Consider the following 57,671-nt stretch of genomic DNA (forward strand, 5'->3'; position numbering starts at 1 on the left):
CCCGTTCTGGGCGCGCCTCAATCGTAGCCCGAGACGGGCCCGGGCTGACAATTTCGACTGTAATGGACGTTCTTAAACGACTAGTCAAACAACAAGAACGTCCCCAACAACTACTTATAAACGGCAGACTATCCACTCTCATTCTGCGAGCACTCATTTAAGTCTGTCCCCAATGAGTGCCCTGGAGCAGGACAACTCCGCAGGTAGAGGACGGACAGCGAGCGCCGTCCAGAGCGTACAAGTTGGCATGAAAAAGGCAGGGCATTGACCTTCTGGTCATGCCTTGCCTTTTGAATGACAAATTGTCGCTCTGGGCGGCGCGCAGCGTCGAGCCGTTACGCGGGTTGGTAAACCCGCGTAACTAAACACGCTCCGCGATCTCGTGGATCAGATAGTCGGTCTTTTCCCAGCCCAGGCACGGGTCGGTGATCGACTTGCCAAAGACGCCGCCGTCGACCGGCTGGTTGCCATCCTCCAGGTAGGACTCGATCATAAAGCCCTTGACCAGTTTGGAGATGGATTCGTTGCGGCGACAGCTGTCGAGCACTTCCTTGCAGATGCGATACTGCTCCAGCGGGCGCTTGCCCGAGTTGTCATGGTTGCAGTCGATAACCGCCGCCGGGTTGGCGTAGCCGGCGTGCTCGGTATAGCGCTCGGCAAGGCGCTCCAGGTGCTCGTAGTGGTAATTGGGGTAAGTGCGACCGTCGAGACCGATGTAGCCGCGCATGACGGCGTGCGCGAGCGGGTTGCCGTCGCACTCGACCTCCCAGTTGCGGAAGATAAAGCTCTGGTGCGCCTGGGCGGCGTAGATGGAGTTGAGCATGACGGTAGTGGAACCGGCTGTAGGATTTTTCATGCCCACCGGCACCGAAATGCCGCTCGACACCAGACGGTGCTCCTGGTTCTCGACCGAACGCGCACCCACGGCGACGTAGCTCAACAGGTCGACGAGGTACTGGTAGTTGGACGGGTAGAGCATCTCGTCGGCAGTGAAGAAGCCAGTCTCCTCGATGACGCGCAAGTGCATGTGGCGAATGGCCTTAACGCCTTCGAGCAGATCGTCGGGCGCCTCGGGATCGGGGTTGTGCAGCAGGCCCTTGTAACCGGTGCCCTTGGTGCGCGGCTTGTTGGTGTAGACGCGCGGGATGATGATGAGCTTGTCCTTGACCTCCTCGGCGGTTTTGGCCAGGCGGTTCATGTACTCGAGGACCGAGTCCTCGCGGTCGGCAGAGCACGGTCCGATGATGAGCACCTTGCGCGCGTCCTCGCCGGTAAAGACCTTGGCGACCTCGGCGTCGAATGCCTGCTTCTTAGCAGTAAGCTCAGCGGACAGCGGCATTTCCTCGCGGATCTCCATGGGGATCGGCAGCCTGCGTTTAAATTCCATGGCCATGCGGGGCCTCCTCAATCAAAGAAGTCTAAGCTTGAATCGTCGAATGCTCGGCATTATCCGCTGTCGCACGCTAAAGTGCAAGCACGACCAACCAAAAAGGGAATGGATAACGCGCGGGTCGCTTACCACGAGAGTGGATAATCTCCCGTTTTTGGCCTAGGATCGCGCTGAAAGTGGGAGATTATCCACTCTCGTCGAGCAAGCGTCCGAAAATCCTCGCTCGTGGCCCCTTTTCCTCCGTCCCCGAGGGAACGGGACTCGTCTGCCGAATGATTGATGCGGCGACGGCGCGCCCATGTCACACTCAGAGGTGGCCTGACCCACCTTGGAAGGAGCCTCCATGAGCCTTGACAACGTAACCCTGCGCGCCGCCACGCTCGACGACCTGGCTGGCATCGCCGCCATCTACAACCAGCTGTGGTGCAACACGCTGCGCAACCGCGGTGACGTCGAAGCTGCCGATTTCTGCGCGCGCTTTAACATCACCATGCAGCTACAGCGCTCACCTATCGCGCTTGTCGCCGAGGCCGAGGGCCGCATTATCGCCGCCTGCTGCATCGGCATCTTCGAGGACGGCAAGCCGCGTACCAATCCCACGTGGGTGCCCTGCTACGACGAGATGTTCGCCCAGGCAACCGAGATGGCAAAGACCGCCGACGCCAAGCTCGAGGGCTCGCTCTTTGGCGACAGCCGCGAGAAGGCCACGGCCGACCGCTTTGCCGCCACGGGCAATGAGTATGCCCAGGGCTCATCATCATCGTGCCCGAGTGGCAGGGCAAAGGGCTCGGCCGCGCGCTCATCGACCTTGCCCGCGCCGAGCTCGCCCGGGCAGGCTGCACCAAGTTCTTCCTGATGAGCGACTGCAACTCTGACTGGCAGTTCTACGAGCACCTCAACATGAAGCGCATCCTAGAAGATCACAGCCAAGACACCGGCGACGGCTTTATCGTCTACATGTACGGAGGCGACACGCAGGATTAGCCTGTGTGCCGCCTCATGGGCTTTCTCCAAGACAGCCCAAACCGGTCAGCCATACCAAATAGAGACCTGCCAAAAAGGGACAGGTTTATTTTGGCAGGTTTTATCTGGGAAAACACCAAGGCCGCCGCGAGGGAACTACTTTCCCTCGCGGCGGCCTTCTAACAGCAAAAACCAAGTGAGTAGATTTTTTGCAGGAATCCGAGCACACGCCAAATCGCCACAGCGCTGACCTGCAGTTTTACCGAGCATTTGTCGCGATGTGCTCGGTAAATCCAAAAAAGTCTACTCACTTGCATCTGAGGCGCACCGGATCGGCAAAAAACCGCCGCGAAAGGGATCCGGACCCTTCGCGGCAGTTGTTAATACGCCGAACTTGTTATCGCAAAAGCCAATCACGCGCCGAGACCACGCTACAGTCTTTCGACTCATACGTTGAATCCACGCGGGCCACAACATAGCGCGCATCTTTTGCAATGTCGATCTCATCGCATACAGCCTGTAAATGGCGGGCGTACTTATCGTGATACGTTCTGGATGATTTTATTTCGATAGCCTTGGGACTCCCTGAGTTTGTGCAGTCGAGCAAATCGATTTCTCGCTTGCCGTCGTCCCTATAGAAATACAACTCGGGATTCTCGCCCACGTTGAGATGGCTCTTCGCCGTTTCGGAAACGATGAGGTTTTCGAAAACTGCCCCCAGATAAGGGCTCTCCAAAAGTTGCTCCAGTGATCCAATTTTGAGCAAGTAGCAGAGCAGCCCCGTGTCGTAAAAATAAAGCTTGGGCGTTTTAGTCAAACGTTTCCTGGCATTTGCATAATAAGGCTGCAGTGAAAACGTCAGGTAGCTCTGCTCCAGGATAGACAACCAGCTTTTAATGGTCGATACGTTCACACCCGTATCTCGAGAAAGCGAAGATATATTAATGAGAGCACCGGCGCTCTGGGCAATTATGGACAGTAACTTATGAAACTCCGCTTTATTGCGCACGTCAAGCAAGCCCACAACATCGCGCTCAACATAGGTATCAATATAGCTGGGGAAATAAACCGAGGACGGCATTCCGGCGGAACGCAGGCGAGGGTATCCCCCTTCGAGCGCAAACAAATCCACTTCCAACTGCCCCTGCTGGCCCCTCTCCGCTTCTCGAAACGAAAATGGCAGCAATTTTAAGATCCCGACTCGCCCGGCAAGAGACTGGCCGATGCTTTTCATCATCAAAAAGTTTTGCGATCCCGTAAGGATGTATTGACCGGCATCTCCCCGCTCATCCGAAACAACCTGGATCATCGAGAACAAATCCGGGGCGTATTGCGCCTCATCGATGATGAGTCCGCCCTTTCGGTTGCGGATAAAACTCACCGGATCCTCCAAGGCCGCGCGCCTCGTTTGGGGGTCCTCAAGCGTGACATAGGAATAGTCGGGAAAGGCATGCCTAACCAGCGTAGACTTTCCGCTCTGCCTAGGCCCCGTCAACGACACAACAGGAAACCAACCCGCCATGCGAATGAGCAACTCATGCAAATCCCTGTTAATGTACTCGGCCATATCAACGCCCCTTATAACGCTGTTACCATAATCGTATAGTATCATTTGCCATAATCTCGCAGTAGCGTTTTCCATAATCTTGTAGTAGTGTTTTCCACAATCTTATAGTAGCCCAGTTCAAAAACGTTATTTATAGAGCCGAAATCTCAGACCCTAAATAACAATAGCCACCACAATGGGAACTGTCCCCATTGCGGTGGCTTGCAGGCGAGTTGACTTATTCGACTATCGCGGGCCGGCCGTGTCCGAGTCTAGAGCGTGGCAAGTCGCTTGGATTCGCGGACGGCGAGGGCGATGGAGATAAGACCAGTGATGGCGTCAGCCGCCACCAAGGCAAACCAGACACCCTGAACGCCCATCATGTTGCCAAGCAGGTACATAAGCGGCACGGAGCAGATCACGTAGCGGAGCAGACCGGTGAACGTGGCGATACCCACCTTCTCAACCGCCTGGAAGTACATCGACATGGTCATGGCAAGATAGCCCAGGGCCACGGCCAGGATAACGATGCGCGTGGCGTTGGCGGCAACCTCGACGAGCGCCGGGTCGCTACCAGCAAAAAAGGCGCAGACCGGCGTTGCGGCCACCCATAGCACAGCAGACACCGCAGCAAGCGTCACGACCTGGTACTTAAGCGTGCAGGAGAGCGTTTCCTTGAGGCGCGCCCACGCCTTGGCGCCGGCGTTGAAGGCGGCAATGGGCTGCAGGCCGTACGAGAAGCACTGGGCGACCATCATGGTAATGTAGAGGATGTAGCCGTTGATCACACCAAAGGCCGCGATGTAGAGCGAACCCATGTCGCCGCCGAGCTGGCCAAGCAACGAGTTGGCAACGGTGTTGAAGATGAACGTGGCAGCTTGCACCAAAAAGAACGGGAAACCAATCTTAATGATCTGGCCGCAGATGGCCATGTCGAGTTTGAGGTCGGCGGCGTTGATCTGGAGCTGCGACTTCTTACCGCCGATGAACCAGAAGATACCGATGGCCCAGATACCGATGGAAAGACCGTAGTACACGCCAGCTCCCATAACGCCAAGCTTGAGCACAAACGTGGAAAGCGCAAGCCAGCAGATAGCGACGATGGCAGACACGGTCATGAGGTTGGCCTGGATCTGAACCTTCTCGTCCACACGCATGACGGCGGTGACCATCTGACCAATGACCGTGAGCGGCAGCAGCACGGAGAAGGTGCGCACGCCGGCAACGGTATCGGTCATGATGTCGGGCGTGGCGCCGAAGAATGCGCAGATGGGCTCGGTAAACACAGCCATCACCACAGCAAGCAGCACACTCACAATCGTGGTAAGCCAAAAACCCTGGCTAAACGCCTTGCTGGCGCCCTTAATGTCGCCGGCACCCAAAAGGTTGCCCACCACGGCGGGCACGCCGGTGCCAAACAGGTTGCCAAAGGCCAGGTTAATGTACTCGACCGACATGATGATCGAAACACAGGCCAGGCCGTGTGCACCCAGGCCCCAACCCATCACGAGGCCCTCAAGGACCACCATGATAATCTGGGCGAGCATACCCTGGCCGGTGATGATGGTGTACTTGCGCACCAGGCCGGGAATCGGCTGCGAGGCAAGCTCACGCTCCTCCTCAACAGCGGCGGTTGTCTCTTCTGCCATTGTTCTCCCCTTTCCATGAGAGATTGATGAATGGATGGATGAATGGATGGGCGGCACGCACAGGCTGTGGCACCGCCCAGCGATGCAGCAGCCCCGCTAGGCCTCGTAGACCACCTTGCCGGCAATCATCGTGAGAGACGCCGTGGCCTCGAGGACCTCAGCCGGTTCGCAGTCAAAGAGGTTGCGGTCGAGCACACAGATATCAGCCTGTTTGCCGCATGCGAGCGTACCGATGCGATCCTCGGCATGCATGGCGTAGGCGCTGCCGTAGGTGTAGGCGCGCAGGGCCTCGGCCATGGTAATGCGCTCCTGGGGGAACCAGCCCTCGGGGTTGGAGCCGTCCTCGAGCATGCGGAAGACCGCGCCGTACACCTCCTCCATGGGCTCCAAGCCCACAACGGGGAAGTCGCTGCCCAAGTGCACCACGGCACCGCTGGCAAGCAGGCTGTGCAGGGGCCACGAAAGCGCTGCACGCTCGGGGCCCACGGCATCGTCCTTGGCAAGGTCAGCCATATCGAGCAGCATGTGCCACGGTTGCATGCCGGGGCATATACCAAGCTCCGCGTAGCGCGGCAGATCCTCGGGCTGAACCGTCTCGTTGTGCTCCATGGAGTGGCGGCAACCCCGCTTACCATGCAAGCGCTCGCCCTCCTCAAAGCAATCAAGCACAAAACGCACCGAGCGATCGCCGATCGTATGGACGCGCGTGTCAACGCCCCATTCCTGCGCCCTGACAATGGCGGCACGGATGCGCTCTGGATCCTCCGCGGGCTCACCGCAGGTATCGGGCGCATTGCTATAGGGTTCAAGCATCCAAGCGGTGTGGTCGGAGCACACGCCATCAAGAAACTGCTTAAAGCCGTGCCACTCGACCTGCGTACCCGAGAAGGCGTATTTCTCCTTGATCTGCTCGAGCGTTAAGGACTCGTTTTCGAACAGATCGGTGTACAGGAACACGCGCAGTGGCAAGTCGCCCTTGGCATTAAGACCTGCCAACACCGCATACGGGTTTTCCATGCTCACAAACGTAGGATTGACCATGCCGACCGTAGTGATTCCCAGGGCATTGGCGCGCCGGGCGGTTTTTGCAAACGACGCGTCAACAACCTCGGGCGCTGGGTCGTAGACCTCGTCCATAAAGAAGACGCCGGCGTTGTTGGAAAACACGCCCGTCAGATTGCCCTCGGCATCCTTAAGGATCTTGCCGCCTGCGGGATCGGGCGTCTGCGAAGTTACTCCCACCTTGTTGATGGCGCAGGTATTGGCACTAAAGGTATGCAGGTCAACCTGCTGCAGAAAGACCGGGCGGTCCGAGATGTACTCATCGATCATCGCGGCTGTGGGCATCTCGGGGACATCCCACTGGAACTGGATAATCTGGCAGCCCAGAATCCACTCGTTATCGGGATGGTCGGCCGCAAACGCCACGACACGTTCCATCGCCATCTCAAAACTGGTGCAGTCGATGAGGTTGACGGCAAAATCGGGGTCGGTCATAAACGCGCCCTGGGCAAAATGCGTGTGTGAGTCGATCAGGCCGGGCATGACGAGCTGGTCGCCAAAGTCGCGCACCTCGGTATCGGGACCGATAAACGGTGCCAGGTGAGCATCGTCACCGCAGGCAACAATCTTATCACCGCGCACGGCAACGCCGCCCTTAAACGGCTCGAGCCCATCGCCGGTAAAGACGGCGTTGCTCTTGATAACTACATCAGCCTTGTCCATGTGAGCCTCCTCAGGCATCTTTGGTTGCAACGCGGACGCACCGCCCGCGTGGGCACTCGGTTGGGAGCGTAGCGCTCCCGCATCGGCGCGTGCCTACAAGCCGTGCTCGGACGTCTGTCCCACGTCCGCGGCTTCGCGCTACACCCATTGATACACAGGGGCAAATCCGTGCCAAGGCCAGGGATCGCAAACGGTCAGTTTAAGCAGGTTTACACGCTTTACCTGCAGGTTTATTGTCTGAGATTATTACCGCGTCATTACGCCCAACGGCGTGCCCGCCCACACGGCAAGACCCGCATGCAAGGAAGAATAGGACTAGGAACGCCAAAAGGCATCTATGAGGTCATCTCGGTTGGAGACACCGCTTTTAACGTAGATGCGATGCAAGTGCGCCTTGACAGTGCCAGGGCTGATGACCAACTCGCTGGCGATGTTTTGGGCGTCGTTGCCCTTCAGCACCAGCGTGAGCACCTCCTGCTCGCGCCGCGACAGCTTACGGGCATCGGCATAGATCACAACGCGTGATGCTAGATCGTCCCCAGAGCGTGCGCTCTCGGCCGCCACGTCCTCATCGGCACGCGGATGACGGGCATACACGCGCAGGATATGGCTAAACTGGCAAAAGAGTTGGACCGCGCATGCCACGAGCAGCACGTTTTCGGAGATATTGCGCTCGGACAGATACCACAAAAAGAGGCTGATGACGGGGTTTTGAGAGTCGGGGCGGCAGAGCAAAATCATGTAGGTGTCCTCGGCGATTACGCAAAACGCAAGAACGAGTGCCACCTTCCAAAAGAGCTTTGAGCGGTCGAGGTCGAGTTTCTCAACACGCGTGGCCCTGTGCCGGTAATGCCAGGCGGCATAGGCAAGACATCCTACATTGCCCAGGTCACGCGTGAGCCAAAAGAGATACTGCTGCATCTCTCCGGCAGCACCGCTGCGAGGCACCAGCACCAATTGCAAGATTGAAAACGGCACGATAACAAGTCCGAGCATGCGCGACGTCGGCCTTTTGCGCAAGCGCGCAAACATCCACAGCACAATGCAAGCATAGATGGCAATACCGAGCACGCAGCGCAGCAAGGGGTGCTGCAGCGGCTCGCTAAAGGTAACGGCGTAGTCATATTTGAGCCGAGTGTACTCGTCAAAAAAGATGACCGACATATCGAGCATGTAGAGCAAAAAGCCCGCCGCGGCCACTAGGCTGTCGCGACGGTGCGTCATGAGCCAAACCACCAATGCCACGGCACTGGTCACCAGAGCCACACCCATGATAATCGTGGTGTAGATATAGAACGCGAAACTCATGCCCGCCTCCCCTGTCTAGATGCTGTGAGGATGTTGACAGATTCTTTGCCGCAAGATTAGACTCACCGATTAAACGTACTGTATCGTTTAGATAAACAAGCTGTGTCTCACCGATGAAAGGAGATGCCATGGCACCGATCGCTCCGCTCAAGATGCTCGTCGCGCCCGCCGCCAAGGCCATCACCCGACTCGGTTCTTCCATGACCTACGACGATGTCCCCTGCGCCGTTGAGGCGCGTTCGGACAGCTGCCCCTACCTGGGCCACGTCCCCTACTTTGCACCCAAGCTCGCATCTGATCCCGAGCAGCGTGAGCAGTAATCCAAGATGCATCTAGCACCGCACAACTCGCGGCGCTACTGTTTTGGCGCAAAGCGACCTGTCCCCCTTGCGCCAACGCCGGGATTGTCGATGCTGCGGCCGCGGCGCGATATGAGGCGCGAAACCTCGCCCAGCAACACGCCGATCACCACACCCATGAGGATCGGCAACTTTGACATCTCGGCGGGCGAGCTGTTAAGCGGCACGATTGTCGCAACAATCGAAAGCACGAGCTCTACCACCGGCACCGCAAGCGCTACCGCAAGCACCTTGCCCTCGAAGGGCGCGCGGAACACACGTGGGCGGTCGTCGTATTTACGCAGGCGCCAAAACGCCGGGAACATCGGGATATAGCTCATGAGCAGAAAGACGACGTTCATCGAGAAGAAGACCCAAAAGACGTCGGAACCTTCGCCCAGCGGAATCTGAAGTAGCAGCACCAAGCTGGCAAAACAACCGTTAATGAGTGCTGAGCCGTTGGGCATGCCGGTCTTCTTGGACACCAGCGCAAAGGGGCGCGGCATGTTGCCGTGGCGCGCGGCATAGCTCGCCACGTTGTTGACGCCAAAACTCCAGCAGATCATGTTGGCGAACAGCGTCACCAAAAAGGCCACGCCCACGACCATCGTCAGCGGGTGAGCGCGCCCCACCATGGCGGCAACCGCGTCCACAATGCCCGAATCGAGTGAAAGCTGCTCGGTGGGAACCGCGGCTCCAATACCGATGCCACAGATAATGTAGATCGCCGCGATGGCAACGCCACCGGCGATAACCGCCTTGGGGATATCGCGCGATGGGTTCTTCATCGTGCTGGCAAAGGTCGCGACCACCTCAAAGCCCATAAAGTTGAATAGGATGATTGAAAGATACGTCAGTGAGTTAGTGTCTCCCAGATCGGGGACAAAGGTCTTAAACGACATATCGTTGGCAAAGCCGTTATTGCAGGCAAACCAGATGCCGACGATTCCCACCACGGCGGTAATGAGCACCTTGATGACGGCGCCGCCATCCATGACCCAATCGGCCTCGGCCACCGGCTGCATTGCCATGACCGTGACGCCCCACACAAAGGCAAGCTCGATGGCAATTCGGACCCCAAGCGAAAATTCGATGCCCCATACCGCATTGATGACACTGGGGAACATGCAGGCGATACTTGCCACCCACAGTGGAAAGTTGACCCAATAGCACCAGGAGCAGCGGGCGCCCCAACGGTCGCCCAAGCCCAGGCGAACCCAATCGTACAGACCGCCCTCGGAATCGAACGCCGTACCGAGCTCGGCCACCACCAGGCCATAGGGAAGCAAAAACGTAATGATGAGGAAGATCCACCAGAAGAACTGCACGTTACCCATGGCAGATGCCGGAGCGGCCGCCTCGATGGTAAAGACAACGCAGATAACCGAGAGGATGACCTCGAACAGGGAGAACTTTTTACCTGCCACGACACGCTCCCCCTACAGCAAAAAGGATGGCATCTGTACCGAAGGCGCAGCCCAAGGTAGGGTTGCAGGCCGCGTCACCGGTGCAGGTGCCATCCCAAAGAGAAGAGAGGATGCAATTGTTGGACCAACGCTCGCGGAACAGGCGCGTGTAGATAACGATACGCTGGTACATAGATACTCCGATCAAAACGGCCGCGATTGCGACCGGAATCTTTTGGCAATTGAAGACGCGTCTGACCTGGGATATTCAAGCGAACAATTGGCCTAACCCGCAATAAATCCCAGATCAGACGCGTACTCAATCAAAGAGGCGGGCACTCCGAAGTGGAGGCAACGGAGTGCCCAAAGAAAAACCCAGCCGACCAAGACATCGAATAAACCGACCATCAATGCCCCGAGATGGTCACGGTGCGATTCATCGACTGTCCGATTGATCGGCTGGGTTTCCGAGGTGCGGCAGATTGCCCTGAAAGAGGAGGGCATAGACCTTAAGGGTCATGCCCGACGATTGAAGGGCAAGGTGCCGTGCCTCGGGAAGCCAGACAATTACGCGGACGGCTCCTGCTGCGTAATGCAGTGGATGTTGCCGCCGCCGAAGACGACCTGCTCGGACTGGACGCCGACGCACTTGTAGACGCCCTCGCCCCAGACCTCGTCATAGATCTTCTGGAGCGTGTCGACGGCCAGCTGGTCGTTCTCGTCGCCGTACTGCGGGACGATGACGCCGTGGTTGGTGACCAGGTAGTTCATGTAGGACGCGATCAGCGGCTCGTCGGGGACGCGCGGCTCGGCGTTCTCGTCGGCGTCGATGGTGTCGCAGGAGGCCTGGTCCATGAACAGCGGGTTCACGGGCATGCAGAGCTTGTAGACCTTCATCTTGCGGCCCTTGGCGTCAACGGCGTTGGAGAGGGTCTCGTAGGCAGCGTGGCACTGCTCGTAGAACGGATACTCGGGATCGTCGGTCCAGATGCAGGCCATGACGCCCGGAGCGATGAACGTGGCAACGTCGTCGATATGACCGTTGGTCTCCTCGGGGTCGATGCCCTCCTTGACCCAGATGACCTTCTCGACACCCAGGTAATCCTTGAGGTGCTCGTCCATGTAGGCGCGAAGCTCCTCGCTCCAAGGCTCAAACTTCTTGTGGAACTTGGGCCAGATGGACTCGGGATCCTCTTCCTCCTCCAGAACCGCAGAGCAGGTGCGGCCCGGGGAAAGCAGGCACTGGTCGGTCACGACAAGGGTGCCCTCGCCGTCGACGGTGATGGAGCCGCCCTCGAGGATCATGTCGTCGGGACGATAGCGACGGCAGCCGGAGAGCTCAGCCATCTTGAGGGCGATCTGCTCGTCCTTGTCCCACGGAAAGTACAGGCCGTCGACGAGGCCGCCGTAGGCGTTGAAGTGCCAGTGGTTGGCGCGCTTCTCGCCCTTGCCGTTGATGACGTAGGTGGCGGCGGTGTCGCGGAACCAGGCGTCGTCGGTGGTCATCTCGATAACGGTGACGTTCTCGTCGTTCTCGAAGACGGCCTTGCAGTTGGCATAGTCGACCTGGTTGGCGCACATATAGACCGGGGTGAACTCGGAGATGGCGCGGGCGATGGCGGCATACTGCTTCTGAGCCGGCTTGGCGCCGTGGGCCCAGGTGTCGGTGCGGTGGGGCCAGCCCATCCACACGCGATCCTGCGGGGCGAACTCGGCGGGCATAAAGAAGCCGTCGGCCTTGGGGGTGGACTCGGACTCGGTGATCGTACGCATAAGATTTCCTCCAAATCGAACGATCGTTTGCCGCGGGCGGATTACCCGCAGCCTAAAACCAAGAGATAGTGGGCGCCCGTCCCCCGGCAAAGGTCGGGGCGCCCGGTGCCGGTTTTCACGGAGCCGCACCGACGAGCGGCAACGTAACCAAGTGCGTGGAGACAAACGCACGAAGGATACGAGAGAGAGGTTGGGGCGGGCGGTGGTTACCGGAGCTATCGCTCGCACCCGCCCCAGGAAATAGTGAGCAAATTTGTCGCTTTGGGCACGCCCTCGAAGAGGCTAGAGTGCCTGGAGTCGGGAGCGACAAGCCCGACGAAGCGCACGTTGGTACGCGAGGAGGGTTGGAGCCCCAGAACCGGGTGCTCTAGTTCTCCTCGGCCTCGGCGGCCTCCTCAGCGAGACGCTGAGCTGCCAGCTCGGGAGTGAGGCCCTTGTACTCGGTCTCGCGGCCCTTAGCGCTGACGACGCGGACAACCTCGCCGATGAGCAGAAGCACGATGAAGATAACGATCATCGGGAGCTTGTCGCCAATTTCAGCGGCAGAGAACGGCACCAGCGTTGCAACGATGGCCAGGATCAGCTCGATGCAAGGGATGGCCAGCATGACCTTCATCATGGCACCCTTAAACGGGAACGTGAAGATGCGCTCGCGGTCGGGGTCGTTCTTGCGAAGGTTGAGGAACGCCGGGAACATCGGGATGTAGGTCAGCAGCAGGAAGACGACGGAGGTGCCGAAGAGCATCCAGAAGACGCCGTTGGAGATGGCATCGATGGGAACGAGCTGCAGGCACAGCACCAGGGAGGCAACGACGGCGTTGACCAGGTTGGCACCGTTGGGCATGTCGTCATCAGAGATCATCGAGGCGAAGACCTTGGGCATGTTGCCGTGCTCGGCAGCGTAGCGAGCAACGGAGTTAACGCCGAAGGACCAAGCAGCCATGTTGGCGAACAGGGTGATCAGGAAGGCAATGCAGATGACCTTAAAGATCATGGAGTCGCCCACCATGGTCTGGACTGCATAAATCATGCCGTAGTCGGGGTCGATGGAATCGGCCGGCACAGCAGCGCCGATGCCAAAGCCAGCGAACAGGTAGATCACGGCGATGGACAGGCCACCGACGATGATAGCCTTGGGAATATCGCGAGCGGGATCGGCCATGTCATCGGTCATGGTGCAGATGACCTCGAAGCCCATGAAGTTAAAGATGATGATCGACAGGTAACCGAGAGCGTTGGTGTTGGTGAGCTCGGGCAGGAAGGTGGCAGCGGACATGTCGTTCGCAAAACCGTTCTCCATGGCATACCAAATGCCCAAAGCGCCAACGATAACGGCGACGGCGACCTTGATGATGGCGCCACCGTTAAGGACCCACTCGGAGTCGGCCGCCTTGGAGCGGCCCATGAGGTAGACGATCCACACAAAGGCAAGATCGATACCCATCTTGGCGATCAAGTTGAACTCAACGCCAAAGACCATGCCCAAAATGTCGGGGAACATGGTAGCCAGCGAGGCAATCCACAGCGGGTAGTTGACCCAGTAGTAATACGAGATGCGGGCGCCCCATTTGTCGCCCAGGCCATCGCGTACCCAGTCGTAAATGCCGCCCTCGCCGTCATAGGTGGTGCCGAGCTCGGCAACAACCATGCCATAAGGAAGCAGGAAGGTCAGGATCAGGAAGATCCACCAGAAGAACTGCTGGTTGCCAATGGCAGCAGCAGGAGCGGCGGCCTCGCAAACGAAGACGACGCAGATGATGGTCGAAATGACCGTCAAAAAGGAAAGCTTTTTCTTTCCGTCGCTCATGATGAGCTCCTTCGCTCAGTCTTGGACAGATCCGAGGCCCAAGGTACTAAGGCAATTGCCTGAGCCTCGGTGAGCGGGCGACAGGAGACGAGCATCCGCCGCCCGCAAACGTGCGTTTAGCAGGCTTAAGGCTTAGAGCTGCTCGAGAGCCTCGAGAGCGGCGTGAAGCTCGGCCTTGGCGGAGTACTCGACACCCTCGTCGTTGAGCGGGGTGCGCTTGCCCAGGGCAGCGAGGAGAGCACGGATGGAGTGCTTGCGGTTCTCGGCCTCGACCCAGCACAGGGAGCGCTCGGGATCGTCCATAACCTCGTCGACGACTTCCTCGTTGCGAGTGGCCGGCAGGCAGTGCATGAACTTGGAGTTGGGGCCGGCGAAGTTCATCATGTCCATGGTGACCTGATACTTGGGGTAGAACACGTCCATGTAGTTCTCGCCCGAGACCTCCTCGTCGTACAGGCCATACCACACGTCGGTGTAGATGAAGTCGGCGCCCTTGATGCACTCGATGTCGTCGGAGATGACGACGGAGCCGCCGGAGACCTTGCAGTTCTCCTCGGCGATGGCCATCATCTGCTTGCCGAACTCGGCGCGCTCCTCAACGGTGCCAACGTGCAGGCCGCCGTCGGGGATCTGGTGGCCCTTGGGTCCAAACTGGACAAACTTCATGCCGACCTTGGAGGCGATGAACATGAGGGAGACGCAGACCTGGGTGGCGTCGCCGATGAAGGCCAGGGTGCAGTCCTCGATCTTCTTGCCCTCGGGGAGGTTCTCGAGCATGGTCATGAGGTCGCCCATCTCCTGCGTGGGATGGTTGAACTCGGACATGCCATTGATGACGGGCACAGCGGAGCCCTCGGCGAGGCCGACGACGTCCTTGTGACGGTCAACGCGAGCCATCATGATGTCGAGCAGCGAGCCCATAACGCGAGCGGTGTCGCCCAGGGACTCGTGACCGCCGAGCTGGATGGTGCCAGGGCCATAGAACTGAGCATGGCCGCCGAGGTCGGTCATAGCGGTCTCGAAGGAAAGACGGGTGCGGGTGGAAACCTGCTGGAAGATCATGCCAAGGCTCTGGTTGCGGAGCAGGTGCGGATAATAACCGTCAACCTTGATGGCCTTCTTCATTGCCAGGCCAAGATCCTCGATAGCCAGGATCTGCTCTTTGGTGAAGTCGTTGGTGTCGATGAAATCCTTAGGCAGCGCCATGTCGATTCCTTTCCGCCGGTCGTGCCGACTATTGCTATGAGGCGCTCGAACATCACGCCTCGTGTTGACAAGACCATCATTCACCCGTATGCAATTTTTACCTAGTTTATTCGGGATTAAAGACCGTTCACGGAGTTACACCCCCTCTAAACCAATATAAACCCGCAGGTAGCCAGCTTGCAGGGGGTTTACTATCTAGAACCGCGAACGGTATACGGCTATGCTGTATCTCGGCGCCTAATCCGCAATGGAACGAAGGGTTGAGACGTCTATATCCCACAAGGTATACAGGGCTCGGCCATAGATGAAATGAGATGGGACGGTGGCAGATGAACACCCTGATGTTCTTCTATACCCTAGCGATACTCGTGATCTGTATTGTGACGGCAGTGCTTTCGCTTGCCGCCTATGCCTCGTCTCGTCGACGCTTCTTTATCTATGGCAGCGGCGTTTTTATTTGCTATGCCATCGAGATGACCGAGATCTTCTTTTTTGAATACACGTTGCAAAACCAGAGTTTTCCAGCCAGCGACTATTACTCAATTACCATGCCTGTGTTGCGGACCCTTGTGGCGACCGCTTCACAAGCTTTTATCTGGCTCATTGCCATGGACTTGCTCGACAAACATTCAAAAAAGCAGTTTGTTATTCCCGTCGCAACGTTCTTCCTGAGCGAGCTGCTGGTCATTGTCGCTGTCCCCTACGGCCCCATGCATCAATGGCTCTACTACACGATGCGTCAGGTATTCCTTGTATTTGTGGGACTGTATATCTTTTGGACGGCGCATAAAAGCACGCAGGTCGAGCTTAAGGCGCGCGTCAACAATCAACGAAAGCACCTCATTATCGGCGCCATTCTGGTCGGGTGCATCGTTGCCGAGGATTTCTACAACATCCTTGTTGTTCCCATGAGCCTGGCACCCTCTTGGCTGCAGCTGTACCTGTCCGAGCGCAACTTTAGCGAGAACATCTTTGCGTGCTACTTTGCGATTCTGCTGATCATCTATGCCTATCACGTGCTTTCGATTCGCATGCAGGAGGCGCCCGAGGAAAAGAACGTCAGCGATCTTGATCGACACATCGAAGAGCAGATGCCCTTCTATCGCAACGCCTACAAGCTCTCCAACCGCGAAACCGAAGTCATGCGTCTGGTTGTGTTGGGCAAATCGAACCAAGAGATCGCTGACGAGCTCTTCCTTGCCGTGGGCACCGTCAAGACCCATATCCACAACATCCTGGTCAAAACTGAGCAGCAAAACCGCACGACGCTCATCCTCCACTTTTGGAAACGATAACCTACCAAAAAGGGACAGGTTTATTTTGGCAGGTTTTATCTGGGCAAATGCCAAAACCGCCGCGAGGGAGCTACTTTCCCTCGCGGCGGTTTTCTAGCAGTAAAACCAAGTGAGTAGGCTTTTGGCGGGATGCCGAGCACGCCCCAAAACACCACCGCCCTGACCTGCGGTTTTATTGAGCGTTTGGCGCGGTGTGCTCGACAAGTCCAAAAAAGTCTACTCACTTGCATCTGAGAGGCATCCGATAGACAAAAAACCGCCGCGAAAAGGGTCCGGACCCCGTTCGCGGCGGCTGTTCGCGTTGGTTTTGCGACGGTTTTGCCCGCTTGTTACTCGCTGTAGCGGGTGGCGATGGCAGCTTGTACCATGCCGGCGCTCATGAGGTACGTCACCAGGAAGTAGCCACCATAGGCTGCCAGGAAGATCGCACAGGTGAGGCCCACGGTGCCGCCGATGCTCATATTTCCGAATATGCTCACCAGCTCGATGATCACCTTAAGTGCCACAAAGGAGTGCGCTAGGCCCACTGCCAGCGGGAACAGGAAGAATACCGCTTGCTGCGCCATCACCGAATGGCGAATCTGGCGGTCGTCGCAGCCGATCTGTGCCAGCACACGATAGCTGCGGCTGCCATCGGCCACGTTGGAGAGTTGCTGGATCGACAGAATCGCCGCGCATGCAACGACCAATACAAAGCCGATGTAGATGGCTAGGTAGCTAATAAGACCGTTCATTTGCGCTGCTTGCGTGTACATCTCGGAGCGTGTGATGAAGGTTCCCCACGACCCCGGCTTCTTGCCGTCAACGAGCAGATCGTCGAGCAGAGTGTATTTAATGCTCTCGTCTGCCTCGGTCGTATCCATCCCCTGTTTGTAGTTAACGAGCAGGCTACTGGAATACGGCTGCAGATTAAGTTGGGACAACAGCTCGTCGGCAACGACGACGGTACCCGGATTACTGCCCATCGCCGAGTTGGCGATGGCCGCCGTATCTTCGTCCGACTTATCGGTTGCGGGCTTGAGCGTATGCCCGCCCAAGGTAAGGGCATGGCCACCAGCCATATACTTGGTGTACAGGTCGACCAGCTCGCCGCCCATATCACACGTGAGCAGATACTGGTCGTGACCGATGTGCACCGGCTCCTCACCCATCATCTGACGCAGTTTGTTGTACTGGCTCGCCGGCGTCACAAACAGACCCATCGTATCGGCATTGCTACCCCCGAACGCCTTGGGAAGCTTTTCGCCCATGATCTTGCACATCTCACTTGGGGTCACCGAAGGATTCGAGCTGCCAAACGGGTAACTCAGATACGAATCGATCTGCACATGCTCACCGGCAACATCGGCGATATCGACCTTCTTGCCGGTCTCGTCGTTGTTGTCCGCCGAACTGTCCCTGCCGTGCCATGCGGGGTACAAATCGACCGTTGTATCGGCCGGCACCATGCGATCGGCTTCATCAGACGGATTGACGTACTCTTTGTAGTAGTCGAGCGTATCGGGCGTGTAATAGACATACGTCTGTGACACGTCAACAGGGTTATAGCGCTCCAGGTTTTCGTTCATCACATTGGCAATCGACATACCGCACGTCACCGAGGTGATGGCCAAAAACAGGAGCATCGCGATGACGCCCATCGAAAAGCACACCGTGTTGACCTTGGCCGCAAGCTGGCGCACGGTAAACATGTTGAGGCCGCGCCAATACACGCCGCGCAGGCTCTGCAGCAGCTTGATGAGCATGCCCGAGAGTCCCCAGAACAGGGCAAAGGTGCCCACGGTAACCATAGCGGTCGTAATGCCAAACTGGTTCATGGCCTCTTGCAGCTTGCTGTCCGTCGCGGTTAGCGGGAACCCATCACGTAGCAGACGGTAATAGGCCACACCCACAAGCACCACGCCCACGGCAAAGATGGCAATCGCAATCCAGGGGTTGCGCGTCTTGATGCTCTCGTTGCGACGCTCGGCACCCATAAGCTCGATGAGTTTGGTACGACGCACGGCGCGAAGGTTCAGCAGTAGCGTAAGCACAAACATTACGAGCATGCAGGCAAGGGTCAGATTGAACGCATGCACCGAGAAAAAGAAGTGGAAATTGGCGATCTGTGTCTTAAAAAGCGAGGCCGTAAAGAACGTCATGAGCTGGGAGAGTCCCACACCCAGCACAATGCCGGCGACAAAGGCCACGACCGAGACAATCACCGTCTCGAGCGCCATGATCGTGGCGACGCGTCCGCGCCCCATGCCGAGCACCTGATACAGGCCAAACTCCTTCTTGCGGCGTTTCATGATGAAGTTATTGGCATACACCATCAAAAAGGCCATGACACCGGCCAAAAAGTACGTCAGGTCGCCGAGCATGCTGCCCATAACCTGCGCCAAGCCCTCTTCATCGATTCCGGCAATGTCGACCTGCATCGAGACGGTATTGAAGGCATAGAAGACCGTGACACCCAGGGTGAGCGTCAAAAGGTAGACGAGGTAGTCGCGGCCGGCGCGGCGGACGTTACCCCAAGCGAGTTTACAGAGCATCGGAGCCCTCACCGCCCATCATGGCAACGACCTCCATAATGCGGTCGAAGAACTCTCGGCGATCGGTGTCGCCGCGGCGCAGCTCGGTGAAGATCTTGCCGTCGCGAATAAACAGCACACGGCTCGTGTAGCTGGCGGCAAAGCTGTCGTGCGTGACCATGAGCACGGTGGCGCGTAGACGGCGGTTAAGAGCCTCCAGGCTCTCGAGCAGCAGGCGGGCGCTCTTGGAATCGAGGGCGCCGGTGGGCTCGTCGGCCATGATCATGGTTGGGTCGGTGACGAGCGCGCGAGCCGCGGCAACGCGCTGCTGCTGACCGCCGGACATCTGGTAGGGATACTTGTCGAGCACCTGACTGATGGACAGGCGCGCTGCCACATCCTGCACGCGGGTCGAGATCTCTGCCGAGTTTGTGCGGGCGATGGTGAGCGGCAGGGCGATGTTCTCGCGTGCCGTGAGCGTGTCGAGCAGGTTGGAGTCCTGGAAGATAAAGCCGAGCTCCTCGCGGCGGAACTGCGAAAGCTTAGCCTGCTTCATGCGTGTTACGTCCTGTCCATTGATGCGAATCGTGCCGCTCGTGGCGCTATCGATGGTCGAAACGCAGTTAAGCAACGTCGACTTGCCCGAGCCCGAAGCGCCCATGATGCCAACAAATTCGCCGCGGTTGACGGTAAAGCTGACGTCGTTGAGCGCACGGGTCACGTTGCCCAGCGCTCCATATACCTTTTCGAGATGCGCGACCTCCAGTACCGGGGTCGCCATGTGCGTGGTTTGCATACCGAGTCCTTTCTTGCGATTAGTCTACGGCATCTATAGTCGCAAGAAGCCGAGTCGGCTACCATCGATATGGCTTACGCTTGCCTTACCGTTGTGTAAGGTACGAGTAGCTAGCCTGCCACGTGTTGATGTTGAGAGAGGACTCCTGTTGAAGACTGTTCATGTTGCCGCTGGGATCATTCGCAAGGAAGGATCTGACGAGCTGCTTGCCGTGCAGCGCGGCTATGGCGACATGCAGGGACTTTGGGAGTTTCCCGGTGGCAAGCTCATGCGCGGCGAGACGCCCGAGGACGCCGTACGCCGCGAGCTCATGGAAGAGCTGCGGGTCAAAGTCACCAACCTGCGCGATTTCTACACCGTTGAGTATGACTACCCCGATTTTCATCTCTCGATGGAGTGTTACTACTGCTCGCTCGCCGATGAATCCGCTGAGCCTCAGAAGCACGACCGCCAGCTCGATATCCGCTGGATTCCACGCACCTCGCTTGCCACGGTGAAATGGATGCCCGCCGACAAGGGGCTTATCGATGCCCTGATTGAGCTGAAGGAAGATCGGCTTAAGGTCAACAGCACTGCCAACGACGCCGAGGCCACCACGGCCGACGAGCCCGCCACCAAACCCAAGCGCAAAGCCAAGCGCCGCAGCAAGAGGCGACCCAAGCCCGGTCTGCTCGACGGCATCGATACCTCGGACCTCTCCGCTGACGAGCGCGAACTGGTGCGCCGTCGCGCCGCCATCAAAAAGTCCATGAAGGGCAACAAGCGTGCCAACACCAAGCCCGAGCTGCTCGTACGACAACGCCTACGGGCCGCGGGCCTTACGGGTTATCGCTTGGAATGGAAGGTTCCCGGCAAGCCCGACATCGCCTTTCCCGGGCGCAAGATCGCCATCTTCGTCAACGGCTGCTTTTGGCATCGCTGCCCTAAGTGCAATCCGAGCCAGCCCAAGCGCAATGTTGAGTTTTGGGAGGCAAAGTTCCGCCGCAACGTCGAGCGCGACCGCGCTGCCGTGGCAGCACTCACTCAAATGGGCTGGACATCCATAACCATCTGGGAATGCGAGCTCAAAAAAGACTGCATCGACGCCACCATGGAAAAGGTCATCGAGCAGGTGCGCGCCGCAGAGCCGCAGCGCTAGGAACGAGCCGCCCACACGCCTCACACAGGCGAGCCATATCCGCGTCACAAACCTTAGAAAGTCCTTAAGCTCAAAACCTTTCAAGAGTGTTACTCGATACCTCTGACCTGCAGTTTCATCGTAACACCAAACCAGGTTAAGCCTTTCTTTAGCGCTTCTTTGCAGCAGCCGCGGCATAATACTGCCAACGCACAGGACCTAGCAGCACACCCCGTGCGCTACCTTTTGGTGGACATCGAGGAGGCCGCATAAGCATGCATTCTTCCAATGCCGTAACACGGCAGCCATCCCTAAAACATGCAGACCTTTTCTCCTTCCCCCCGACACAGAGAGACGGCCTCCTCGACTCCCCCACCACAAAAGCCAAACGCTCGACCAACCAGAGGCACAACTTGCGAGCATCGTTCGAAAAGCTCCAAGCATCCCTAGACAAGGCGTTCCCCGAACAGGCAAGAGCAATCTAAGCCCATCGCGCTTTATACTGATGCCATGCGAAACATGGATCACATAGAATTGCACCGCGGAGGACGCGAGGAAGCGTTTCCCGAGACCGCCGAAGACTGGCCCTATATTGCCGAACGCGCAGAATTCGCTCGCTATCCGGGCAATTCCGTCCCCTGGCACTGGCATTCCGAAGTTGAGCTTTTCTACATGGAGCAGGGAGCGATTGACTATCGAACGCGCGCGGCTCATGAGCACGTACGCTTTGAGGAAGGGTCCGCCGGCTTTATCAACGGCGGCGTTTTGCACAGCACGCTGCAATCACCCAATTCGGCGCCAGCCATTCAAATGCTGCATATCTTTCAGCCGTCGATGCTCGGCGATCCCGCGGGACGTCTCCAAAAGCGCTACATCAACCCATTGCTTCAATGTCGAGGCGTCGATGTGCTCAAATGGTCGCCCACCAATCCCGACGATATGCCCTTTATCGATTTGCTGAAGAGCTCCTTTAGCCACGACCTTCAACGGCCGCAGAACGAGATGGCGCTTCGAAATAGTTTGTCAGAGCTCTGGATTCAGATTAACGCCAAGGCCGAACCGCTCTTTTCTTCCGACGGCGCCTCTTGGATGACCAGCCGCGACGTACAGTTCAAGGCAATCCTGGACTTTATCCGCGCAAACTATGCAGCCGCTATAGATGTGCCCCAGATGGCATCTGCAGCCGGCGTAAGCGAAAGAGAGTGTTACCGCATTATCGAAACTTGTGCAGGAACGACCCCGGCGGCATATCTGCGCGCATACCGCGTAAACCGTGCTTGCGAACTTTTGACACACACCACGCGAACGGTCCAGACAGTCGCGCGCCAATGCGGCTTTGCGACAGCAAGCCATCTTGGCCAGGTATTTAAAGAACAAATGGGATGCACTCCTTCGAGCTATCGAGCAGTGAGGCAGAATCTCGATAGCACCAGGCAGAAATCCCGCTAACCCTTCTTCTGTCACTGCATCAAACTTGCAGGCAAACAACAGAGAGGAGCAATCATATGAAGCACTTTGACCATATCGTATTTGACGTTGATGGGACATTGGCAGATACAGAAGAAAGCGTTCTGTCATCGCTTGTCCAGATTGTCCAAGAAGAGACCAGCAAAACGCTTCCCCGACACGAGCTTGACTTTGCCCTCGGCATACCCGGCAAGGATGCCCTTGAGAAACTTGGGATCTACTCGCAGGCAACGTTGGATCGCTGGTGCCAAGTTGCCGCCAGCTTTAAAAGCACCATCAGCGTGTTTCCAGGTTTGCTTGAAGTCATCGCAACACTCGCCGATAGCGGCTGCAAACTTGGCATCGTCTCCTCACGTGCGCGCGACGAATACGCAAAAGAAATTGCACCCCTTGGTTTCGATAAGTATTTTGAGCACATCATCCTTGTCGAAGACACAACCGAACATAAACCCGCACCCGCACCCATGCTCGAATATCTCCGACGTGCGGGCGCGAATCCTGGCAACGTCGTCTACGTTGGCGACACCGTCTACGACGAACAATGCGCAACTTCAGCAGGGGTCAGTTTTGCCCGAGCAGCATGGGGATCACACCAAGATATCCCAAACGCCACCTACAACCTCAAAACCCCCAACGACCTACTAACCCTAACAACCAAATAACCCACGCGCCCCACCCTTTCAGCCCTAACGCCACAAGGGCGACGACCTCGAGTAGGTCAACCTGGGAGGGGCGAGGGCTTAGTTCCCCAATCTTTCCGCAGGGGGCAAAAAGCCTCGCCGCACGAAGTGCGCAGCGAGGCTTTTTGCATGCCCGAGGACGATTGGGGAACTAAGCCCTCGTCCCTCCCCGGGATATGTAGCGAGTCGAAGTACCCTTGCTGTTACTCTGCCTTGCCCACAGAGTTGAGGTTGGTCATGCGGATCTTAACCAGCTCGGTGATCTCACGCATGCCCTCCTTGGCCGGCTTCTTGGGATCGAAGCAGGCAGGGTTCTCGGCCATGTAGGCCATGAAGCCCTTGGTGTAGGCCTGACGCAGCTCGGTGGCGTAGTTAACCTTGCAGATGCCGTTCTTCACGGCCTCGGCAACCTGCTCATCGGGCACACCGGAGGTGCCATGCAGAACCAGCGGCACGTCGACGGCGTCGCGGATGGCCTTGACCACGGACTGCTCGATGTGCGGATCGCTCGTGTACACACCGTGGCTGGTGCCAACGCCAATGGCCAGCGAGGTGCAGCCGGTGCGCTCGACGAACTCCTTGGCCTCGGCCGGATCGGTGTAGGGGCTCTCGCCCTCAACCGCGGGACCGTCGTCCTCCTTACCGCCGACCTTGCCGAGCTCGGCCTCAACGGGCACGCCCATGGCGCGGCCAGCATCGGCGACGGACTTGGTCAGGGCAATGTTGTCCTCGAAGGACTCGTGCGAGCCGTCGATCATGACAGAGGTGTAGCCCGTGCGGAAAGCCTGCATGCAGCGTTCATAGCCATCGCCGTGATCGAGGTGCAGGGCGACGGGCACGGAAGCGCGCTCGGCGGCAGCCTTGACCATGCCGTAGAAGTAGTCCAGACCAGCGGTCTTGATGGTGCCCGGGGTGGTCTGCATGATGACGGGGGACTTGGTCTCCTCGGCAGCAGCCAGAACGGCCATAACAAACTCGAGGTTCTCGACGTTGAACGCGCCTACGGCGTAGTGGCCGGCCTGAGCGTCCTTGAGCATCTTTTCGGTGGTAACAAGTGCCATGAGCGTTTGCTCCTCTCCCTCGCCCGCATCTGGACATCGGGCGTAGTTGTTCACAAGGCGTTTTACCTTGCGTTTTACTGCGCTCATTGTATGAAAATCGACGGCGTCGCACGTATGAGATATCACCGGCACACAGGTCAAGACACTCGTTTTTGAAAAGCAAACGGAAGGGATTCGCGCCGGATCCCTCTATACGACATTGCAGTTTTCAAGCGAATCATCTTTCTTTTATAGAAAAGATAAGTAATCGAAAGGCGTTTTCTTACTTAAAAAGAAAATGAACGAAAATAGACTCAACACAATTCCTGCAAATTTAAGTTGAGGATGGAGCAGCTATGGCCCATGCAACAACCCGAGCCTTCGCCGATGAGCGTCGCGCTGCCATCATGGAGATGCTCGAACATAACGCCTCGGTGCAGGTGGCAGAAATCGCCCAGACCTTTGGCGTGTCCTCCGTTACCGCCCGTGCCGACCTAGACGCGCTCGCCGAGTCCGGCAAGCTGCGCCGCACGCATGGTGGCGCTGTGTCGCTCCAGAAGCGACTGACCGTATCCACCCAGGATCGCCGCATCAACGTCAATGTCGCCGCCAAGCAGGCCATCGCACAAAGCGCCATTGAACTCGTCGGCAACGGTGACACCCTGCTCGTCGACTCGGGCACCACCGCTCTCGAGTTTGTCCGGCTCCTCGACCAGCGCGATGGCATCACCGTCATCACGGCCGACATTACCATTGCCGATTACATCGACGAGAGCATGCCCTCGGTCGATGTCGTCATGCTGGGCGGGGCACTGCGCAAAGGCCATCGCTATCTGTACGGCCCACTTACCATGCAGGCGCTCCAAATGGTCCACGCCGACCTTGCCGTCATGTGCCCTGGCGCTTTTGTTCCCGGCTGCGGCTTTACGACCGACTTTCCGCAGATGGCCGAGACCAAAGCGGCTATGGTCGGCGCCGCCCGCCAAAGCGTCGCCCTCATGGACGCCAGTAAGGTCAACGGACGTGGCATGTACCGCTTTGCCGAGCTCGCCGACGTCGACACCATCGTGATGGACAGCGACCCTGATAATACCGTCGCCACCTCAATCGCCGAGATCGTCGACAACGCCCGCCCAAATCTCCTCATCGCCGGCGCTTAAACAAAAACCACCACAAAGGTGCCTGTCCCCTTTGTGGTGGTTTGCTCGTTAAAAGCGAAATATCGCTACTTGGAAAGCTCGTCGGCGAGAACCTCGATCTGAGCGCGCGAGGCGTCGTTGAGCGAACCCAGGACGGTCACCTTGTTCTGCGCCAGGGTGATGTCCTTCATGCCCTCGAGCTCCTTGGTCATAACCTTGGCAGCGGTGGGCGCCCAGGAGCCGGCCTCGACGAGTGCCACCGTACGGTTCTGATAGGCGTGCTCGGCAAGCGTGTGGATAAAGGTGCTCATGAACGGGAAGATCTCGCCCTGATAGGTGATGGAGGCGAGCACCAGACGGTCATAGCGGAACGCGTCCTCAACCGCCTCGGCCATATCGTCGCGAGCCAGGTCAAAGACGGAGACCTTCTGACCGCGAGCCTCGAGCGCTGCGGCGAGCTCCTCGACGGCAGCCTTCAGATGGCCATAGACGCTCGCGTAGGCAATGGTGATGCCCTCGTCCTCGGACTGATAGCTCGACCAGGTGTTGTAGGTGTCGAGGTAATAGCCCAGGTTCTCGCTAAGAACAGGACCATGGAGCGGGCAGATGATCTGGATATCCAGATCGGCGGCCTTCTTGAGCACGGTCTGCACGAATTTGCCGAACTTACCGACGATGCCAAAGTAGTAACGGCGCGCTTCGCAAGCCCAACCTTCCGGGTCCTCGATGTCGTTAGCACCGAACTTGCCAAAGCCGTCGGCACTAAAGAGCACCTTGTCGGTGGCCTCGTAGGAGAAGATCACCTCGGGCCAGTGCACGTTGGGGGCGCCGACAAACGTTAGGCTGTGACCGCCCAGATCGAGCACGTCGCCCTCTTTGACGACCATCTTGCGCTCGGGGTAGTCGGTGCCAAAGTAGTTGACCATCATGCGGAAAGCGCCCATGCTGGCCACAATCTGTGCCTGGGGATAGCGCTCCATAAAGGCGGCGATACCGGCGGAGTGATCGGGCTCCATGTGATGTACAACCAGGTAGTCGGGCGTACGGCCATCGAGCACGGCCTCGAGGTTGCCGAGCCACTCGTCGACAAAACCACCGTCGACCGAATCGGCGACGGCGATCTTGTCGCCCAAGATAACGTAGCTGTTGTATGCCATACCATTCTCGGACACGTCATACTGGCCCTCGAACAGGTCAATGTCGTGATCGTTGACGCCAATGTAGCGGATATCCTTGGTGATCTCCATCAGGCAAAGCCTCCTAGATAGACAAAAAACCCGTCTATCATAGCACTCGTCTTCATAGCCACGGCTATCTGCCAGCATCCTTATCGATTGTTATTGAGACGGAATATACCGCTGTTGACCTACAAAAACTATATGCGCGGCGCTGCTGTGCTATGTCGAATAATGAGCTGGCCGGGAATACGAATGGCAACGGTTTTGCCCGCCGTACCCGCCTCGGGAACCGCATGCTCAAACACCTCGCGTCCGCGCTGATGTAGATCGAATCGCACGGTCGTGAGCTCGTTGTGCGCCACAAAATCATCGAGTGAATCGTCAACGCCCACCACACTCACGTCCTCGGGCACGCGCAGGCCGCTATCGCGCAGCGCTGCAATTGCGCCGTTTGCCATCTGGTCGTTTGCCGCATAAATCGCTGTCATGGTGCGATCGTGCTCGGCCAGATATCTGCCGGCCTCGTAGCCGCTGTTGGCAGACCAGTCGCCCTCGAGCGGCTCTGCCGGCTCGATGTGTTTACGCTCGAGCGCATCCTGCCAACCGGCGCGACGAAATTGCTCGTCGACCGAGAAGGACGGGCCGCCAATATAGCGAATCTGCTCGTGCCCCAGCTCAAACAGGTGATCCATAAGCAATAACGAGCAGCCGTAATGGTCGGAATCGACCGTGGTCACGCGCGGATGCGCGTACATGGTAACGATGACCGTGCCAATGCCCGGCAGTGGATCAAACGTCTCAAAATCGGGCGCCATACGGCTCATGCCGATGATGATGCCGTCCACGGGCAGCGCAGCCATACGACGCGTTGCCTCGGCAAGCGAGAATTCCTCGGTCTTGGACATCTCGACCAGCGTGATGGCGCAATTACGCTCGCGAGCAGCGCTGGCGATGCCGTCGATCATTGAAAGGTTGCCAAACTTGGTGACATCGTTGATGCACAGACCGACCGAATGGTAGCGGCCGTCGCGCAGCGAGCGACCGGCATAACTCGGACGAAAGCCGAGCTCTTGCATAGCGGCCTGCACGCGCTGGCGCGTCTGCTCGTTGACGTTAGGGAGGCCGTTGGCAACGCGCGAAACCGTCTGCTGCGAAACACCGGCAGCGCGGGCGACGTCGGCCATGGAAACCGGACGCGTACCTGTATCGTTGGACGGACGCCTTGCCACAGGATCACCTTCACCCTTGCGAGATCTGAATAGCGTGCATGCCAGCCCGGGCAGAAATACACCCCGCGCCGAGGCCCGCTATCGTCGGACGCATGTTAACGTACTCTACTTTTTCAATCCGCAACTCTTCTGCTCTATAAGTCCATACGGCAATACCGTTCACGGCTGAATTTCTACCGATTACCAGATTCTCAAAAAGTGATAAGCGTTGTGTTATGAGTACGTTAACATAGCCTGTAACGTGCGGTATTGTGAACACTTGGTTTATGCCGCTTCAAATTGTTAACGTACTCATAACGACGCAAAACTCACCCGTGCGCGCCAAAGAAAGGACTCCCATGACCACGCCCGACGAAAAGACATTCGCCACGCTCACTAAGCTGTTTGAGGAGGAGTTTGGCCCCATCGGCGACCGCCAGGTGCTCTACGTGCACGCGCCCGGGCGTTCCGAGATCAGCGGCAACCACACCGACCACGAGGGCGGCCACGTTATCGCCGGCTCGCTCGATGTCGCTGTCGACGGCATCGCCGTGGCAACCGACTCCAACAAGGTCCGCGTCGCCGACGAGGGCTATCCTACGTTTGAGGTCACGCTCGACACACTGGATGTTCAGGAGTCCGAGAAGGGCATGTCCGCGAGCCTCGTCCGCGGCATGGCCCACGAGGTCGCAGCGCTTGGTGTTGAGCCCAAGGGCTTCGACTTCGCCTTCACCTGCTCCGTCCCCTCGGGCGGTGGCCTTTCCAGCTCTGCCGCCGTCGAAGCCGCGTACGGCCGTGCCATGGAGACGCTCTGGGGCGCGCCCGCCATTGAACCCGTCACGCTCGCTCAGATGAGCCAGCGCACCGAGAACAACTACTACGGCAAGCCCTGCGGTCTGATGGACCAAGCCGCCGTGTGCCTGGGCGGCCTCGCCTACATGGACTTTGAGGATCAAGCCCAGCCTAAGACCCAAAAGCTCGAGCTCAACTTTGAGGATCACGGCTATGCGCTCGTGCTCGTTAAAGTTGGCGCCGACCATGTGGCAGCTACCGACGACTACGCCGCCGTTCCGCGCGAGATGCAGGACGTCGCTGCCGAGTTTGGCAAGGCACGCCTATGCGAGGTCGATGTTGCCGACTTTGACGCCAAACTCCCCGAGCTGCGTGCCAAGCTGGGCGACCGTGCCTGCCTGCGCGCCGTTCACTACTGGTACGAGAATGGCCTGGTCGATAAGCGTTGGGCGGCCCTTAACGCCGGCGATATCGATCAGTTCCTGGTCCTGACGCGCGAGTCCGGCGCCAGCTCCGCCATGTACCTGCAGAATGTTGTTGCCAAGCTGGGTTCCGAGCAGCCTTCCATGTATGCCCTGGCGCTGGCCGAGCACGTGCTCGACGGCCGCGGCGCCGTCCGTATCCACGGTGGCGGCTTTGGTGGCACCATCCAGGCCTTCGTGCCGCTCGACCTGGTCGACACCTTCATTGCCAAGATGAACAGCTGGCTGGGCGAGGGCTCTGCCCGTCACTACGCCATCTCTGACAAGGGGGCTTACGCGGCATGGCTGTAATGACTGACGTGCGCGAGGCCGCACAGAACCTGATCGAGTACGCCATCCACCGATCGATGATCGGACAGGACGATCGCATCTGGGCCTACAACACCATTTTGGAGTGCATCGGCGCCACGGGCCCCGCACTCGACATGGCTTGGGCACTCAAGACCGAGAAGATTTCGCTCTTGCACCCCGATACACTCCCCAACTTTGACCTGGAGGGCACGCTTGCCGCGCTTGCCGAGGCTGCCATTACCAACGGCGCCGCCGAGGACACGGCGTCGGGCCGCGACCGCATCGCCATGTGCATCATGGGCGTGCTCATGCCGAGGCCTTCGGCTGTAAACGAGGAGTTCAACGGACGTATGGGCGTCAACGAGCCCCGCGCCGCGACCGACTGGTTCTACGGCCTGTGCTGTGACGCCGGTTACGTGCGCCGCGCCGCTATCGCGCGCAACATCAAATGGAGCACTTCCACCAACTGGGGTGACCTGGAGATCACCATCAACCTGTCAAAGCCCGAAAAGGACCCGCGCGATATCGCCGCGGCAGGTGCAGCCAAGAACACGGGCGAGAAGTATCCCGCCTGCCAGCTCTGCATCGAAAACGAGGGGTATCCCGGACGCTCCGCCGCAGCCGACGGAGGCGCTCATCCCGCCCGTCAGAACCTGCGCGTTATTCCCATTCAGCTTAATGGCGAGCGCTGGGGCTTCCAGTACAGCCCGTACGCGTACTTTAACGAGCACTGCATTGCCATGAGCTCCGAGCATCGTCCGATGCACGTCGACCGCAAGGGTCTGACCTGCCTGCTCGACTTTGTGGACCTGTTCCCGCATTACTTCATCGGCTCTAACGCCGACCTGCCCATCGTAGGCGGCTCAATCTTGTCGCACGACCACTTCCAGGGTGGCGCGCACGAGTTCCCCATGATGCACGCCGCCGAGGTCTCGCAGTTTAGCGTGCCCGGTTTTAACCAGGTCAGCGGTACCGTGTTGCAGTGGCCGCTCTCGGTGCTGCGCCTGCGCTCGCATGACCGCGCTCAGCTGCTCGACGCTGCCGAGAAGATTATCCTCGCCTGGCGCGAGTGGACCGATGAGTCGGTGGGCGTCATCGCGCGCACAGCCGACGGCGTGGCGCACAACACGGTGACGCCCGTCATCCGCCGCGTCGACTCCCGCGGCAATGCCGGCGGCGAAATCTACGAGGCCTACCTGGCGCTTCGCTGCAACATCACGACCGACGAGCATCCGCTGGGCGTGTTCCACCCGCATGCCGAGTATCACCATATTAAAAAGGAGAACATCGGCCTGATTGAGGTCATGGGCCTGGCCATCCTGCCGCCGCGCTTGGTTCCCGAGCTCGGCGCTGTCCGCGAGCACCTGCTGGCGGCCAAAGCCGATGCCAGCTACGATCTTGCCGGCGCTCTCGAGAGCGACGACCTTTGCCGCAGCCACGCCGCATGGGCGGAAGACGTCTACGCTCGCCGTGCCGACGAGCTTACGGCGGACAACGCCATCGATATCCTGCACGAGGAGGTCGGCGTGGTGTTTGGCCACGTGCTCGACAACGCCGGCGTCTTTAAATGGGACGAAGCCGGCCGCGCCGCCCAGCAGCGCTTTATCGACTCGCTGTAATGATCCCTTTCGGACGAAGGAAAACGGATCACTTCGTCTTCAATAAAACGGCGCCCCCCGGCAACATCGCCGGCGGGCGCCGTTTTATTGGCTAGTCATTGGGGACGTTCTTAAATGACTAGTCAAACAAGAACGTCCCCAATGACTACTTGCGACCAAGGCAACGCCGATGTCTTGGCATTGTCAGCGAAAACGCCCCTAAGCGAGCAAGGTGACGTGAAAGAGGAGGGCATTGACCTTCTGGTCATGCCCGACGATTGAACGTCAGATTGCCGCTTAGGGGCGTTTGCAGCGTCGAGCCGTTACGGCGTTTGGTAAAACGCCGTAACCCTACAGTTCAGTCACGACAACGTTGCTGTAGATCTCGTCCCAGCGGTCCATGACCAGGTGGCCGGTCTTGGGATCCATGGCGTTGAGCTTGCCACAGGTATTGGCGGTCTTGAGCACCGTGACGTCGTCGGCACCAGCAGCAATCGCATGCGCAAAGCCGGCGATGGTCGAGTCACCGGAACCCGTCGCGTTCACAGCCGCAATCGCGGGCGTCTTGGCGCGGAACGCGCGACCCTCATGGAAGCCCACCGAACCGGCAGCGCCCATCGAAACGACAACCCAGGGAATACCGGCAAAACGGCTATCGGCGGCAAGCGCCTCGCGCAGGGCATCGACATCATCGGTCGTAAAGGACGTACCCAGCAGGCCGTTAATCTCGGTCAGATTGGGTTTTACGAGCTCAGGCTTAGCGTCGGACTCCAGCGCAGCCTCCAGCGACGCACCCGAGGTGTCGAGCAGCACCTTGGCGCCCGCCTCCTCGGCGATCTTGACGAGCTCGGCATAGTAGCCGGCATCGACGCCACGCGGCAGCGAGCCCGAAAGCGTCACAACGTCCGCCTTCGCTGCAAGCTCGGCGAACTTGGCCGTAAAGGCCTCGAGCTCGGCCGGGGCGATCTGCGGGCCGCTCTCCAAAAGCTCGGTCTGATTACCCTCGTGCAGAATATTCAGGCAAATGCGCGTCTCACCGGCGATGGGCACAAAGTCGTTCTTGACGCCGTCGGCATCCATAAGCTCGGCCATATAGGCACCCATGTGGCCGCCGAGCAGACCGGTCGCGAGCACATCGTCGCCCAACTGCAGCAGCACACGGCTCACGTTGAGGCCCTTGCCGCCAGCGGTCTTTTCGGGCGTCACACGGTTAACATCGTCGATGATCAGCTTGTCGAGCTGATAGCGCGTATCAATCGACGGGTTCATGGTAACGGTCAGAATCATGTTGAACTCCTGTTCCGGGGCGGCATGACCCGCCCCAAACATACGATAACTCGTTAAAGGATCTCGATCTCAAAGCCGCGGGTGACGGTCTCTCCCGGCTTGGCCACCAGGCAGCCACGCTTGTGCTCAAGAATATCGTCCTCGTCGGAGCAGGTGGACAGGCCGCCCCACGGCTCAACAGCCACAAAGTCGCCCTCGGGCTTGCTCCACACAATCAGGTACGGCATATCGGGGAACGTCAGGCGCACGCCCTTGTCCTCGGTTTTCTTGGTCAGCGTAACCACGCGGCTCTCGAGCACGTCGAAGATGGTCTCCGCGAAGTCAAAGAGTTCGTGGGTAAGCGGCAGGTTCTGGCCGATCATGGGGTTCTTGCTGCGATGCTCAACATCAATCAAGCCCGTCGAGGGAACGGCAGTGCAGAGGTCGGCGGCCTCACGCTGCTCAAAACGAAGCTCGTAATCGTCGTAGGACTCGTCCTCATCGAGTGGGCACTTAAAGCCGGGGTGACCGCCCACAAAGAACGGCATATCCTCGGTGCCCTCATTGGTCACCTCGTACGACACGGCCACCTTTTCCGAATCGATCGTGTAGCGCGCAACGATCTTAAACGGATACGGGTACTGCTCGAGCAACTCGGCATGGTCGGCAGAGCTGAGGCTCAGCGCAACCATGTTGTCGCCCTGCTCCTCGAGCTTCCACTCCTGCTTGCGGGCAAAGCCGTGGCGGGCAAGCTTGACCTCGCGGCCACCCATGGTCATCGCGCGGCCATCACGAAGGCCGCCGCAAATCGGGAAGCAAATGGGTGCCTGGCCCGACCAGACCGAAGGATCGCCCTGCCACAGGTACTCGCGACCGTTGGCTTTAATCGAAGTGAACGATCCGCCAGCCGTGCTCAGTGCCACACAAATAGAACCGTTATCAAGAACAAACTCCATAGGAGTCTCCCCTTTCGTACGACAGCCCGCCGAGTCAGTGGGGCTGATAGAAAACCGGCCCGCGCCCCCTCACAGAAACGCGAGCCGTCAATTGAAAAGCTGCAGAATGCCGGGGACCGCCAAGAGCGAAGCACTCAAGCCAAGCAAGCAAACGTGTTATCGGAGCTGCTCGCCGCACCAGAACGCTTCGCAACAACAGTGGTAACCCTGCAGGTACCCCCAACGTCAGCGAGCGGCGCTCAGGTGCCCCAGGTCGCCGCGAAAGAGGAGCGACGCGTACTTCATGTACGCGAGCGACGGTTTGAGCAGCGAGATGGGGTGCCTGAGCGCCGCGCAGCGTCGACCCGTTACGCGGTTTGGTAAAACCGCGTGACCTCCTTAGTCGTGGTATTCGCCGCGGTCCCACTTCTCGAGGAACTCGTCAAAGAAGTGCGGGTCAGCCTGAGCCTCGGCGTCGGCCTTATTGCAGGCATCGATCTTGGCGATCAGGGCATCGTGCTCGGGGGTCTTCTCGTAGGGCTCCTCCAGGAAGGCAAGCATAATGTCGGCCATCAGGAACTCGCCGGTAATCTTGCCGCCAAAGCCCACGATGTTGGCGTTGAGCTCGCGACGGGCATAGAGGGCAGAGGTCATGTCGCGAACCAGGGCGCAGCGGGCGCCGGGAACCTTGTTGACGGCGTTGGTGATGCCGATGCCGGTGCCGCACAGGGCCACGCCAAAGTCGGCCTTGCCGCTGGCAACAGCCTCGCCCACGGCCTTACCGTAGATGGGATAGTGCGTACGGGTGTGGCTGTAGGTGCCGCAGTCGAGCACCTTGTAGCCAGCCTGCTCCAGGCGGTCGGCCAGATAGATCTTCTCGTCCGTAACGATATGGTCGCAACCGATTGCGATGGTCTTCTTCATCAGAACGTCCTTTCGTCTGAATTCACAAGTTGAGATAGAAGTTCGAGTTCTCGGTGGCTCTCGTTAGGCCATCTTGTTGAGCATGTCGACACGGATCTGGTGACGGCCGCCGGCATACTGGGCGCGCAGGAACTCGCGGGCGATCTTCTTGGCAACCTCGGTGCCCACAACGCCCGGGCCCATGGTGACCATGCGCGAGCCGTTGTGCTCGCGGGTCATGTAGGCGGAACGCTCGTCGGAAATGTTGGCGACGACCATACCCTTGATCTTGACGGCGGCCATATAGGAGCCGACGCCGTACTTATCGAATGCGAAGCCCTGGGAATCCTTGTGCTCCAGCAGGTCCTTGGCAACGGCGGTGGCGGAATCGACAAAGTCCGCGGCAGGGGTCTCGGAATAGTCGATGACCTCGTGACCGTCGGCGATGAGCATCTCCTTGATGGACTCCTTCATCGACATACCGTCGGCATCGGAAGCGATTACAACCCTCATGACATCCTCCTTGAGAGATACGCAGGTGCGTAGTTTCTGTTTGGAAGTGTTGAATCGCGTTCAGGTCCGGGCATCTGAATGTGCGGTTCTTCACTGTTCATGTTTATTTGAACACATTCGAACACCGACTGCAACCATTATTTGTTTATCTTTGTTCTTTTTTGAACAAATACCGTTTACGGATGATTGCCGACCGCTTGGGCCCGGCGCAGACGTAGCGACCACGTGTTCAACAAACAAAAGGGCGGCCAAGAACGTGTCTCGGCCGCCCTTCTTGCGGTTGATCTTCCAAAGATCGCGTTGCCGCCTACTCAGACTGTCCACTCTTCTTGGCATGTTTGGACGGAGCGCTCAAGAAACGACCCGTCAGATAGTTCGCCGGGCCAGAGATATCGATCCCCAGTAGCGTGTGTCCCAGCCACAGAAACGCCGCGAGCACCAGCAGCGGGATAACGCACGAAGTCACGATCATCACGATGACGCCTTCGATCAGATCGGTCACCTGCCGCACGATCTCGTCGGTCATCTGCTTGGCACCACTGGTTACCGACGTGACCAGGCTCGAGGCCCCGTCAGTCAACTGCTCGAGTACGTTTTTGGACCCCGTGGTCTCGGACTTTTTCTTGCTCGATTTTGAGCTGGTCTCGGCTGACTTGTCCGTGGTGCCGGCCGTGTCCGCAGCGTCCGCTGCCTTTTGCTCAGCTTGCTCAATACTTACGCGATACGTTTCGTCGACCTTTTGCGATACCCACACACTCGCGGGTACAAGCGCCATGCCAATCACGGCAACCACCAGCACGCGCGTCGCCACGCGGCGCAGGACGGCGCTCGTACTCCAGCGCCCATGAAAGCCAAGTGAGATCGCAAAGAGCACCAGCGCAAACGGGATTAAGATGCCCAAGCCAACCGACCACAATATCGTGAGCAAATATTTCTCGAGGTAGAGCACGGCGAGCACGATGCCCAAGTTACCCGAAAGCTGTGCGAGCTGCTCGGCAACCGGCGTTCCCGTATCACCCGGCAGCGCGGTAATGCCCGCAGACAGCGCCACGCACGAGGTCGTGAGCGCCAGTACGTTGCCTTTCTTTTGGTCGATGACCTCGATGGTGGAGTCCCAAGTCTTGGTATCGGCAAAATGTGGGCGTGCGACAAATCCCGACAGCAACGCCAGCACCACGAGCGCAACGATAAAGCCAATCTGCAGCTTTTTGTTTGCGCACACGACATCGGACAGGCTGGGCTGCAGCTCGGTTACCGTCGTGTGCTCGGTTATCTGGACAGGACGCCCATGAGCCATCTCGTGCGCGTCTCTCTTTTGAATCAATCCGTTGTCCGGCATTTGGATACCTCCTCATTCCGGCCTGTAATGCGGTGGAAAGTATACCCACCCATCGAAAAACCGAACGGGAGGGCGTGCAGAAGCCCCAAGACTGTCCCCAACGACTAGTCGTTTAAGAACGTCCCCAACGGCTAGCCGTTTAAGAACGTCCCCAATGACTAAAGGAGTGTCCCAAACTGCCGGCAGATAAGGAACGTCCCCAAGTGCCGGATAAACAGAAAAAGCCCTGTCGCGGGTTTACGGCAGAGCTTTTGGAAGGGGACTTGGTTGTGAGGGCTCGTTAGGCGAGCTTGGCCTCGAGCTCGGCGATGCGCTTGTAGGCATCGATGGTAAAGCGGGTCTGCTTCTCCAGAATCATGGTGGTCATGAGGGTGTCCTGGGCGTGAGCCATGATGAAGGTCATCTCCATCTCGCCGCCGCCGGCCTCCTGCGACAGCAGCTTGGTCTGCGTGTCGTGAGCGCCAATGAGCGCATCGTTGGCATCCTTGTGCAGCTGCTCGGCCTTCTCAAAATCACCCTCGCGAGCAGCATCGAGCGCTGCAAGCAGATCGGTCTGGGCGTCACCCGCGTATGCGACAATCTCGAATCCAACCATCGAGATTTCTTCTTTGGTTGCCATATTGCGTTCCTTTCACATATGAACCAATGGAGAGCATCGCGTCCGGGCATACGCGCTGCGTTGTGTATGATAGAAACATTAACATTCAAACAAAAAAGAACAATGCAAAACGTAATTTTGAACTACAAACGGTCGATTTTCGCCCGTGAACGGTTTTTAAACCAATTCGAACAATATCAAACACTATTAACGGCAACCCAAACAGGTCCGTACCCTAGCGCAAATCGCGTACCGTATCGCCCGTTACGAGCACCCCGGGGATCAGCATGTGTTCCACGCCAGGCGCAACTCCCTCGGCGCCGGCGATCTTGTCGACCGCCCACATGCCGACACGCTTGTTGTCAAAGCGCACCGTAGTCAGGCGACGATCGGGCACGATATCGCCCAAACTATCGTCAACACCCACCACGCTCACGTCCTCGGGCACGCGCTTTCCGCGCGACTCGAGCCCGCGAATGCAGCCGTAGGCCATGGCATCGTTGGAGGCATAGATGGCCGTGCAGGTCGGATCGTCCGCCAGAGCCTGACCGGCAGCATAGCCGCTCTGCGCCGTCCAATCGCCACGAATGAATCGCGGCGGCTCAATACCATGTGCGCGCAATGTCTCACGCCAGCCCTCCTCGCGCTGCATGCCCGAAAGCGAGCGCTCGGGGCACGAGATAAAGTGCACGGTCTTGTGCCCCTGCCCCAGCAAGTACTCGACAACCTGGCGCGAGCAATCGAACTGGTCGTTATCGACCGTCGAGCACAGCGGGTGCTCCAGCATGGTAACGAGCACCGTCTGCATACCGGGCAGCGGCTCAAAGGTGCCAAAGTCCGCCGGCATGCGGTTCATAATCACAACCATGCCGTCCACCGGCAGTGCGCTCATGCGCGACGATGCGCTCTCGAGGGTATAGGGGTGTCCGTCTACTTTAGTAAGGGTGATGGCATAGCCGTGTTTGTCGGCAGCGGCGGCAAAACCCTCCATACGGTCGAGGTTGCCGGTGCCGGTAATGTTGAACATGGCGACGCCGACCGTCTTGAACTTGCCGCGGCGCAGTGACCGGCCGGCAAAGTTTGGACGGTAGCCAAGTTCGCGCATGGCGGCGCGCACGCGCTCCTTGGTCTCGGGGCGCACGCTGGGCGAATCGTGCACCGTACGCGAGACTGTCTGCTCCGAGACGCCCGCGAGGCGCGCCACATCCTTAACGGAAACCGATTTTTTAACAGCGGCCATAGGTCGATCTTTCTATGTCGACGATGCCATTGGTGGCACCCTACGCAGTCATTTTTAACGCCTTCAAGTATATCCAACGCCTCCCCCACCATACGCTCACCACCCAAAACCTACCGTTCACCGACAATTCTGCTTCCCCAAACGGCTTTTGGCGCCCAAATGTTAACGTTGCCATTGTGCAAACACAGAGCCACCGGGCGGCTCAATCGTTTACACGCAAGGAATCGACGGTCTACAGGCACAGGGGCCACCGATTCACATCTTTTTTTGTGTCGCAAAATGGCAACGTCAACATTTTGGCAACCAGACGTCAAAAGCTACCATCGTTGCTAACCCACCGACTCTTAGGAGCTTTGCATGGAGCAACTCATCGCCACCATCGAAAAAGGCCAGCCCTTTTTCAACGCGATCGCCCGCAACAAGTACCTCAAGGCGATTCGCGACGGCTTTATCTCCGTCATCCCCATCATCATCTTCTCGTCCATCTTCTGCCTGGTAGCCTCGGTCCCCAACATCTGGGGTTTCTACTGGCCCGATGACATCAACAACGCCCTGTGGAAGTGCTACAACTACTCCATGGGCATCCTGGCCATCGCCTGCGCCGCCACCACGGCCAAGCACTTCGCCGACGCCCAGAACCGCGACCTGCCCAAGAACAACCAGATCAACTTTATCTCGTGCATGTGCGCGGCCATCATCGGCTTTTTGCTCCTTTCGAGCGACACCATCGCCACGGACGCCGCCAGCGGCTTCAACACCACCTACCTTGGTTCCAAGGGCCTGCTGACCGCCTTCATCGCTGCGTTTGTGACCGGCATCATCTACAAGTTCTTCATTAAGCGCAACATCACCGTCAAGATGCCCGAGCAGGTTCCGCCCAACATCTCGCAGACCTTTAAGGACATCATCCCCTTCTCCGTCTGCATCACCGTCTTTTGGGTCTTTGACATCGTCTTCCGCGCTGCCTTTGGCTTCTGCTTTGCCCAGGGCGTCATCCAGGTGTTCCAGCCCCTGTTCACCGCTGCCGACGGCTACATCGGTCTCGCTGTGATCTACGGTGCCATGAGCCTCTTCTGGTTCGTCGGCGTCCACGGCCCCTCGATCGTCGAGCCCGCCATCGCCGCCGCCCTCGTTGCCAACATGACCGATAACCTGGCTGCGTTCCAGGCCGGCGAGCACGCTTCCGCCGTCCTGACGCAGGGCGCCCAGTACTTCGTCGTCTGCATGGGCGGTACCGGCGCCACGCTCGTCCTGGTCTTTATGTTCTGCTTCCTGGCCAAGTCCCAGGAGATGCGCGCCGTCGGTAAGGCCGCCATCGTCCCCGTGTGCTTTGCCGTCAACGAGCCGCTGCTGTTCGCCGCGCCCATCGTGCTCAACCCCGTCTTCTTTGTCCCGTTTGTTTTTGCCCCGATCGCCAACATCTGGATCCTCAAGGTCTTTATCGACTTCTTGGGCATGAACGGCTTTATGTACACCCTGCCTTGGACCGTCCCCGGCCCCATCGGCACCATCATGGGCCTGGGCTTCCAGCCGCTCGCCTTTGTGATGCTCGCCATTATCCTGGTCGTCGACTTTGCCCTGTACTACCCGTTCTTCCGTGCCTATGACGCCCAGAAGTGCGCCGAGGAGGCCGAGATCTCCCAGGAGGAGCTCGCCGCCAAGAACGCCGAGAAGGCCGCCAAGCTCAACGACGCCTTCCAGGGCAAGGCCGACGCCAAGAGTGTTGCCGCCGGCGCCGCTGCCGAGGTCGTAAAGACCGATGCCGCCCCCGCCGCTGCCGCCACCGAGGCTACGGCCGCCAGCGACCTCAACGGCAAGCGTGTACTCGTGCTCTGCCAGGGCGGCGGCACCTCGGGCCTGCTCGCCAACGCGCTGGCCAAGGCCGCCAAGGAGCGCGGCATCGATCTTGAGACCGCTGCCGATGCCTATGGCAACCACGTGGACATGCTTCCCGACTTTGACCTGGTCGTCCTGGCTCCGCAGGCTGCCAGCTACCTGGCCGACCTGCAGAAAGACTGCGAGCGTGTGGGCAACAAGTGCGTCGCCTGCCGTGGTAAGCAATACATCGAGCTCTCCCAGAACGGCGACAAGTCTCTCGCCTTTGTGAGCGAGCAGCTGTCGAAGTAAGTAACGCTTAGGGCCAGCCGACTATCCAAGACCGGCTGGCCCTTCGATTTTAACGATTGGATCATCATGTCCGTTAACCCCGCCAGCGTCACCAACCCGCCCGCGCAGTTCCCCGAGGACTTTGTCTTTGGCGGCGCCACTGCTGCCTACCAGGTAGAAGGCGAGACCCGCACCCACGGTAAGGGCAAGGTCGCCTGGGACGACTTTCTGGAGGCCCAGGGCCGTTTCTCCCCCGATCCCGCCTCCGACTTCTACAACCAGTACCCCGTCGATCTGGAGCTGTGCGAGGAGTTCGGCATCAACGGCATTCGCCTCTCCATCGCCTGGAGCCGCATCTTCCCCAACGGCACCGGCGAGATAAACCCCGAGGGTGTCCAGTTCTACCACGACCTCTTTGCCGAGTGCCACAAGCACCACGTTGAGCCGTTTGTCACGCTGCATCACTTCGACACGCCGCTTCCCCTCTTTGAGAAGGGGGACTTCCTCAACCGCGAGACCATCGACGCCTTTGTGGACTTTGCCACTTTCTGCTTTCAGGAGTACGCCGACCAGGTGACCTATTGGTTCACCTTTAACGAGATCTGGGCCGACGCCTCCAACACCTACATCGAGGGCACCTTCCCCGGCGGCGTCAAGGCGCACCTGGCCGAGGCCTTCCAGTGCGAGCACAACATGATGCTCGCCCACGCCAAGGCTGTGCTGGCCTTCCACAACGGCGGCTTTAAGGGCAAGATCGGCGTCATTCAATCGTTGGAGTTCAAGTACCCGCTCAACGAGAACGACCCCGCCGACATCAAGGCCGCCAACAACGAGCACGTGCTGCAAAACCAGTTCCTGCTCGACGCCACCTTCCGCGGCGACTATGCCCCCGACACCCTCGAGTGCGCCAACCGCCTGGCTGCCGTCTCGGGCGGCACCATCGAGATCCTGGACGAGGACCTCGAGATTATGCGCGAGGCAGCGCTCTACAACGACTACCTGGGCGTTAACAACTACCAGTGCCGCTTCCTCAAGGCTTACGATGGCGAAAACGACCTGCACCACAACGGTACGGGCGAGAAGGGCACCGGTCGCTGGCGCGTCAAGGGCATTGGCGAGCATGTGAACAAGCCCGGCATCCCCACCACCGACTGGGACTGGATCATCTATCCCGAGGGTCTGTTCGATCTGCTCGTCTACATTAAGCAGCGCTACCCCAACTACAAGCAGATCTTCATCACCGAGAACGGCATGGGCTACAAGGACCCCTACAAGGACGGTTTTGTGGACGACCAGCCGCGCATCGACTACATCGAGCAGCACCTGCGCTGGCTGCTTAAGGCCATGGAGGTGGGCGTCAACGTGGGCGGCTACTTCCTGTGGAGTCTGCAGGACCAGTTCTCCTGGACCAACGGCTACAACAAGCGCTACGGCTTCTTCTACGTAGACTTTGAAACCCAGAAGCGCACGCCCAAGGCAAGCGCCTACTGGTACAAGCACGTGGCGCAGACCCGTCGTCTGGACTAGTGGCTTGCGACGAGCAGAATTGCCCCGCTCACATAACTTGTCCCCATTTCTCAGCCGGGGGCGGCACGTCACACGGCGCGCCGCCCCCGGCCTTTTTGTTTTTGAGCGAGTCGGCAGTCGTTCATCTCAATCTGTAACATACAGCCGAGCTTTTCAGTCCCAACTGTTACAGATTGAGATGAACGCACAGGCCAATCCTCTCAATCTAAATCTGTAACATCTAACGGGCTATTTCGCCTCCACCTGTTACAGATCGAGACAAACGGAATAAGCCGAGTCGAAAGATCTCAATCTGTAACATCTAGCAGGGATTTTCGGCCCTACCTGTTACAGATTTAGACGAACAGGCCGAGCAAGTCTACGCCCGCAGGTCCTTTACGCTGGAACGCTCGACCAACACGCCCGAGACGAGCGTGCGGCTTCTGGAGCTCGGGGCTTCCAGACCGGCGACGACCTCGTTAAGCGCACGGACGCCCAGCTCGCGGTGGCGAAACTTCACCGACGTCAGAATCGAGTTGGGAATCGTCTTGTAGAGCTCATCGTCGAAACCGATCACGGACACGTCGTCAGGCACACTGAGCCCTTTGTCACGTAGAGCCATCATCACGCCGTTTGCCATGCAGTCGTTAGCAGCGAGGACCGCCGTGCAATCGGGCTTATCGGCAAGCACAAGGCCCGCGGCATAGCCACTATCCGCATTCCAATCGCCTTGCAGAGGTTCGGGCGGCTCAATGCCACGCGTCTCGAGTGCCGCACGCCAACCTTTCATACGGCACTGACTCGACAGCGACTCTTTCTTACCAGAGACGAAGTACACGTTCTTGTGTCCGCGATTTAAGAAGTACTCGCATGCCATGCGCGCGCCGCCCTCTTGGTCGTCACTGACGGTAGAGCAGGTAGGATGTTCCATCGACGTGATAATCACCGTCTTGAGGTCTTTCGGCGCCTCAAAGGTATCAAAGTCATCGACCATCTGGCGCAGGTTAAAAATCATGCCGTCGACAGGAAGCTGCGACATCCTACGTGCCGCTTCGGCAAGGGTCATCTTCTCCCCCGCCCGCTTTTTAATCATCGTGAGCGCAAAGCCTCGCTCTGCGGCGGCATCGGCGATACCGTCAATCATGTCCACGTTGCCGCCCGACAAGTGGAACAGCACCACGCCGATGCACCCGTAACGGCCCAACTTGAGTGAACGCGCGGCAAAGTTCGCCCGGAACCCAAGCGCTTCCATGGCAGCATGGACCCTATCGCGCGTCGACTCTCGCACGCTATCGGGCTCGTTGATCACGCGCGACACCGTCTTGAGAGAAACGCCCGCGGCAACTGCCACATCGTTCATTGAGACGCTTTTCTTGTCCATCGTTGCCACTGCTTCTCCAGTCGGTTCCCTATCGATCGTTCTTTGCGTTCTAGCATACACTACCTGTTCGGTTTTCAAATGTGCCGTTTACCGGACAATACCGACCGTTCACCCGTAAATCCTTGTTGCTCTTCCAAAAATGTCTTACGTTGTCATTAACGAAATGACAACGTTGTCATTTCGCAATGCCTTCCTTAAGCGGGAAGGTTTCCGGGCAGTCCTGACCATCCATCGACGACCAGTTCCATCCACATGCATCGCGCATCGAGCAGCAAAGGAGCTCTATGGACGCCATCGTAAAGATGCTCGAAAAGCATCAACCGTTCTTTGAGAAGATCTCGAGGAACATCTACCTCCAGGCCATTAAGGACGGATTCCTTGGGTGCATGCCCATCGTCCTCACCTCTTCGATCTTCCTGCTGATTGCCACCCTTCCTGGCGTAGTTGGCATCACGCTGCCCCAGCCGCTCATCGACTGGTGCAACAAGCTGTACAACTTCACCATGGGCGTCATGGGCATCATGGTTGCCGGCACCACCGCCAAGAACTTTACGGCTTCCATGAACCGTCGCATGCCCGCCGGCAAAGTGCTCAACGACGGTTCCACCATGGTGGCCGCCCAGTGCAGCATGCTGCTGCTCGCAGTCACGCAGTTCACCACCAAGTTCAACGGCTCCGAACTTTCGGTCTTCGACTGCACCAGCATGGGCACGCGCGGTCTGTTCTCGGCCTATATCGCCGCGTTTATTACCGTGTGGGTCTACAAATTCTGCGTCTCTCGCGATCTGACCATTAAGCTGCCCAAGGAGGTCCCGGGCGCCATCGCTCAGAACTTCCGCGACATCATCCCCTTTGGCGGCGCCGTCATCATCTGCGGCATCATCGATGTCATCGTGCGCAACCTCATGGGCGTTCCGTTCTCCGAGCTGCTTATCAAGCTGCTCTCCCCGCTCTTTACCGCTGCAGAAACCTATCCTGGCCTTATCCTTATCCAGGCAGCCACCGCGTTCTTCTGGTTCATCGGCGTCCACGGCCCCTCGATCGTCCAGCCGGGCATCGACCCCATCCGTCTTGCCAACCAGGCCGAGAACCTGCAGGTTCTGCTGGCCGGTGGCCACCCCGCCCACTCCCTCACCTTTAACATGTCGCTCGTAGGTGAGTTCGGCGGTACCGGCGCCACGTTCATCGTGCCGCTTCTGCTGATTCTCTTTATGAAGTCCAAGCAACTCAAAGCCGTCGGTAAGGCCTCGATTGTTCCTGTTGCCTTCGCCGTCAACGAACCGCTGCTCTTTGGCGCGCCGATGATCCTTAACCCCTACATGCTCATCCCTTTTGTTGCCGCCGGTTGCGTCAACGTGAGTGTTGCCAAGTTCTTTATCGATAACGTGAGCATGAACGGCTTCTCCTTCGTGGTGCCTTGGGCTACCCCAGCCCCCATCGGCATCTTCATCACCACGAACTTCCAGCTTATTGCCCTGGTATTTGTTGCGATCATCATCTTGCTGGACGCCATCATCTACCTGCCGTTCTTGAAGGCGTACGATAAGCTGCTCTGCGACCAGGAGGCCGAGCGCGCCGCCGAGCTGGGTCTCGAGTCCGATGGTGCCGCCGCCATCGCCGCCAACGCCTCTGCGCCCGCTGTCGAGCAGACTACCGCTTCCGTCGAGCCGACCGTTGCCGCCGCCGACAGCAAGCCTGTCGCCGATCAGCCCGAGCCTGCCGCCGACGCATCCGCTAAGAAGGATGTCGATGGCCTGAAGGTCCTCGTCCTGTGCGCCGGCGCCGGCACCTCTGCCATGCTTGCCAACGCCATCAAGGAAGGCGCCGCACAGACCGGAGAGAACATCGCTTCCTCCGCAGGCGCCTATGGCCAGCACACTGCCATCATGGATCAGTACGACGTCATCGTACTCGCCCCGCAGGTTCGTAGCTACTACAACGACATGAAGGCCGACACCGATCGCCTGGGCATTAAGCTGCTCGCCCCCCGCGGTAAGGAGTATATCGACCTTACTCGCGACCCCGCTGGCGCCATCAAGTGGCTCCGCGAGAACCTCGACTAGTTCCTCCCTCTGTTGGTGCCCGGATCCCCAGTTCGGGCACCTCTCCCTATTCGTATCCCACAGAAAGGATGACTCATGACCAACCCCATGCAGTTCCCCGACGGCTTTGTGTTTGGCGGCGCCACCGCCGCTTACCAGGTTGAGGGCGAGACCCGTACGCACGGCAAGGGCAAAGTGCCCTGGGACGATTTCCTGGCTGCTCAGGGTCGCTTCTCCCCCGACCCCGCGAGCGATTTCTACAACAAGTATCCGGTCGATATCGACCTGTGCCAGCGCTTCGGCATCAACGGTATTCGCGTCTCCATCGCTTGGAGCCGTATCTTCCCCAGTGGCACCGGCGAGATTAACCCCGAGGGCGTCGCTTTCTATCACGAGCTTTTCGCCACCTGCAACAAAGCAGGCGTTATCCCCTATGTCACGCTCGATCACTTTGACACGCCCGAGGTCTTCTACCAGGATGGCGGCGAGGGCTTCTTGACGCGCACGACCATCGATGCCTTTGTCGAGTACGCCAAGTTCTGCTTTGCCGAGTTCACCGAGGTCAAGCACTGGTTTACCTTTAACGAGATTCCCGCAACCGCCGAGGGCAGCTTTATCGTTGGCAACTGGCCGCACGGCGAGAAGTATCGCCTGGACAAGGCCTTCCAGCTCATGCACAACATGATGGTGGCCCACGCCAAGGCTGTCGTCGCCTTCCATGAGGGCGGCTTTGAGGGCGAGATCGGCATTGTCCAGAACCTGGAGCCCAAGTATCCCCTCGACCCCAACAACGCCGCCGACTGCGAGGCAGCTCGCATGGCCGACGTCATCAACAACCGCTGGGTACTCGACGCCACCTTCCGCGGCCACTATGCAGCCGACACCATGGAAGCTGCGACCAAGCTGGCCCATATCGCCGGCGGCGAGCTCGACGTCCGCGACGAGGACATCGCCGCGCTGACCGCCGCGCTCCCCTTCAACGATTGCCTGGGCGTCAACACCTACAAGTGCCAGTTCCTGCGTGCCGCCGAGGGCGAAAACGACATCAACCACAATGGCACCGGCGACAAGGGCTCCTCGCGCTGGTTCCTCAAGGGCGTGGGCGAGTCATGCGTGCGCGAAGGCGTACCCACCACCGATTGGGACTGGATCATCTATCCCGAGGGCCTCTACGACCTGCTGCTCCGCATTAAGAACGATTACCCCAACTACAAGAAGATCTACATCACCGAGAACGGCATGGGCTATAAGGACGACTTCGAGGACGGCTTTATCGACGACGCCCCTCGCATCGACTACATGCGTCAGCATCTCGCGTGGATCCTCAAGGCGATCGACGGCGGCGTGAACGTCGACGGCTACTTTGTGTGGTCGCTGCAGGACCAGTTCTCCTGGACCAACGGCTATAACAAGCGCTACGGCCTGTTCTACATCGACTTTGAGACCCAGAAGCGCTATCCCAAGGCGAGCGCGTACTGGTACAAGAACGTCGCGGAGACCGGCCTGCTCATGGCCTAGTTTCCGCCGCATACCCCCTGTCGGCCGCATGCGAATCCCTCCACGGGTTCGCATGCGGCCTTTTTTTGGTGGGCTCGAGCGGATCATTCGTCTCGATCTGTAACATCTAGAAGGGATTTTCGGTCCTACCTGTTACAGATTTAGACGAACGGGTGGCCCGGGCCGAACAATCTCGATCTGTAACACGTAGCCCACTTTTAACCGTCTAACTGTTACAGATCGAGACAATAAGATAGTCAAATCCGAACTTTCCAAGCAGTTATAAAGCATGGTTTCTAGTTTTCGGTATCACGAACATACTTTCGGTATCATTTAATGATATTATGATATCGAAAGTATGTTCGTGATACCGAAAGGAGCCGCATGCGCCAGTTCGATTACACCACAGTCCCAGCGGAACTCGAAGCAACTCCAATCACCAACCTCCTCCTCTCGATACGCGAGCATAAAGGCCGTCAGCTTGCTCTGAGTCAAGTCAAACCCGAGCTTCTATCGTCCCTAATGGAGGAGGCTAAGATCCAAAGCACCCGGTCCTCCAACGGACTTGAAGGAATTGTTACCACCCAAAAAAGACTCAAAGCGATCATGGCGTATTCCGCCAAGCCAAGCTGCCGCGCAGAGGAAGAAATTGCTGGATACCGAGATGTGCTGTCGCTTATTCACGAGCAACACGATTCCATTCCCGTAACGCCATCGGTCATTCTGCAGTTGCATCGTGACCTCATGGCGCACACGGCAATCTCGTATGGAGGCCATTGGAAAGATAGCGATAACGAAATCGTCTCCATTGACGATCAAGGAAATCGATTTGTGCGCTTTAGGCCCCCTTCGGCCCTAGCAACCCCGGGACTTATTAAAGAAGCCTGCCAGTCCCTCAACGATGCTTTATCTCGCCAAGTTTGCGATCCCCTCCTTATATCGCTCCGCTTTATCTTCGATTTTGTTAGCATTCATCCCTTCAACGATGGCAATGGCAGGATGAGCCGGCTCCTTACAACGCTGCTGCTCGAAAAGACTGGATACGACGTTGCGCGTTACATCAGCATCGAACGACTTATTGAAGACAACAAAGCGCTTTACTACAACGCTCTCGCTGCAAGCTCCACTGGATGGAATGAAAATCAAAACACCGAAGTACCCTTTATCCGTTTCATGCTCGGAACAACCCTGGCCGCCTACCGACAGCTCGAGCAGCGTACCTTAATTGAATCAAGCACTCGTCCCATGTCGAAGCAAGCGCGCATCGCCGTTCTATTTCAACAGAGACCCGGCGTCATTAAGAAATCCGACATCCGATCCAACTGCCCCGATATCAGCGAGGTCACCGTTAAACGAACCCTCGGTCAGCTTGTTAGTTGCAGCGCAATCGAAAAAACAGGAGCGGGTCGTTCGACAGGCTACATACTCAAAGACGTCCATGCTCTAGAACTATTCTTGCAATCCACAATACCCGATAGCGAGGCCGCAATAACAAAAGAGGCTCCAAAGGATAAGCTCCTTGAACGTATAAACCACGCCGAGGATGAAAGCAAAGAGGGGCTCTATGAAGACTATGATTCATTCTCAAGGGACATAAAGACGAAATACGGAGTCTAGTCATATCTCAGAATAGCCTCATCCTTGTTGCTCAAAGTTATTTGCGCGTCATTGTAAAGCGGTACCCCCGCGCCGGCAGGGGGGGGCAGATGTATCGCCTGCCGATCCTGCTGGAGTCGGCAATCAGATAGCGCGTATCGACCTTGCTAAAGGCGAGCTGCTGGATGCGGCCCTCGTCCATGTTGGACGTGGACACGTCGCCGTCCAGAATACCGTTGGCGCCGATAAACGCCGCATCGATGCCCAGCGCGCGCAGGGTATCCTCGGCCGTGGGCCCCACAAAGGCGGCGGTGCGGCGGCGGTACATGCCGCCCACCAGGCACAGCTCGCAATCCTCGCGCGCCTCGAGCAGGCTAAAGGCCGAAAGCGAATTGGTCACATAGATGAAAGTCAGCTTGTCGGTGACTCGGAGAGCGCCAATGCGATCTCACGACGGTTGCGCTCATTGTCTCAATTAGATACTCAACGAAATACGGCCCCGCAGCTCAATAAGCTGCAGGGCCGTACTATACACCGACGAATCAACGACGGAGTGCATCCACTATTTGGCCAGCTCCTGAACGATCCAGTCAATTGCACCTTCGGGATCGTTGGTAAGGTCGATATACTCCTTGCCCCTTGTGGTGAGCAGTTTAATTCCAAGGCGATCGGTATCGGCCTTCATAGCGTCATAGTACATGCGTGCCTGGGGTACCAGAACAATCACGTTGTACTGATCCATCGTCTCATAGTGGCTTCCGTACGCACCGGACTGAGAAACCAGATCGATACCCTTAGCAGCGGCACCTTCGCGAAGAGCATTTGCCAAGAGAGTCGAAGTGCCGGCACCCTGGCAAAGCACAAGCACGCGGATCTGCTCCGCCTTGTCCTTTACCGCCTCGAGAGCTTTTGCGACATTTTCCTGTGCGGCAATAGCATCTGCATCCGAGGTTCCTGCAGTCTCCTTTGCAGACTCTTCCAAACAAAGCTGATGGTCATACGCCTTGCAGAACGGATAGTAAATCACAAAGTCAACGACCAACAGCACTGCCATCAATACGAGAGAACGCAGATCGAGACCCGTGGTGAGGAATGCACCGATTGGGCCGGGAAGCGCCCACGGCATGGTATACATGGGGGCGTTCATTCCAATGACGTCAATGAAAAATTTACCGATAATGGCGTTGACCATAGGAGCCACTAGGAAGGGCACGAACATATAGGGATTGAGAACAATCGGCATACCGAAGATAACGGGCTCGTTAACTCCAAAAATCACCGGGATAATCGATGCCTTGCCCATGGCTTTAAGCTGCTTGGAGCGCATAAACATGATCAGGATAATAGGAACGATGAACGTGCAGCCAGAACCGCCCAGACCGCCGATGAAGCTTGTAAAGTCCTGCGTGAGAGCAATTGACGGGTGTCCACCTGCTTGGAAAACCTCAAGATTGGTAACGGTATTGCCGTAGAGCGCAGCATTGATCGGACTCATGACAACCGAAGCACCGTGGATACCCATAAATTGGAAAAGTGCGACCGCGCCTTCGATAAGCGCCATGCCAGGATAGGTGTCAACCGCGGAGAACAGCGGCGAGATGAGAGCGGATACCAAATTGGCGAACGGCACAGCAAGCAGCTTGCGGCTCGCAAGATCGATAAAAGCGCACGCAAGGATCGAAAACCCAAATGCAAAGATATCGCGAAAACTCTGCGCAATAGAGCCAGGGACCTCTTTGGGGAGCTTGATCGTCACATTATGGCTAATGCACACCTTATAGATATTAACGGTCAAGAATGCGGCTACGAACGCAGCGAGAAAACCCTTGGTTCCCATATAGCCGGTTTCAAAAACAGATGTATCTGCTCCGCCAATCGAGACAACATCGTTCGTCACCGATAGCAAGAGCATGCCGCACATGGCACAAACCATGCACGAGGTGGGGTTGAGAGATTTACCCGAAGGCATGCGACGGTTCATCGACATGGCAAGTGAGCTCGCCGTGGTGCCGGCCACCATAATGCCAAGAAGTCCCATGGTATATGCATAGATTTTATTGAAGAAATCCAGCACCTCAGACGGAAGCGTGATGCCTACATAGGCAGGGAGCGTCGAAAGAAGAAGGAACAGGCTCGAGAACAGCACAATTGGCATATTCGAGAGAAAGCCATCCTTAATCGCCACCAGATAAATGTTCCTCGAGATTTTGTCGAAGAGAGGCTGGTGTTTTTCAAGGAATTTGACGATAGCGTCCATAACACATCCTTTCATGATTCCCGGGCACACAACGATTTATCCGGACTCAACCGTCGTCGTCCCCGTTTGTATCCACTTATGTAAGTGAATACGTTCTTGTGAGAAATGTAATATCATTTGCGCGATTTGTCATAACCAATTCTTTTTCCGCTTTGTCGATATGTCAAGAATTCAAATACTTATTCGGTGAACGGTAGTTGATTAATATAATGTTTTCCCAGCTAAAGGCTATTTTTTCCGAGCAGTACAATAAGTTTGCAACCGTTCACCGATTGGATATAACATATTGAATATATTGTTGTAACAATATTAGAGACAATGTCACAAGCCTGTCGTTCTAGTCAAAGGAAGTAACAATGCCCAAACGATTACTGAACATGTCCGCATCCGATTTTGCCGCCACGTCACCCATGGATCTAAAACAGGCAATTCTGGCTTCCGAGGGACGTACCATCATGGCGGAAAACGTACCCTCTTCCCAATTTCTCGGCGGCGTTACTAATGCAGAAATCGAACGTGCCGCAGGTGCCGACCTGCTTCTGTTTAACGCGCTCGATGTGTTCGATCCAGTTATTGCCGGTATTCCAGATGATCTCAATGAAAACCCGGTCACTTGGGTGAAGCGAGCATGCGGAAGGCCCATTGGCGTCAATCTGGAGCCAGTTGATAACGAGGCAGAGATGTCTGAATCCCGAACGGAAATCCCCATGGGTCGTCGCGTCTCTCCCAAGACCTTAGAAAAGGCTAACGAACTCGGATTTGATTTTATCTGCCTGACGGGCAACCCTGGAACCGGCGTCTCCAACGATGCAATCGCCCATTCGATTAAACTCTCCAAAGAGCATTTCAATGGCCTGGTCATAGCCGGAAAAATGCATGGAGCGGGCGTTGCGGAACCTGTCATGACGCTCGAAATTGCGCGCAAGTTTGTTGACCTCGGCGTCGATATCCTTCTCGTGCCAGCCCCCTACACCGTCCCTTGCTTCCAAGAAGCAGACCTGCGCGCCATCGTAGACTTTGTACGATCCCACAACGTAGGCAAGTCAATTGAAGAGAAGGTTCTCGTCATGGCGGCGAACGGGACGAGTCAAGACTCCTGCGACAGCGAGACCATTAAGAAAATAGGCCTTGCAGCAAAAGCAGCCGGTGCTGACCTCCAACATATCGGGGACTCCATGAACGGTATTTGCCTGCCCCAGAATATCTTCACGCTCGGACAAGCCCTTCGTGGATACAGGCATCAGATCGTCATGCTGAGCCGCTCTGTGATACGTTAAGGTTACCTTGCCCATGTTACATCCCGACTGAGGCAACCATCAGGTATAACCAACATGCAAACTGAGGCTCTAATGCTCGATACACACGAAAAACGGCCACTCTATTTACAGCTCACCGACGCGCTGCTCAAGCAGATCGTCGATGAATATCAAGCAGACGATAAACTTCCAACAGAAATGGAACTCTGCGACGAATACGCCGTAAGCAGAACAACCGTCCGACTTGCCATGAGTGAGCTGGAGCGTCGTGGAAGTATCTATCGAATCCAAGGTAAGGGGTCGTTTGTTGCACCGAAACGCGTTAGCGAGCTCAATTCACTTTTAGACTTTGACTTTGCAAGCCATTGCGATGGCGTTGATCCGGATGCCATCACCAAACATTTCGGCGGCCTCACATCAGGTCGTCCAATTTCCGTAATGATGCTCCAACAATTTGGATGTCAAAGTCGCGATGAAATTCAGCGTCTTGAATTGACCTACGAACTTGAAGGCAGCTTCATAGGCGCTGATACGTTCTTCATTTCAAAGTCGCGCGTTCCGAATAACCAGTTAGATTTTCAGGCATTTAGCAGAATCATGGACGACTTGTCCAAGTCTATCCAATCTGTTAGGGAAAGCTATAGAGCACGTCAGCTTAGCGATTCCGAAGCCAGTAATTATGGTGTTGCAAAACTTCCGGTCATCGAACTGACTCATTATGCTTACGACTCCGGAGGCAAACTAATCTCAATTGTCTGCCGCACCGTCTTAACTGGGCGAATCCCTTATCAAAACTTTATTTTCAAGTCCTAATGTTCTTTTTCTTTTGTCTCGATCTGTAACACGTAGCCGAGTTTTTAAGTCCTAACCGTTACAGATCGAGACAAACAAGGTAGACCCCGCCGAATTGTCTCAATCTGTAACACTAAGACCGGTTTTGGACGTCTAGATGTTACAGATTGAGATGAATGCACAGGCCAATATCCCCAATCTAAATCTGTAACAACTAGCTGAATTATTCGGTCCTAGCTGTTACAGATCGAGACAAACGGAATAGGCCGGGTCAAAAATCTCAATCTGCAACATCTGGTTGGTGGTTTCACCCCTACCTGTTACAGGCTGAGACGATTTGATAGTGGAATCCTCATTTGCGCGTCATATCGCGTAGCGCTGACGCGCTGGTTTCCACAATGACAGGAGGTAAAAGTCCTCCCGCATCGCCTGTTGGCAATCCCGTAGCGCTAGCTAGCAAATGACCTGCGTGTGCTCCTCGATGGCGACACGATCCTCGGCGGCGATACCCGGCTCGCACACCACGGCGTCCAAACTGTCCAGGCGGCAGAAGGTGTAGAAGTCGCGCTTGCCGATCTTGCTGGAGTCGGCGATGAGGTAGCGTGAATCGGCCTTGCTAAAGGCGAGCTGCTGGATGCGGCCCTCTTCCATGTTAGACGTAGACACGTCGCCGTCCAGAATGCCGTTTGCGCCGATAAAGGCTGCGTCGATCCCCAGTGCGCGCAAGGTGTCCTCGGCCGTGGGGCCCACAAAGGCGGCAGTGCGGCGACGGTACATACCGCCCACGAGACACAGGTCGCAGTCTTCGCGCGCCTCGAGCAGATTAAACACCGAAAGCGAATTAGTCACGATGCGTAGGCGGCACGCCGGCAGCATCGAGGCCATCTGCTCAACTGTAGTGCCCGTCCCCAAAAAGATGGTCGAGCCCTCCTCGATGAGCCCAACGGCGCGGCGCGCGATCTGCAGCTTTTCCTCGGCATGCTTAGTGCGCTTTTCACTGTGCGAATACTCATGGCGCAACATAGCGTGCGGGCGACTCTGCGCACTACGGGCGCCGCCGTGCACGCGCTCGATCTCGCCTAGGCTCGCAAGCTCCTCAAGGTCGCGACGGATCGTCATGTCCGAGACACCTAACGCATCCGAAATCTCCTTAACCGAAACCGTGCCCTGCTCATCGAGCAGCTGGCGAACCCTATCCTGTCGCTCTGCCTTAATCACGATGAATCCTCGCCGTTCTATGCGTGCATATCATTCAAACAGTAACGAACAAATTGTATCAGACCCGTGCGCGTCAAAAATGAACGCCCGCACAGCTCCAATCATCACTTTTTTGAGAAAAATACCCCCTGCTTTAGTGGGGTGTAGTGATAATCTCGCCTGTTCGCGCTACAGTTTGTCGGAAATACCTCGATGTTAGGAACCAAATGATCACTTCCGAGCTTTTCGGCACCGCGCCGTGCGGTACCCCCGTTCATCGTTACACCCTCAACGGGCCCGAGATCTGCGTTCGCATTATGGACTATGGCGCCACCGTGCTTGGTATCGACGTGCCCGACATTCCCGGCAACGTGCGCGATGTGGTGCTGGGCTTCGATAAGCTCGAGGATTACTTTGACAACCCCGCCTGCTTTGGCGCGACCATCGGCCCCGTGGCAAACCGCACCGCGGGCGCCACGATCACCATCGACGGTACGGACTGGCATATGCCCGCCAACGAGGGCGCCAACAACCTGCACAGCGATCTTGAGCACGGTCTGCATAAACGCGTGTGGGACGTTGAGCTCGACGAGACTCACAACGCCGTGCGCATGACCACCTCGCTTGAGGATGGCGAACTGGGCCTTCCCGGCAAACGCACCTTTACGGCCGTGTTTACCGTTACACGCACCGGCGTCTTTCGCATCGAGTATGGCTGCGAGAGCGACCGCGCCACCTACGTGTCCATGACCAACCACACATACTTTAACCTTGCCGGCCATAACGCCGGCATGGACTGCGAGCACTTCTTTGTTGCCAACGCTGCCCACTACCTGCCCATCAACGAGCAGAATATCCCCACCGGCGAGATCGCTCCGGTCGAGGGAACACCGTTTGACTTTCGCGAGCTGCGCCCCGTCGCTCCCGGCATGGAGGCCGACGACCCGCAGATTAAGCAGGCCCGTGGCTACGATCACTGTCTGTGCATCGATGGCTATCAGTACGGCCGCAATCTCCGCCGCGCGATGCACGTCGAGGAGATGTGGACCGGCCGCGAGCTGGACTACTACACCACTGCCCCGGGCGTGCAGCTCTACACCGGCAACTGGCTGGGCGACGAGCACGCCAAGGACGATGCTAACTATGGCTGGGGCGCCGGCTTTGCTCTCGAGGCCGAGATGTACCCCGACACGCCGCACCAGCCGTTGTTCCCGCAGGGCATTGTGGGCCCGGGTCACCCCTACAGCAATGTGATCGAGTACCACTTTATGAGGCACTAAGCCCACAATGCAACATATTGCACAGCAACGCCCGCCGGCACCACCGCCGACGGGCGTTTTTCATCTTTTGGGCGCATTTTCGCTGTGACTATATGAGTGGCATATCAAAACTATGCCCATTTACTACGTTTAGCCCGGGATGCTCGAGCATGCACCGGTTTTTGTTAAATTCGCGAGCCGTCTACCTGCAGTTTTGTTTTTCTCAAATTCGACATGCTCGGCGATAGCCGATCAAACGTAGTAAATGGGCATAGTTTTTAACAGGCGGCATCGCACGCGTCCCTCGCAAGGGCAAAATGATCCGTTTTCCTCCGTCCCCAAGGGATCAGTTGAACAGATTGCCGATGGGATCGGGGGCGGAACTGGGGAGATGGCGGATTTCTAGCTCTATACCGAGCTTTTGCAACTCTTTGAAGGCGGCGATGTCTGTATCGCCTACGGCAACGGCAGGCGTTGCAGAGCGCTTGCCCTCCCCCGCCCGCATATGGCCGATACTAATCTTGGTTATTGGCACACCGCCCTTAACCAGCGCGAGCGCATCGGAGGGTGAGGCCACCATGATCAGAATCAATTGGCGAGGCGTTGCGGTATGAATGATGTCGATGGCCTTTTGTACCGAGAAAAACCGCGTCCAAACGCCTTCTGGCGCCGCCACCCTCATGGGTGCCCATTGGCGCGAATCTGCCGCGATCTCATCGTTGACGATTAGGACAAGGTTGGAACCCACGGCTTCGTTCCACAGCTCAACGTCTTGTCCGTAAATGAAACGGTCGTCGATACGTGTGAGAAGGATCTTGGGTTGAGCCATGGCTGCCCCATTCTGTTTGAGACCCATACGAGCGGGACGTCGACCACCAACTCAACAGCTGGTCAAGCGCCAGATGGACGCCGCAGACATCACGCCTCTAATATTAGTGCATTTAAAGTGAGAAAAGCCGTCAGAACACTTGCGCGGATTTGCGATGTCCCGTATCATAGACAGCCGTTGACGCCTCAGTTGCGCCATCACATGGCCGCCAGCGTAGCTCAGTTGGTAGAGCACCGCTCTCGTAAAGCGGGGGTCACCGGTTCGAGCCCGGTCGCTGGCTCCATTGCACAAGATAGCCGCCTTCGGGCGGCTTTTTTGTTGCTGATTTCGGGCGCGCTTCCGCCAATCCAAGCACAACGCCGCCGGAAACTCTCCTACTCAACAAAAGCCCCGCCAACCGCAATCCCCAAAGGAACCGCGTTCAGCGGGGCCCAAGCGAGCTCCCCCAAGGGATAACGCTCGCAACACGAACAGCTCAGCCGAGCAGCGCGCTACTCCTCCCAGTAAGCATCTGCAAGCAGCTTAAAGCAAATCTTCTTGACCGGCTGCGCGCCATCGCCCGGGAACTCGAGCGTGGGCATGTGAGGCTCGCCGGCAACAAACAGCGCAAACTTGTCGTCAGCAAGATCGCCGGCGATCGAGGCGTCGGAATCGACCAGATCGTAGTCGTCCTTCTCGTCGAACTCCTGGACCAGCGTCAGGCTGCCCGTGGCAACCTTAAAGGCCTCGCGACCCTCGACGTCGATCTGCAGGTCGTGATAGCGCTGATGCGTCTCATAGTGAGCCTCGGCTTCGGGACGCGTCGTGGGAGCCATGACGTTCGCAAAGACCTTGTCGCCCAGAATCGGATGGCTGCCGACCTCGAGCTTCGCCGGATCGTTCTCCTCGAGCCAATCGATCAGCACGTCGAGGCCCTTGAGCATTCCACGGTACTCCTCGATATCGCCCAATGCACCGTAAATCATCTAAATCCCCTCTCGGATCGTTTCTTTGGCGGCTACTCGGCAAACGCATTACCGACGCTGTTGCCACCCACATGCGTCTCGACCAGGGTAAGGTCGGGATTGAACACGACAGTGTCGGCGTCGCGCCCCGGCATAATGCTACTGCACCTGTCGTCGACATGAGCTAGCAACCGATGCCGGGGCCGCAGCACAAGCTCCTACAGCTCGGTCACGACAACGCCGTTGTAAACCTCGTCCCAACGATCCATAACCAAGTGGCCAGTCATGGGATCCATGGCATTGAGCTTGCCGCAGGTGTTGGCGGTACGCAGCACCGTCTCGTCGTCGGCTCCGGCAGCAATCGCATGTGCGAAGCCGGCAATGGTCGAATCGCCAGAGCCCGTAGCGTTAACGGCGGGGATATCGGGGGTCTTGGCGCGGAACGCACGGCCGTTATGGAAACCAACGGAGCCGGCAGCGCCCATAGATACGACGACCCAGGGGATATCGGAGAAGCGGGCGTCAGAGGCGAGCGCGGAACGGAGCTCGTCCACATCGTCGGTGGTAAAGCTCGTGCCCAGAAGGCCGTTAATTTCGGTCAGGTTAGGCTTAACCAGCTCAGGCTTGACCTCGGACTTGAGCGCAGCCTCGAGCGAGGCGCCCGAGGTATCGAGCAGCACCTTGGCGCCGGCGTTCTCTGCAATGCCCGTGATCTTAGCGTAGTAGCCCGCCTCGACGCCGCGGGGCAGCGAACCCGAGATGGTAACGACATCGGCCTTGCTCGCAAGCTCGGCGAACTTGGCGGTAAAGGCATCGAGCTCCTCGGGGGCAATCGTCGGGCCGCTCTCGAGCAGCTCGGTCTGGTTGCCGGCGTGGAGGATGTTGAGACAAATGCGAGTCTCGCCCTTGATGGGCACAAAATCATTCTTAATGCCGTTAGCATCCATGAGCTCGGCCATATAGGCGCCCATATGACCACCAAGCAAGCCGGTTGCCACGACATCGTCGCCCAGCTGGCCCAGGACGCGGGCCACGTTGAGGCCCTTACCGCCGGCGGTCTTTTCGGGCGTCACGCGGTTGACGTCGTCGATAATGAGCTCATCGAGCTGATAGCGCGTATCGACGGACGGGTTCATCGTAACGGTGAGGATCATTTCTAGCTCCTTATCTCGCAGGCTCCTTATGCCTTGCAAAACGAATTGGCTACATGCGACTACAGAATCTCGATTGTGAACGAGCGCACGATGGTTTCTTTGGGCTTGGCGATAAGGCAGCCGCGCTTGTGCTCAAGCACGTCGTCCTCATCGGAGCAGGTCGAAAGACCGCCCCAGGGCTCAACTGCCACAAAATCACCCTCGGGCTTGCTCCACACAATGAGGTACGGGAAGCCCTCAAAGCTCAGGCGAACACCCTTGTCCTCGCCCTTTTTGGAAAGCGTGACCTGACGGCTCTCGAGCACGTCAAAGATGGTCTCCGCAAAATCGAAGAGCTCATGTGACAGAGGCAGC

The 57,671-nt window shown here is 57.7% G+C and carries 48 protein-coding genes and 1 tRNA gene (1 of these 49 running past the window's edge); 19 read left to right on the forward strand and 30 right to left on the reverse strand.

The annotated features are described in order from the left end of the window. Nucleotides 1–361: 361 nt before the first annotated feature. Entirely contained in the window at nt 362–1,393 is a 1,032-nt protein-coding gene (locus ACRX4W_RS06705) for a 3-deoxy-7-phosphoheptulonate synthase (RefSeq protein WP_117635771.1), read from the reverse strand. Between the two features lie 340 nt (nt 1,394–1,733). Here ACRX4W_RS06705 and ACRX4W_RS06710 point away from each other — a divergent pair, with 340 nt between their 5' ends. Both ACRX4W_RS06710 and ACRX4W_RS06715 read left to right on the forward strand, forming a co-directional pair. Further along, entirely contained in the window at nt 1,734–2,246 is a 513-nt protein-coding gene (locus tag ACRX4W_RS06710) for a GNAT family N-acetyltransferase (protein ID WP_117840477.1), read from the forward strand. Continuing rightward, nucleotides 2,153–2,374: a GNAT family N-acetyltransferase gene (locus tag ACRX4W_RS06715; RefSeq protein WP_158558647.1), complete on the forward strand. Its 222-nt coding sequence runs from the start codon at nt 2,153–2,155 to the stop codon at nt 2,372–2,374. Before ACRX4W_RS06710 ends, ACRX4W_RS06715 begins: the two co-directional genes overlap by 94 nt. A gap of 376 nt (nt 2,375–2,750) precedes the next feature. On the opposite strand, the gene ACRX4W_RS06720 is transcribed toward ACRX4W_RS06715, so the two are convergent. The 4 genes from ACRX4W_RS06720 to ACRX4W_RS06735 form a co-directional block, all read right to left on the reverse strand. Then, nucleotides 2,751–3,920: an ATP-binding protein gene (locus ACRX4W_RS06720; protein ID WP_197032249.1), complete on the reverse strand. Its 1,170-nt coding sequence runs from the start codon at nt 3,918–3,920 to the stop codon at nt 2,751–2,753. 251 nt (nt 3,921–4,171) lie between these two features. Then, a complete protein-coding gene (locus tag ACRX4W_RS06725; protein ID WP_117774348.1) occupies nt 4,172–5,548 on the reverse strand; it encodes an MATE family efflux transporter in 1,377 nt (458 codons plus the stop codon). Between the two features lie 96 nt (nt 5,549–5,644). Then, nucleotides 5,645–7,273, reverse strand: coding sequence for an amidohydrolase (locus tag ACRX4W_RS06730; RefSeq protein ID WP_158550994.1), 1,629 nt, complete (start codon nt 7,271–7,273; stop codon nt 5,645–5,647). 315 nt (nt 7,274–7,588) lie between these two features. Next, nucleotides 7,589–8,581: a helix-turn-helix domain-containing protein gene (locus tag ACRX4W_RS06735; RefSeq protein ID WP_117774347.1), complete on the reverse strand. Its 993-nt coding sequence runs from the start codon at nt 8,579–8,581 to the stop codon at nt 7,589–7,591. Between the two features lie 128 nt (nt 8,582–8,709). Between ACRX4W_RS06735 and ACRX4W_RS06740 the strand changes: the two genes are divergently transcribed. Beyond that, nucleotides 8,710–8,901 carry a hypothetical protein gene (locus ACRX4W_RS06740; protein ID WP_117774346.1) on the forward strand — a complete coding sequence of 64 codons (192 nt, stop codon included), beginning with the start codon at nt 8,710–8,712 and terminating at the stop codon, nt 8,899–8,901. Nucleotides 8,902–8,936: 35 nt separating this feature from the next. Here the strand turns inward: ACRX4W_RS06740 and ACRX4W_RS06745 are convergent, their stop codons facing one another. The 5 genes from ACRX4W_RS06745 to ptcA form a co-directional block, all read right to left on the reverse strand. Beyond that, nucleotides 8,937–10,346, reverse strand: a complete 1,410-nt coding sequence (locus ACRX4W_RS06745; RefSeq protein ID WP_117774345.1) for an APC family permease — start codon at nt 10,344–10,346, stop codon at nt 8,937–8,939. Next, nucleotides 10,336–10,518, reverse strand: coding sequence for a hypothetical protein (locus ACRX4W_RS06750; RefSeq protein WP_147327489.1), 183 nt, complete (start codon nt 10,516–10,518; stop codon nt 10,336–10,338). Before ACRX4W_RS06750 ends, ACRX4W_RS06745 begins: the two co-directional genes overlap by 11 nt. 374 nt (nt 10,519–10,892) lie before the next feature. Continuing rightward, complete coding sequence (locus tag ACRX4W_RS06755; protein WP_117635777.1) at nt 10,893–12,098, reverse strand: agmatine deiminase family protein; 1,206 nt, start codon at nt 12,096–12,098, stop codon at nt 10,893–10,895. Between the two features lie 367 nt (nt 12,099–12,465). Continuing rightward, nucleotides 12,466–13,905, reverse strand: a complete 1,440-nt coding sequence (locus ACRX4W_RS06760) for an APC family permease (protein WP_117774343.1) — start codon at nt 13,903–13,905, stop codon at nt 12,466–12,468. A 132-nt stretch (nt 13,906–14,037) separates the two neighbouring features. After that, nucleotides 14,038–15,111, reverse strand: a complete 1,074-nt coding sequence (gene ptcA / locus ACRX4W_RS06765) for a putrescine carbamoyltransferase (RefSeq protein ID WP_117736104.1) — start codon at nt 15,109–15,111, stop codon at nt 14,038–14,040. Nucleotides 15,112–15,440: 329 nt separating this feature from the next. Here ptcA and ACRX4W_RS06770 point away from each other — a divergent pair, with 329 nt between their 5' ends. Further along, nucleotides 15,441–16,406 (forward strand): response regulator transcription factor, encoded by a 966-nt coding sequence (locus ACRX4W_RS06770; RefSeq protein WP_158558644.1) that lies wholly within the window; start codon nt 15,441–15,443, stop codon nt 16,404–16,406. Nucleotides 16,407–16,735: 329 nt separating this feature from the next. Here ACRX4W_RS06770 and ACRX4W_RS06775 read toward each other — a convergent pair whose 3' ends face one another. Both ACRX4W_RS06775 and ACRX4W_RS06780 read right to left on the reverse strand, forming a co-directional pair. Then, a complete protein-coding gene (locus ACRX4W_RS06775) occupies nt 16,736–18,940 on the reverse strand; it encodes an ABC transporter permease (RefSeq protein WP_117774341.1) in 2,205 nt (734 codons plus the stop codon). Then, nucleotides 18,930–19,715, reverse strand: coding sequence for an ABC transporter ATP-binding protein (locus ACRX4W_RS06780; protein ID WP_006234847.1), 786 nt, complete (start codon nt 19,713–19,715; stop codon nt 18,930–18,932). Before ACRX4W_RS06780 ends, ACRX4W_RS06775 begins: the two co-directional genes overlap by 11 nt. Before the next feature lie 148 nt (nt 19,716–19,863). On the opposite strand from ACRX4W_RS06780, the gene vsr reads away from it, so the two are divergent. The 3 genes from vsr to ACRX4W_RS06795 all read left to right on the forward strand — a co-directional run bounded on the left by vsr (nt 19,864) and on the right by ACRX4W_RS06795 (nt 22,961). Next, nucleotides 19,864–20,853, forward strand: a complete 990-nt coding sequence (gene vsr / locus ACRX4W_RS06785; protein ID WP_432299738.1) for a DNA mismatch endonuclease Vsr — start codon at nt 19,864–19,866, stop codon at nt 20,851–20,853. A 498-nt stretch (nt 20,854–21,351) separates the two neighbouring features. Then, nucleotides 21,352–22,281, forward strand: a complete 930-nt coding sequence (locus ACRX4W_RS06790; protein ID WP_432299740.1) for a helix-turn-helix domain-containing protein — start codon at nt 21,352–21,354, stop codon at nt 22,279–22,281. Nucleotides 22,282–22,337: 56 nt separating this feature from the next. After that, nucleotides 22,338–22,961, forward strand: a complete 624-nt coding sequence (locus tag ACRX4W_RS06795; RefSeq protein WP_089572377.1) for an HAD family hydrolase — start codon at nt 22,338–22,340, stop codon at nt 22,959–22,961. 221 nt (nt 22,962–23,182) lie between these two features. Here ACRX4W_RS06795 and ACRX4W_RS06800 read toward each other — a convergent pair whose 3' ends face one another. Continuing rightward, nucleotides 23,183–24,040, reverse strand: a complete 858-nt coding sequence (locus ACRX4W_RS06800) for a class II fructose-bisphosphate aldolase (protein ID WP_432299743.1) — start codon at nt 24,038–24,040, stop codon at nt 23,183–23,185. 335 nt (nt 24,041–24,375) lie between these two features. Between ACRX4W_RS06800 and ACRX4W_RS06805 the strand changes: the two genes are divergently transcribed. Then, nucleotides 24,376–25,179 (forward strand): DeoR/GlpR family DNA-binding transcription regulator, encoded by an 804-nt coding sequence (locus tag ACRX4W_RS06805; protein WP_432299745.1) that lies wholly within the window; start codon nt 24,376–24,378, stop codon nt 25,177–25,179. A 65-nt stretch (nt 25,180–25,244) separates the two neighbouring features. Here the strand turns inward: ACRX4W_RS06805 and ACRX4W_RS06810 are convergent, their stop codons facing one another. Both ACRX4W_RS06810 and ACRX4W_RS06815 read right to left on the reverse strand, forming a co-directional pair. Continuing rightward, complete coding sequence (locus tag ACRX4W_RS06810) at nt 25,245–26,405, reverse strand: FprA family A-type flavoprotein (RefSeq protein ID WP_432299747.1); 1,161 nt, start codon at nt 26,403–26,405, stop codon at nt 25,245–25,247. Nucleotides 26,406–26,533: 128 nt separating this feature from the next. Then, nucleotides 26,534–27,520 carry a LacI family DNA-binding transcriptional regulator gene (locus ACRX4W_RS06815; protein ID WP_432299788.1) on the reverse strand — a complete coding sequence of 329 codons (987 nt, stop codon included), beginning with the start codon at nt 27,518–27,520 and terminating at the stop codon, nt 26,534–26,536. A gap of 383 nt (nt 27,521–27,903) precedes the next feature. On the opposite strand from ACRX4W_RS06815, the gene ACRX4W_RS06820 reads away from it, so the two are divergent. Both ACRX4W_RS06820 and ACRX4W_RS06825 read left to right on the forward strand, forming a co-directional pair. After that, nucleotides 27,904–29,109, forward strand: a complete 1,206-nt coding sequence (locus ACRX4W_RS06820; RefSeq protein WP_432299749.1) for a galactokinase — start codon at nt 27,904–27,906, stop codon at nt 29,107–29,109. Further along, nucleotides 29,100–30,728 carry a UDP-glucose--hexose-1-phosphate uridylyltransferase gene (locus ACRX4W_RS06825; protein WP_432299751.1) on the forward strand — a complete coding sequence of 543 codons (1,629 nt, stop codon included), beginning with the start codon at nt 29,100–29,102 and terminating at the stop codon, nt 30,726–30,728. Before ACRX4W_RS06820 ends, ACRX4W_RS06825 begins: the two co-directional genes overlap by 10 nt. Before the next feature lie 330 nt (nt 30,729–31,058). Here ACRX4W_RS06825 and ACRX4W_RS06830 read toward each other — a convergent pair whose 3' ends face one another. The 7 genes from ACRX4W_RS06830 to ACRX4W_RS06860 form a co-directional block, all read right to left on the reverse strand. After that, nucleotides 31,059–31,994, reverse strand: a complete 936-nt coding sequence (locus ACRX4W_RS06830) for a hexose kinase (protein WP_432299753.1) — start codon at nt 31,992–31,994, stop codon at nt 31,059–31,061. Nucleotides 31,995–32,047: 53 nt separating this feature from the next. After that, complete coding sequence (locus ACRX4W_RS06835; protein WP_432299754.1) at nt 32,048–32,929, reverse strand: aldose 1-epimerase family protein; 882 nt, start codon at nt 32,927–32,929, stop codon at nt 32,048–32,050. Nucleotides 32,930–33,307: 378 nt separating this feature from the next. Continuing rightward, nucleotides 33,308–33,832 (reverse strand): galactose-6-phosphate isomerase subunit LacB, encoded by a 525-nt coding sequence (gene lacB / locus ACRX4W_RS06840; protein WP_006234831.1) that lies wholly within the window; start codon nt 33,830–33,832, stop codon nt 33,308–33,310. Nucleotides 33,833–33,895: 63 nt separating this feature from the next. Further along, nucleotides 33,896–34,324: a galactose-6-phosphate isomerase subunit LacA gene (lacA, locus tag ACRX4W_RS06845; RefSeq protein WP_432299756.1), complete on the reverse strand. Its 429-nt coding sequence runs from the start codon at nt 34,322–34,324 to the stop codon at nt 33,896–33,898. 307 nt (nt 34,325–34,631) lie between these two features. Beyond that, nucleotides 34,632–35,663 (reverse strand): hypothetical protein, encoded by a 1,032-nt coding sequence (locus ACRX4W_RS06850; protein ID WP_432299757.1) that lies wholly within the window; start codon nt 35,661–35,663, stop codon nt 34,632–34,634. Between the two features lie 280 nt (nt 35,664–35,943). Beyond that, nucleotides 35,944–36,282: a PTS lactose/cellobiose transporter subunit IIA gene (locus ACRX4W_RS06855; protein ID WP_432299759.1), complete on the reverse strand. Its 339-nt coding sequence runs from the start codon at nt 36,280–36,282 to the stop codon at nt 35,944–35,946. Nucleotides 36,283–36,496: 214 nt separating this feature from the next. Continuing rightward, nucleotides 36,497–37,501 carry a LacI family DNA-binding transcriptional regulator gene (locus tag ACRX4W_RS06860; RefSeq protein WP_432299761.1) on the reverse strand — a complete coding sequence of 335 codons (1,005 nt, stop codon included), beginning with the start codon at nt 37,499–37,501 and terminating at the stop codon, nt 36,497–36,499. A gap of 357 nt (nt 37,502–37,858) precedes the next feature. On the opposite strand from ACRX4W_RS06860, the gene ACRX4W_RS06865 reads away from it, so the two are divergent. Beyond that, nucleotides 37,859–39,628 carry a PTS transporter subunit EIIC gene (locus ACRX4W_RS06865; RefSeq protein ID WP_432299763.1) on the forward strand — a complete coding sequence of 590 codons (1,770 nt, stop codon included), beginning with the start codon at nt 37,859–37,861 and terminating at the stop codon, nt 39,626–39,628. Between the two features lie 66 nt (nt 39,629–39,694). Next, nucleotides 39,695–41,134, forward strand: a complete 1,440-nt coding sequence (gene lacG, locus ACRX4W_RS06870) for a 6-phospho-beta-galactosidase (RefSeq protein WP_432299765.1) — start codon at nt 39,695–39,697, stop codon at nt 41,132–41,134. A 358-nt stretch (nt 41,135–41,492) separates the two neighbouring features. On the opposite strand, the gene ACRX4W_RS06875 is transcribed toward lacG (ACRX4W_RS06870), so the two are convergent. Then, the gene (locus tag ACRX4W_RS06875; protein WP_432299767.1) at nt 41,493–42,494 is read right to left on the reverse strand and encodes a LacI family DNA-binding transcriptional regulator; all 1,002 of its coding nucleotides are present in this window, start codon (nt 42,492–42,494) and stop codon (nt 41,493–41,495) included. 284 nt (nt 42,495–42,778) lie between these two features. Between ACRX4W_RS06875 and ACRX4W_RS06880 the strand changes: the two genes are divergently transcribed. The 3 genes from ACRX4W_RS06880 to ACRX4W_RS06890 all read left to right on the forward strand — a co-directional run bounded on the left by ACRX4W_RS06880 (nt 42,779) and on the right by ACRX4W_RS06890 (nt 47,650). After that, nucleotides 42,779–44,557: a PTS lactose transporter subunit IIBC gene (locus tag ACRX4W_RS06880; protein ID WP_432299769.1), complete on the forward strand. Its 1,779-nt coding sequence runs from the start codon at nt 42,779–42,781 to the stop codon at nt 44,555–44,557. 75 nt (nt 44,558–44,632) lie between these two features. After that, on the forward strand, nt 44,633–46,054 hold the full coding sequence (gene lacG, locus ACRX4W_RS06885) for a 6-phospho-beta-galactosidase (protein ID WP_432299771.1): 1,422 nt from the start codon (nt 44,633–44,635) through the stop codon (nt 46,052–46,054). Between the two features lie 363 nt (nt 46,055–46,417). Beyond that, the gene (locus tag ACRX4W_RS06890; protein WP_432299773.1) at nt 46,418–47,650 is read left to right on the forward strand and encodes a Fic family protein; all 1,233 of its coding nucleotides are present in this window, start codon (nt 46,418–46,420) and stop codon (nt 47,648–47,650) included. Nucleotides 47,651–47,687: 37 nt separating this feature from the next. On the opposite strand, the gene ACRX4W_RS06895 is transcribed toward ACRX4W_RS06890, so the two are convergent. Both ACRX4W_RS06895 and ACRX4W_RS06900 read right to left on the reverse strand, forming a co-directional pair. Beyond that, on the reverse strand, nt 47,688–48,029 hold the full coding sequence (locus ACRX4W_RS06895) for a sugar phosphate isomerase family (RefSeq protein ID WP_432299775.1): 342 nt from the start codon (nt 48,027–48,029) through the stop codon (nt 47,688–47,690). Nucleotides 48,030–48,191: 162 nt separating this feature from the next. Beyond that, nucleotides 48,192–49,886: a PTS lactose transporter subunit IIBC gene (locus ACRX4W_RS06900; protein WP_432299777.1), complete on the reverse strand. Its 1,695-nt coding sequence runs from the start codon at nt 49,884–49,886 to the stop codon at nt 48,192–48,194. 377 nt (nt 49,887–50,263) lie between these two features. Between ACRX4W_RS06900 and ACRX4W_RS06905 the strand changes: the two genes are divergently transcribed. Then, nucleotides 50,264–51,163, forward strand: coding sequence for a DUF7916 family protein (locus tag ACRX4W_RS06905; RefSeq protein WP_006234814.1), 900 nt, complete (start codon nt 50,264–50,266; stop codon nt 51,161–51,163). 72 nt (nt 51,164–51,235) lie between these two features. Beyond that, on the forward strand, nt 51,236–51,955 hold the full coding sequence (locus tag ACRX4W_RS06910) for a GntR family transcriptional regulator (protein ID WP_172678010.1): 720 nt from the start codon (nt 51,236–51,238) through the stop codon (nt 51,953–51,955). Nucleotides 51,956–52,387: 432 nt separating this feature from the next. On the opposite strand, the gene ACRX4W_RS06915 is transcribed toward ACRX4W_RS06910, so the two are convergent. Further along, nucleotides 52,388–53,152, reverse strand: a complete 765-nt coding sequence (locus ACRX4W_RS06915; protein WP_271755878.1) for a DeoR/GlpR family DNA-binding transcription regulator — start codon at nt 53,150–53,152, stop codon at nt 52,388–52,390. A gap of 206 nt (nt 53,153–53,358) precedes the next feature. Between ACRX4W_RS06915 and ACRX4W_RS06920 the strand changes: the two genes are divergently transcribed. Beyond that, nucleotides 53,359–54,411, forward strand: a complete 1,053-nt coding sequence (locus tag ACRX4W_RS06920; RefSeq protein ID WP_195361258.1) for an aldose epimerase family protein — start codon at nt 53,359–53,361, stop codon at nt 54,409–54,411. Between the two features lie 325 nt (nt 54,412–54,736). Here ACRX4W_RS06920 and ACRX4W_RS06925 read toward each other — a convergent pair whose 3' ends face one another. Next, a complete protein-coding gene (locus ACRX4W_RS06925; protein ID WP_432299779.1) occupies nt 54,737–55,219 on the reverse strand; it encodes a PTS sugar transporter subunit IIB in 483 nt (160 codons plus the stop codon). 207 nt (nt 55,220–55,426) lie between these two features. On the opposite strand from ACRX4W_RS06925, the gene ACRX4W_RS06930 reads away from it, so the two are divergent. Continuing rightward, nucleotides 55,427–55,502 (forward strand) — tRNA-Thr (locus ACRX4W_RS06930). A gap of 208 nt (nt 55,503–55,710) precedes the next feature. On the opposite strand, the gene ACRX4W_RS06935 is transcribed toward ACRX4W_RS06930, so the two are convergent. From ACRX4W_RS06935 to ACRX4W_RS06945, 3 genes are all read right to left on the reverse strand, one after another. After that, nucleotides 55,711–56,184 (reverse strand): NanQ anomerase/TabA/YiaL family protein, encoded by a 474-nt coding sequence (locus ACRX4W_RS06935; protein ID WP_117629886.1) that lies wholly within the window; start codon nt 56,182–56,184, stop codon nt 55,711–55,713. 197 nt (nt 56,185–56,381) lie between these two features. Beyond that, a complete protein-coding gene (locus ACRX4W_RS06940) occupies nt 56,382–57,317 on the reverse strand; it encodes a hexose kinase (RefSeq protein ID WP_432299781.1) in 936 nt (311 codons plus the stop codon). Between the two features lie 59 nt (nt 57,318–57,376). After that, a protein-coding gene (locus tag ACRX4W_RS06945) for an aldose 1-epimerase family protein (RefSeq protein WP_117847913.1) crosses the window boundary here: on the reverse strand, nt 57,377–57,671 show its 3' end. 587 nt of this gene lie beyond the right edge of the window; 295 of the gene's 882 nt are visible here — the last part of the coding sequence; the start codon falls outside the window, past its right edge; its stop codon occupies nt 57,377–57,379.

The sequence above is a fragment of the Collinsella aerofaciens genome, assembly GCF_964283865.1.
Lineage (GTDB): Bacteria > Actinomycetota > Coriobacteriia > Coriobacteriales > Coriobacteriaceae > Collinsella.

What these genes read in the sequence shown, in the direction of transcription:
- ACRX4W_RS06795 (WP_089572377.1), top strand. Translation starts at nt 22,338, where the DNA reads ATGAAGCACTTTGACCATATCGTATTTGACGTTGATGGGACATTGGCA.
- ptcA (WP_117736104.1), bottom strand. Translation starts at nt 15,111, where the DNA reads ATGGCGCTGCCTAAGGATTTCATCGACACCAACGACTTCACCAAAGAG.
- lacG (WP_432299765.1), top strand. Translation starts at nt 39,695, where the DNA reads ATGTCCGTTAACCCCGCCAGCGTCACCAACCCGCCCGCGCAGTTCCCC.
- ACRX4W_RS06780 (WP_006234847.1), bottom strand. Translation starts at nt 19,715, where the DNA reads ATGCAAACCACGCACATGGCGACCCCGGTACTGGAGGTCGCGCATCTC.
- ACRX4W_RS06810 (WP_432299747.1), bottom strand. Translation starts at nt 26,405, where the DNA reads ATGGAGATCACCAAGGATATCCGCTACATTGGCGTCAACGATCACGAC.
- ACRX4W_RS06825 (WP_432299751.1), top strand. Translation starts at nt 29,100, where the DNA reads ATGGCTGTAATGACTGACGTGCGCGAGGCCGCACAGAACCTGATCGAG.
- ACRX4W_RS06910 (WP_172678010.1), top strand. Translation starts at nt 51,236, where the DNA reads ATGCTCGATACACACGAAAAACGGCCACTCTATTTACAGCTCACCGAC.
- ACRX4W_RS06830 (WP_432299753.1), bottom strand. Translation starts at nt 31,994, where the DNA reads ATGATTCTGACCGTTACCATGAACCCGTCGATTGATACGCGCTATCAG.
- ACRX4W_RS06850 (WP_432299757.1), bottom strand. Translation starts at nt 35,663, where the DNA reads ATGCCGGACAACGGATTGATTCAAAAGAGAGACGCGCACGAGATGGCT.
- ACRX4W_RS06720 (WP_197032249.1), bottom strand. Translation starts at nt 3,920, where the DNA reads ATGGCCGAGTACATTAACAGGGATTTGCATGAGTTGCTCATTCGCATG.
- ACRX4W_RS06760 (WP_117774343.1), bottom strand. Translation starts at nt 13,905, where the DNA reads ATGAGCGACGGAAAGAAAAAGCTTTCCTTTTTGACGGTCATTTCGACC.
- ACRX4W_RS06710 (WP_117840477.1), top strand. Translation starts at nt 1,734, where the DNA reads ATGAGCCTTGACAACGTAACCCTGCGCGCCGCCACGCTCGACGACCTG.
- ACRX4W_RS06890 (WP_432299773.1), top strand. Translation starts at nt 46,418, where the DNA reads ATGCGCCAGTTCGATTACACCACAGTCCCAGCGGAACTCGAAGCAACT.
- ACRX4W_RS06880 (WP_432299769.1), top strand. Translation starts at nt 42,779, where the DNA reads ATGGACGCCATCGTAAAGATGCTCGAAAAGCATCAACCGTTCTTTGAG.
- ACRX4W_RS06905 (WP_006234814.1), top strand. Translation starts at nt 50,264, where the DNA reads ATGTCCGCATCCGATTTTGCCGCCACGTCACCCATGGATCTAAAACAG.
- ACRX4W_RS06920 (WP_195361258.1), top strand. Translation starts at nt 53,359, where the DNA reads ATGATCACTTCCGAGCTTTTCGGCACCGCGCCGTGCGGTACCCCCGTT.
- ACRX4W_RS06735 (WP_117774347.1), bottom strand. Translation starts at nt 8,581, where the DNA reads ATGAGTTTCGCGTTCTATATCTACACCACGATTATCATGGGTGTGGCT.
- ACRX4W_RS06820 (WP_432299749.1), top strand. Translation starts at nt 27,904, where the DNA reads ATGACCACGCCCGACGAAAAGACATTCGCCACGCTCACTAAGCTGTTT.
- ACRX4W_RS06740 (WP_117774346.1), top strand. Translation starts at nt 8,710, where the DNA reads ATGGCACCGATCGCTCCGCTCAAGATGCTCGTCGCGCCCGCCGCCAAG.
- ACRX4W_RS06770 (WP_158558644.1), top strand. Translation starts at nt 15,441, where the DNA reads ATGAACACCCTGATGTTCTTCTATACCCTAGCGATACTCGTGATCTGT.
- ACRX4W_RS06900 (WP_432299777.1), bottom strand. Translation starts at nt 49,886, where the DNA reads ATGGACGCTATCGTCAAATTCCTTGAAAAACACCAGCCTCTCTTCGAC.
- ACRX4W_RS06725 (WP_117774348.1), bottom strand. Translation starts at nt 5,548, where the DNA reads ATGGCAGAAGAGACAACCGCCGCTGTTGAGGAGGAGCGTGAGCTTGCC.
- ACRX4W_RS06790 (WP_432299740.1), top strand. Translation starts at nt 21,352, where the DNA reads ATGGATCACATAGAATTGCACCGCGGAGGACGCGAGGAAGCGTTTCCC.
- ACRX4W_RS06925 (WP_432299779.1), bottom strand. Translation starts at nt 55,219, where the DNA reads ATGGCTCAACCCAAGATCCTTCTCACACGTATCGACGACCGTTTCATT.
- ACRX4W_RS06875 (WP_432299767.1), bottom strand. Translation starts at nt 42,494, where the DNA reads ATGGACAAGAAAAGCGTCTCAATGAACGATGTGGCAGTTGCCGCGGGC.
- ACRX4W_RS06935 (WP_117629886.1), bottom strand. Translation starts at nt 56,184, where the DNA reads ATGATTTACGGTGCATTGGGCGATATCGAGGAGTACCGTGGAATGCTC.
- ACRX4W_RS06815 (WP_432299788.1), bottom strand. Translation starts at nt 27,520, where the DNA reads ATGGCCGACGTCGCCCGCGCTGCCGGTGTTTCGCAGCAGACGGTTTCG.
- ACRX4W_RS06755 (WP_117635777.1), bottom strand. Translation starts at nt 12,098, where the DNA reads ATGCGTACGATCACCGAGTCCGAGTCCACCCCCAAGGCCGACGGCTTC.
- ACRX4W_RS06855 (WP_432299759.1), bottom strand. Translation starts at nt 36,282, where the DNA reads ATGGCAACCAAAGAAGAAATCTCGATGGTTGGATTCGAGATTGTCGCA.
- lacA (WP_432299756.1), bottom strand. Translation starts at nt 34,324, where the DNA reads ATGAGGGTTGTAATCGCTTCCGATGCCGACGGTATGTCGATGAAGGAG.
- ACRX4W_RS06860 (WP_432299761.1), bottom strand. Translation starts at nt 37,501, where the DNA reads ATGGCCGCTGTTAAAAAATCGGTTTCCGTTAAGGATGTGGCGCGCCTC.
- ACRX4W_RS06730 (WP_158550994.1), bottom strand. Translation starts at nt 7,273, where the DNA reads ATGGACAAGGCTGATGTAGTTATCAAGAGCAACGCCGTCTTTACCGGC.
- lacB (WP_006234831.1), bottom strand. Translation starts at nt 33,832, where the DNA reads ATGAAGAAGACCATCGCAATCGGTTGCGACCATATCGTTACGGACGAG.
- lacG (WP_432299771.1), top strand. Translation starts at nt 44,633, where the DNA reads ATGACCAACCCCATGCAGTTCCCCGACGGCTTTGTGTTTGGCGGCGCC.
- ACRX4W_RS06940 (WP_432299781.1), bottom strand. Translation starts at nt 57,317, where the DNA reads ATGATCCTCACCGTTACGATGAACCCGTCCGTCGATACGCGCTATCAG.
- ACRX4W_RS06750 (WP_147327489.1), bottom strand. Translation starts at nt 10,518, where the DNA reads ATGTACCAGCGTATCGTTATCTACACGCGCCTGTTCCGCGAGCGTTGG.
- ACRX4W_RS06865 (WP_432299763.1), top strand. Translation starts at nt 37,859, where the DNA reads ATGGAGCAACTCATCGCCACCATCGAAAAAGGCCAGCCCTTTTTCAAC.
- ACRX4W_RS06705 (WP_117635771.1), bottom strand. Translation starts at nt 1,393, where the DNA reads ATGGCCATGGAATTTAAACGCAGGCTGCCGATCCCCATGGAGATCCGC.
- ACRX4W_RS06805 (WP_432299745.1), top strand. Translation starts at nt 24,376, where the DNA reads ATGGCCCATGCAACAACCCGAGCCTTCGCCGATGAGCGTCGCGCTGCC.
- ACRX4W_RS06835 (WP_432299754.1), bottom strand. Translation starts at nt 32,929, where the DNA reads ATGGAGTTTGTTCTTGATAACGGTTCTATTTGTGTGGCACTGAGCACG.
- ACRX4W_RS06800 (WP_432299743.1), bottom strand. Translation starts at nt 24,040, where the DNA reads ATGGCACTTGTTACCACCGAAAAGATGCTCAAGGACGCTCAGGCCGGC.
- ACRX4W_RS06775 (WP_117774341.1), bottom strand. Translation starts at nt 18,940, where the DNA reads ATGCTCTGTAAACTCGCTTGGGGTAACGTCCGCCGCGCCGGCCGCGAC.